The organism is Pseudonocardia oceanicola (genome assembly GCF_047200735.1).
In the GTDB taxonomy this organism is placed as follows: Bacteria; Actinomycetota; Actinomycetes; order Mycobacteriales; family Pseudonocardiaceae; genus Pseudonocardia.
In genome coordinates, this window is the sequence record NZ_JBJZON010000018.1 from 1 (window position 1) to 56,385 (window position 56,385).

The 56,385-nt window shown below is 71.2% G+C and carries 55 protein-coding genes and 2 pseudogenes (1 of these 57 only partly in view); 44 read left to right on the forward strand and 13 right to left on the reverse strand.

The genetic code is table 11. From position 1 onward, the window contains the following. Nucleotides 1-147 precede the first annotated feature (147 nt). Both ACL02T_RS22980 and ACL02T_RS22985 read left to right on the forward strand, forming a co-directional pair. Nucleotides 148-735, forward strand: a complete 588-nt coding sequence (locus ACL02T_RS22980; RefSeq protein WP_412832816.1) for a DUF1345 domain-containing protein — start codon at nucleotides 148-150, stop codon at nucleotides 733-735. A 114-nt stretch (nucleotides 736-849) separates the two neighbouring features. Further along, nucleotides 850-1,089, forward strand: coding sequence for a hypothetical protein (locus tag ACL02T_RS22985; RefSeq protein ID WP_412832817.1), 240 nt, complete (start codon nucleotides 850-852; stop codon nucleotides 1,087-1,089). A gap of 71 nt (nucleotides 1,090-1,160) precedes the next feature. On the opposite strand, the gene ACL02T_RS22990 is transcribed toward ACL02T_RS22985, so the two are convergent. Further along, nucleotides 1,161-1,451 carry a DUF2795 domain-containing protein gene (locus ACL02T_RS22990; protein ID WP_412832818.1) on the reverse strand — a complete coding sequence of 97 codons (291 nt, stop codon included), beginning with the start codon at nucleotides 1,449-1,451 and terminating at the stop codon, nucleotides 1,161-1,163. Between the two features lie 432 nt (nucleotides 1,452-1,883). On the opposite strand from ACL02T_RS22990, the gene ACL02T_RS22995 reads away from it, so the two are divergent. The 12 genes from ACL02T_RS22995 (at nucleotide 1,884) to ACL02T_RS23050 (ending at nucleotide 13,946) form a co-directional block, all read left to right on the forward strand. Then, nucleotides 1,884-3,077: a cytochrome ubiquinol oxidase subunit I gene (locus ACL02T_RS22995; RefSeq protein ID WP_412832819.1), complete on the forward strand. Its 1,194-nt coding sequence runs from the start codon at nucleotides 1,884-1,886 to the stop codon at nucleotides 3,075-3,077. A gap of 28 nt (nucleotides 3,078-3,105) precedes the next feature. Further along, a complete protein-coding gene (locus tag ACL02T_RS23000; protein WP_412832820.1) occupies nucleotides 3,106-3,276 on the forward strand; it encodes a hypothetical protein in 171 nt (56 codons plus the stop codon). Beyond that, nucleotides 3,273-4,271 (forward strand): cytochrome d ubiquinol oxidase subunit II, encoded by a 999-nt coding sequence (locus tag ACL02T_RS23005; RefSeq protein WP_412832821.1) that lies wholly within the window; start codon nucleotides 3,273-3,275, stop codon nucleotides 4,269-4,271. The genes ACL02T_RS23000 and ACL02T_RS23005 overlap by 4 nt, the downstream gene beginning before the upstream one ends. A 215-nt stretch (nucleotides 4,272-4,486) precedes the next feature. Next, nucleotides 4,487-5,017 (forward strand): general stress protein, encoded by a 531-nt coding sequence (locus ACL02T_RS23010; RefSeq protein ID WP_412832822.1) that lies wholly within the window; start codon nucleotides 4,487-4,489, stop codon nucleotides 5,015-5,017. 2 nt (nucleotides 5,018-5,019) lie between these two features. Then, the gene (gene dnaK, locus ACL02T_RS23015) at nucleotides 5,020-6,903 is read left to right on the forward strand and encodes a molecular chaperone DnaK (RefSeq protein ID WP_412832823.1); all 1,884 of its coding nucleotides are present in this window, start codon (nucleotides 5,020-5,022) and stop codon (nucleotides 6,901-6,903) included. A 10-nt stretch (nucleotides 6,904-6,913) separates the two neighbouring features. Then, nucleotides 6,914-7,507, forward strand: coding sequence for a nucleotide exchange factor GrpE (locus ACL02T_RS23020; RefSeq protein ID WP_412832824.1), 594 nt, complete (start codon nucleotides 6,914-6,916; stop codon nucleotides 7,505-7,507). A 3-nt stretch (nucleotides 7,508-7,510) separates the two neighbouring features. Next, a complete protein-coding gene (locus ACL02T_RS23025) occupies nucleotides 7,511-8,497 on the forward strand; it encodes a DnaJ C-terminal domain-containing protein (RefSeq protein ID WP_412832825.1) in 987 nt (328 codons plus the stop codon). Next, complete coding sequence (locus tag ACL02T_RS23030) at nucleotides 8,494-8,886, forward strand: chaperone modulator CbpM (protein ID WP_412832826.1); 393 nt, start codon at nucleotides 8,494-8,496, stop codon at nucleotides 8,884-8,886. The genes ACL02T_RS23025 and ACL02T_RS23030 overlap by 4 nt, the downstream gene beginning before the upstream one ends. Then, a complete protein-coding gene (gene clpB, locus ACL02T_RS23035) occupies nucleotides 8,877-11,501 on the forward strand; it encodes an ATP-dependent chaperone ClpB (protein WP_412832827.1) in 2,625 nt (874 codons plus the stop codon). Before ACL02T_RS23030 ends, clpB begins: the two co-directional genes overlap by 10 nt. Beyond that, nucleotides 11,498-11,962, forward strand: a complete 465-nt coding sequence (gene trxA, locus ACL02T_RS23040) for a thioredoxin (RefSeq protein WP_412832828.1) — start codon at nucleotides 11,498-11,500, stop codon at nucleotides 11,960-11,962. Before clpB ends, trxA begins: the two co-directional genes overlap by 4 nt. Then, the gene (locus ACL02T_RS23045; protein ID WP_412832829.1) at nucleotides 11,959-12,231 is read left to right on the forward strand and encodes a UBP-type zinc finger domain-containing protein; all 273 of its coding nucleotides are present in this window, start codon (nucleotides 11,959-11,961) and stop codon (nucleotides 12,229-12,231) included. The genes trxA and ACL02T_RS23045 overlap by 4 nt, the downstream gene beginning before the upstream one ends. Continuing rightward, nucleotides 12,228-13,946, forward strand: a complete 1,719-nt coding sequence (locus tag ACL02T_RS23050; protein ID WP_412832830.1) for an FAD-dependent oxidoreductase — start codon at nucleotides 12,228-12,230, stop codon at nucleotides 13,944-13,946. Before ACL02T_RS23045 ends, ACL02T_RS23050 begins: the two co-directional genes overlap by 4 nt. Before the next feature lie 84 nt (nucleotides 13,947-14,030). On the opposite strand, the gene ACL02T_RS23055 is transcribed toward ACL02T_RS23050, so the two are convergent. The 3 genes from ACL02T_RS23055 to ACL02T_RS23065 form a co-directional block, all read right to left on the reverse strand. Next, nucleotides 14,031-14,741 (reverse strand): DUF2267 domain-containing protein, encoded by a 711-nt coding sequence (locus ACL02T_RS23055; RefSeq protein ID WP_412832831.1) that lies wholly within the window; start codon nucleotides 14,739-14,741, stop codon nucleotides 14,031-14,033. Between the two features lie 67 nt (nucleotides 14,742-14,808). Then, nucleotides 14,809-15,186 (reverse strand): DUF2267 domain-containing protein, encoded by a 378-nt coding sequence (locus ACL02T_RS23060; RefSeq protein ID WP_412832832.1) that lies wholly within the window; start codon nucleotides 15,184-15,186, stop codon nucleotides 14,809-14,811. A 185-nt stretch (nucleotides 15,187-15,371) separates the two neighbouring features. Next, complete coding sequence (locus ACL02T_RS23065) at nucleotides 15,372-16,391, reverse strand: helix-turn-helix transcriptional regulator (RefSeq protein ID WP_412832833.1); 1,020 nt, start codon at nucleotides 16,389-16,391, stop codon at nucleotides 15,372-15,374. A 203-nt stretch (nucleotides 16,392-16,594) separates the two neighbouring features. On the opposite strand from ACL02T_RS23065, the gene ACL02T_RS23070 reads away from it, so the two are divergent. Continuing rightward, nucleotides 16,595-17,578 carry a LysR family transcriptional regulator gene (locus tag ACL02T_RS23070; RefSeq protein WP_412832834.1) on the forward strand — a complete coding sequence of 328 codons (984 nt, stop codon included), beginning with the start codon at nucleotides 16,595-16,597 and terminating at the stop codon, nucleotides 17,576-17,578. Here ACL02T_RS23070 and ACL02T_RS23075 read toward each other — a convergent pair. After that, nucleotides 17,543-17,842, reverse strand: a complete 300-nt coding sequence (locus ACL02T_RS23075; RefSeq protein WP_412832835.1) for a hypothetical protein — start codon at nucleotides 17,840-17,842, stop codon at nucleotides 17,543-17,545. The genes ACL02T_RS23070 and ACL02T_RS23075 overlap by 36 nt on opposite strands. Nucleotides 17,843-18,010: 168 nt before the next feature. Between ACL02T_RS23075 and ACL02T_RS23080 the strand changes: the two genes are divergently transcribed. From ACL02T_RS23080 to ACL02T_RS23110, 7 genes are all read left to right on the forward strand, one after another. Then, nucleotides 18,011-19,171 (forward strand): glutathione-independent formaldehyde dehydrogenase, encoded by a 1,161-nt coding sequence (locus ACL02T_RS23080; RefSeq protein WP_412832836.1) that lies wholly within the window; start codon nucleotides 18,011-18,013, stop codon nucleotides 19,169-19,171. Between the two features lie 3 nt (nucleotides 19,172-19,174). Then, entirely contained in the window at nucleotides 19,175-19,747 is a 573-nt protein-coding gene (locus ACL02T_RS23085; RefSeq protein WP_412832837.1) for a type 1 glutamine amidotransferase domain-containing protein, read from the forward strand. Beyond that, nucleotides 19,744-20,229 carry a hypothetical protein gene (locus ACL02T_RS23090; RefSeq protein ID WP_412832838.1) on the forward strand — a complete coding sequence of 162 codons (486 nt, stop codon included), beginning with the start codon at nucleotides 19,744-19,746 and terminating at the stop codon, nucleotides 20,227-20,229. Before ACL02T_RS23085 ends, ACL02T_RS23090 begins: the two co-directional genes overlap by 4 nt. After that, entirely contained in the window at nucleotides 20,226-21,401 is a 1,176-nt protein-coding gene (locus tag ACL02T_RS23095; RefSeq protein ID WP_412832839.1) for a zinc-dependent alcohol dehydrogenase, read from the forward strand. Before ACL02T_RS23090 ends, ACL02T_RS23095 begins: the two co-directional genes overlap by 4 nt. 168 nt (nucleotides 21,402-21,569) lie before the next feature. Beyond that, entirely contained in the window at nucleotides 21,570-22,112 is a 543-nt protein-coding gene (locus ACL02T_RS23100) for an SRPBCC family protein (protein ID WP_412832840.1), read from the forward strand. Beyond that, on the forward strand, nucleotides 22,109-23,284 hold the full coding sequence (locus tag ACL02T_RS23105; protein WP_412832841.1) for a zinc-dependent alcohol dehydrogenase: 1,176 nt from the start codon (nucleotides 22,109-22,111) through the stop codon (nucleotides 23,282-23,284). Before ACL02T_RS23100 ends, ACL02T_RS23105 begins: the two co-directional genes overlap by 4 nt. Nucleotides 23,285-24,222: 938 nt before the next feature. Beyond that, nucleotides 24,223-24,471: a hypothetical protein gene (locus ACL02T_RS23110; protein WP_412832842.1), complete on the forward strand. Its 249-nt coding sequence runs from the start codon at nucleotides 24,223-24,225 to the stop codon at nucleotides 24,469-24,471. Here ACL02T_RS23110 and ACL02T_RS23115 read toward each other — a convergent pair. Further along, entirely contained in the window at nucleotides 24,459-27,254 is a 2,796-nt protein-coding gene (locus tag ACL02T_RS23115; RefSeq protein ID WP_412832843.1) for an AAA family ATPase, read from the reverse strand. The two genes, ACL02T_RS23110 and ACL02T_RS23115, sit on opposite strands and share 13 nt — an antisense overlap. Nucleotides 27,255-27,507: 253 nt before the next feature. Between ACL02T_RS23115 and ACL02T_RS23120 the strand changes: the two genes are divergently transcribed. The 8 genes and pseudogenes from ACL02T_RS23120 (at nucleotide 27,508) to ACL02T_RS23155 (ending at nucleotide 33,985) form a co-directional block, all read left to right on the forward strand. Continuing rightward, nucleotides 27,508-29,313: a sensor histidine kinase gene (locus ACL02T_RS23120; RefSeq protein ID WP_412832844.1), complete on the forward strand. Its 1,806-nt coding sequence runs from the start codon at nucleotides 27,508-27,510 to the stop codon at nucleotides 29,311-29,313. 187 nt (nucleotides 29,314-29,500) lie between these two features. Beyond that, on the forward strand, nucleotides 29,501-29,899 hold the full coding sequence (locus ACL02T_RS23125; RefSeq protein ID WP_412832845.1) for a pyridoxamine 5'-phosphate oxidase family protein: 399 nt from the start codon (nucleotides 29,501-29,503) through the stop codon (nucleotides 29,897-29,899). Between the two features lie 207 nt (nucleotides 29,900-30,106). After that, nucleotides 30,107-30,559 (forward strand): pyridoxamine 5'-phosphate oxidase family protein, encoded by a 453-nt coding sequence (locus ACL02T_RS23130; protein WP_412832846.1) that lies wholly within the window; start codon nucleotides 30,107-30,109, stop codon nucleotides 30,557-30,559. Between the two features lie 149 nt (nucleotides 30,560-30,708). Further along, a complete protein-coding gene (locus tag ACL02T_RS23135) occupies nucleotides 30,709-31,299 on the forward strand; it encodes a hypothetical protein (RefSeq protein WP_412832847.1) in 591 nt (196 codons plus the stop codon). Between the two features lie 128 nt (nucleotides 31,300-31,427). Next, entirely contained in the window at nucleotides 31,428-32,288 is an 861-nt protein-coding gene (locus ACL02T_RS23140) for a hypothetical protein (RefSeq protein ID WP_412832848.1), read from the forward strand. A gap of 47 nt (nucleotides 32,289-32,335) precedes the next feature. Next, nucleotides 32,336-32,647, forward strand: a pseudogene (locus ACL02T_RS23145) (SRPBCC family protein); the annotation flags it as partial. A 188-nt stretch (nucleotides 32,648-32,835) separates the two neighbouring features. Continuing rightward, nucleotides 32,836-33,444 carry a LuxR C-terminal-related transcriptional regulator gene (locus ACL02T_RS23150; RefSeq protein WP_412832955.1) on the forward strand — a complete coding sequence of 203 codons (609 nt, stop codon included), beginning with the start codon at nucleotides 32,836-32,838 and terminating at the stop codon, nucleotides 33,442-33,444. Between the two features lie 55 nt (nucleotides 33,445-33,499). Continuing rightward, nucleotides 33,500-33,985, forward strand: a complete 486-nt coding sequence (locus ACL02T_RS23155) for a universal stress protein (protein ID WP_412832849.1) — start codon at nucleotides 33,500-33,502, stop codon at nucleotides 33,983-33,985. Nucleotides 33,986-34,470: 485 nt separating this feature from the next. Here the strand turns inward: ACL02T_RS23155 and ACL02T_RS23160 are convergent, their stop codons facing one another. Together ACL02T_RS23160 and ACL02T_RS23165 are read right to left on the reverse strand one after the other, a co-directional pair. Then, the gene (locus ACL02T_RS23160; RefSeq protein ID WP_412832850.1) at nucleotides 34,471-35,151 is read right to left on the reverse strand and encodes a hypothetical protein; all 681 of its coding nucleotides are present in this window, start codon (nucleotides 35,149-35,151) and stop codon (nucleotides 34,471-34,473) included. A gap of 316 nt (nucleotides 35,152-35,467) precedes the next feature. Beyond that, complete coding sequence (locus ACL02T_RS23165) at nucleotides 35,468-36,016, reverse strand: hypothetical protein (protein ID WP_412832851.1); 549 nt, start codon at nucleotides 36,014-36,016, stop codon at nucleotides 35,468-35,470. A 457-nt stretch (nucleotides 36,017-36,473) separates the two neighbouring features. Here ACL02T_RS23165 and ACL02T_RS23170 point away from each other — a divergent pair, with 457 nt between their 5' ends. The 3 genes from ACL02T_RS23170 to ACL02T_RS23180 are packed head-to-tail and all read left to right on the forward strand — an operon-like array spanning nucleotide 36,474 to nucleotide 37,493. Next, entirely contained in the window at nucleotides 36,474-36,911 is a 438-nt protein-coding gene (locus tag ACL02T_RS23170; protein WP_412832852.1) for a PspC domain-containing protein, read from the forward strand. After that, nucleotides 36,908-37,279 (forward strand): hypothetical protein, encoded by a 372-nt coding sequence (locus tag ACL02T_RS23175; protein ID WP_412832853.1) that lies wholly within the window; start codon nucleotides 36,908-36,910, stop codon nucleotides 37,277-37,279. The genes ACL02T_RS23170 and ACL02T_RS23175 overlap by 4 nt, the downstream gene beginning before the upstream one ends. After that, complete coding sequence (locus tag ACL02T_RS23180; protein ID WP_412831647.1) at nucleotides 37,266-37,493, forward strand: hypothetical protein; 228 nt, start codon at nucleotides 37,266-37,268, stop codon at nucleotides 37,491-37,493. The genes ACL02T_RS23175 and ACL02T_RS23180 overlap by 14 nt, the downstream gene beginning before the upstream one ends. A 20-nt stretch (nucleotides 37,494-37,513) precedes the next feature. On the opposite strand, the gene ACL02T_RS23185 is transcribed toward ACL02T_RS23180, so the two are convergent. Continuing rightward, nucleotides 37,514-37,987, reverse strand: a complete 474-nt coding sequence (locus ACL02T_RS23185) for an amino acid permease (RefSeq protein ID WP_412832956.1) — start codon at nucleotides 37,985-37,987, stop codon at nucleotides 37,514-37,516. Next, nucleotides 37,987-38,769: a 2-keto-4-pentenoate hydratase gene (locus ACL02T_RS23190; RefSeq protein WP_412832854.1), complete on the reverse strand. Its 783-nt coding sequence runs from the start codon at nucleotides 38,767-38,769 to the stop codon at nucleotides 37,987-37,989. The genes ACL02T_RS23185 and ACL02T_RS23190 overlap by 1 nt, the downstream gene beginning before the upstream one ends. Before the next feature lie 290 nt (nucleotides 38,770-39,059). Here ACL02T_RS23190 and ACL02T_RS23195 point away from each other — a divergent pair, with 290 nt between their 5' ends. From ACL02T_RS23195 to ACL02T_RS23225, 7 genes are all read left to right on the forward strand, one after another. Continuing rightward, nucleotides 39,060-40,043 carry an ABC transporter substrate-binding protein gene (locus ACL02T_RS23195; protein ID WP_412832855.1) on the forward strand — a complete coding sequence of 328 codons (984 nt, stop codon included), beginning with the start codon at nucleotides 39,060-39,062 and terminating at the stop codon, nucleotides 40,041-40,043. Continuing rightward, nucleotides 40,040-40,852 carry an ABC transporter ATP-binding protein gene (locus ACL02T_RS23200; RefSeq protein ID WP_412832856.1) on the forward strand — a complete coding sequence of 271 codons (813 nt, stop codon included), beginning with the start codon at nucleotides 40,040-40,042 and terminating at the stop codon, nucleotides 40,850-40,852. The genes ACL02T_RS23195 and ACL02T_RS23200 overlap by 4 nt, the downstream gene beginning before the upstream one ends. Nucleotides 40,853-40,986: 134 nt before the next feature. After that, nucleotides 40,987-41,673, forward strand: a complete 687-nt coding sequence (locus ACL02T_RS23205) for an ABC transporter permease (protein WP_412832857.1) — start codon at nucleotides 40,987-40,989, stop codon at nucleotides 41,671-41,673. A gap of 63 nt (nucleotides 41,674-41,736) precedes the next feature. Continuing rightward, entirely contained in the window at nucleotides 41,737-43,116 is a 1,380-nt protein-coding gene (locus ACL02T_RS23210; RefSeq protein WP_412832858.1) for an MmgE/PrpD family protein, read from the forward strand. Then, nucleotides 43,053-44,525, forward strand: coding sequence for a TetR/AcrR family transcriptional regulator (locus ACL02T_RS23215; RefSeq protein WP_412832859.1), 1,473 nt, complete (start codon nucleotides 43,053-43,055; stop codon nucleotides 44,523-44,525). The genes ACL02T_RS23210 and ACL02T_RS23215 overlap by 64 nt, the downstream gene beginning before the upstream one ends. A gap of 13 nt (nucleotides 44,526-44,538) precedes the next feature. Then, entirely contained in the window at nucleotides 44,539-48,072 is a 3,534-nt protein-coding gene (locus ACL02T_RS23220; RefSeq protein WP_412832957.1) for an indolepyruvate ferredoxin oxidoreductase family protein, read from the forward strand. Beyond that, a complete protein-coding gene (locus ACL02T_RS23225) occupies nucleotides 48,069-48,920 on the forward strand; it encodes an SDR family oxidoreductase (RefSeq protein ID WP_412832860.1) in 852 nt (283 codons plus the stop codon). Before ACL02T_RS23220 ends, ACL02T_RS23225 begins: the two co-directional genes overlap by 4 nt. A 179-nt stretch (nucleotides 48,921-49,099) precedes the next feature. Here the strand turns inward: ACL02T_RS23225 and ACL02T_RS23230 are convergent, their stop codons facing one another. Together ACL02T_RS23230 and ACL02T_RS23235 are read right to left on the reverse strand one after the other, a co-directional pair. Beyond that, a complete protein-coding gene (locus ACL02T_RS23230) occupies nucleotides 49,100-49,387 on the reverse strand; it encodes a transposase family protein (RefSeq protein WP_412832958.1) in 288 nt (95 codons plus the stop codon). A gap of 5 nt (nucleotides 49,388-49,392) precedes the next feature. Beyond that, nucleotides 49,393-49,866 (reverse strand): annotated as a pseudogene (locus tag ACL02T_RS23235) (fructose-bisphosphatase class II); the annotation flags it as partial. A 307-nt stretch (nucleotides 49,867-50,173) separates the two neighbouring features. Between ACL02T_RS23235 and ACL02T_RS23240 the strand changes: the two are divergent. From ACL02T_RS23240 to ACL02T_RS23255, 4 genes are all read left to right on the forward strand, one after another. Then, on the forward strand, nucleotides 50,174-50,593 hold the full coding sequence (locus ACL02T_RS23240) for a PEP-utilizing enzyme (protein ID WP_412832861.1): 420 nt from the start codon (nucleotides 50,174-50,176) through the stop codon (nucleotides 50,591-50,593). Between the two features lie 112 nt (nucleotides 50,594-50,705). After that, nucleotides 50,706-52,136 (forward strand): hypothetical protein, encoded by a 1,431-nt coding sequence (locus tag ACL02T_RS23245; RefSeq protein ID WP_412832862.1) that lies wholly within the window; start codon nucleotides 50,706-50,708, stop codon nucleotides 52,134-52,136. A 112-nt stretch (nucleotides 52,137-52,248) separates the two neighbouring features. Continuing rightward, nucleotides 52,249-52,869, forward strand: coding sequence for a hypothetical protein (locus ACL02T_RS23250; RefSeq protein ID WP_412832863.1), 621 nt, complete (start codon nucleotides 52,249-52,251; stop codon nucleotides 52,867-52,869). 11 nt (nucleotides 52,870-52,880) lie between these two features. Beyond that, nucleotides 52,881-55,397, forward strand: coding sequence for a pyruvate, phosphate dikinase (locus ACL02T_RS23255; RefSeq protein WP_412832864.1), 2,517 nt, complete (start codon nucleotides 52,881-52,883; stop codon nucleotides 55,395-55,397). A 383-nt stretch (nucleotides 55,398-55,780) separates the two neighbouring features. Here ACL02T_RS23255 and ACL02T_RS23260 read toward each other — a convergent pair whose 3' ends face one another. Next, nucleotides 55,781-56,385, reverse strand: partial view of a tyrosine-protein phosphatase gene (locus ACL02T_RS23260; RefSeq protein ID WP_412832865.1) — the 3' portion only. The gene runs 136 nt beyond the window's last position; the window shows 605 of its 741 coding nt (coding positions 137-741); its start codon lies off the right edge, out of view; its stop codon occupies nucleotides 55,781-55,783.

Below are 56,385 nucleotides of genomic sequence, written 5' to 3' on the forward strand. Positions count from 1 at the left end.
CGTGGATGGACGAGCGTGTCGCGTCCTCCTGAGCCGGGGGCGCCGGGTGGGGGCGGCCCGGGTGGCCACGGTGCTTGCGCGGAGAGGGCCGCCAGTGCGGTGGTAGGGGAACCGGAACGCCGGATCATCTCCTGGCGTCGTCTGGGGGTGTCGCTCGTCGCGGGCACCGCGGCTGGGGTCACCGCGGCCCTGCTCGGCCCGGTCCAGCTGGCGATCCTCGTTGGCTGGGCCGTCGCCGCGTCGGTCGTACTGGGGTGGGTCTGGCGCATCGGCTGGCCGCAGGGCCAGCGGGGCACCAAGCGCCTGGCGGAGGAAGAGGGACGGTCCCACGTCACGGACACGGCGGTTCTCGTCGCGGCCGTGGCCAGCCTGGTCGCGGTTCTCGAGGCCGTCCTCAGCGCCGGCCGGCACGACGCGGTCGCGGTTGTGGTCGTCGTCCTCGCCGTCGTCGACGCGATTCTGTCCTGGGCGCTGATGAACACGGTCTTCGCCCTCAAGTACGCGCGGCTCTACTACGCGGGCGACGACGGCGGCATCGAGTTCCACCAGGACGAGCCGCCGGTGTACAGCGATTTTGCGTACGTCGCGTTCACCGTCGGCATGACGTTCGCCGTTTCCGAGACCCGGCTGGCGACCACGCAGATTCGCAAGGTCGGTCTGGGGCACGCACTCCTGTCCTACTTGTTCGGAACCGTGGTGATCGCCGTCGCCGTCAGCCTGCTGACCAACCTGTGAGAGTGCGCGGGAGGTGGGTAGAGCACAGGGGGACGGCGCTGCAACCGGGGAGTTCGCCCGACCATCGTGTAGCTGATCGACGCCGCCGTGCGGCCGACCGAAGAAGGAGATGGCATGCGTGCAGAGGATCTGTCAGGAGCGGATGCCGCCGTGTACCGCGCCGTTGCCGAGCGGGAGGTCAGCGCAGGCGCGCCCCATCTGCAGGACATCGCCCGTCAGGCCGGGCTGAGCCTGGAGGCGACCCGGACGGCCGTTCATCGGCTCCTGCACAGCGAGCCGAAGATCCTGCACGAGGTCCCTGACACCAGCCCCACCGACCTGGGGCCGGTCTACGAACTCGCGCCCCGCACCTGACACCTTGCGGAGGTCCCGGGCCTCCGGACGGACAATCCGGTCATTCGGGTCGGCGTCGCGCGCCGGTGCCCCTATCCCTCGCGGGGAGTGCGCATGTGCTCGGCGACGCGCGGAGGTGCGTCCGTCCGCGCCTGCTCGGCGGCCAGGCCGGAGGGGCGCCCGGGGGTCGGGTCCACTCGCACCGAGCGCACGACCTCCGCGCGGCTGCGGTACTCGACCGGTGGCATGGCCCGCAGGCTCCGGAGCACCTCGTCGGGCGCCCCCGACCGCTCGGCAGCGCTCAGGAGAGCGTCCTTGTCCGCCGGGTAGTCGACATCGGCCAGGTAGTCGAGCACCTGCTCCGGGGTGATCGAGTCGGCCACTACTGCGCCCCGACCGTGCGGACCGGAGCGGATCCCATGAACTCCTCGTACTGCACGTGCCCTCCTCGTGGGAGGCGAATGCCCCCGCTGCGGCTCCCATCGAAGCCCCGGACGAGGCGCGTATCCATCGGGAGAACTGCCGATATCTCTCCGCCCCACCCTCCGGGTTCCGTCGGTGCCCGCCCGGCCGATCCGAGGAAGATGGGCAGTTCTGCCGTCGCCGCCGGGCCCCGGCCCGAGGACCATGGAGCACCGGCGGCCGGACGGGCACGGGCGCGGGCGATCCCTCAGCGGCTCCGCACCGTGATGCCGTGCCACCCACGCCGGCGGTCGCGTCTGTGCGGCGAGGGGAGGTGACCGCGTGCTCCATCTGGTGTCACGGGCGGTCTGCACCCGCCACCGGAGCCTCGCGGGCTACGGGCGGTGACTCCCGTGGACGAGCCGATGCAACTGCTGCCGGCCCGGGAGCAGATGGCGTTCACGCTCGGCTTCCACATCATCCTGGTGCCGTTCGGGATGGCGTTCACGGTGCTGATGCTGATTGCGGAGTACCGGGGCATCAGGCGGGGGGACGACGTAGCGCTCCTGCTGGCCCGTCGATGGTCGCAGGTGGCCGCGGTCCTGTTCGCCGTCGGCGCCGTCTCGGGGACCGTGCTCTCGTTCGAGCTCGGCCTGCTGTGGCCCGGGCTGATGGGCCGCTTCGGCGCCGCGTACGGCATCCCCTTCGCGGTGGAGGGACTCTTCTTCTTCCTCGAGGCGACCTTCGTGGCGATCTACATCTACGGGTGGGACCGGCTCCGCGGGTGGACGCATTTCTGGAGCGGGGTGCCGGTCCCGCTGGCCGGGATCGGGGGCACGTGCTCGGTGGTCGCCGCGAACGGGTGGATGAACGAGCCGGCCGGAGTGGTGCTGCGCAGCGAACAGGTGGTCGCCGTGCATCCCCTGCAGGTCTTGTTCAACGGAGCCTTCTGGTTCGAGGCGCTGCACATGTTGCTTGCGGGCTACATGGTCGCCGGCTTCGTCGTCGCCGGCGTCTACGCCGTCGGCCTGCTGCGCGGGCGACGGGACCGCTACCACCGACTGGGGCTCACCATCCCGTTCACGGTGGCCGCCGCGGTGACGCCGCTGCAGATCGTCGTCGGCGACGTCGCCGCCCGGGAGGTGTTCCACCGGGAGCCGGCCAAGTTCGCCGCGATCGAGCTCCTTCCGCGTACGGACGACCACGTTCCGGAGGTGCTGGGAGGGGTGCTGGTCGACGGGCAGCAGCGCTACGGGCTGCCCGTCCCGTCGGCCGCCTCCCTCCTGGCGGGTTTCTCCCCGTCGACGGTGATCAGAGGGCTGGACACGGTCCCGGTGGACGTGCGGCCCCGCGACGACCTCGTGTCGATGGTCCACCTGTCCTTCGACGTCATGGTCGGGATCGGATTCCTCCTGCTGGCGCTGTCGCTGTGGTTCGCCGTGTCGTGGTGGCGGCGGCGCAGCTCCCCGGTCAGCCGGTGGTTCCTCCGGCTCACCGCGATCGCCGGGGTGCTGACGGTGATCGCACTGGAGGCCGGCTGGGTGACCACCGAGGTGGGCGGCAACCCTGGACGGTCGTCGGTCTGCTCCTCACCCGCGACGCGGTGACGACCACCGGCAACCCGGGCCGTTGTTCGTGGGCACTCTGACGCTCTACGCCGCAGTGGGCTACGGCACGGTGACGGCACTACGGCTGCTGCGACGGCGTTGGGCCGGGCAGGCCGAGCCGGACGGCGACGCCGACGTCCCCTACGGCCCCTCACCGACCCGGGAGCATCGGGCCTCCTCGATCGGCGGCCGGTCGTGAGCACGTTCGCGGCCGTCGTCCTGTTCATCGGCGTTCTCGCCTACGCCGTCCTCGGTGGCGCCGACTACGGTGCCGGGTTCTGGGACCTCACCGCGGGCGGCGCAGCGCGGGGTCGGCGTCCCCGCCACCTGGTGGACGAGGCGCTGGCTCCCGTGTGGGAAGCCAACCACGTGTGGCTGATCTTCTGCCTGGTCATGCTCTGGACCGGCTTCCCGCAGGCGTTCACCGCGATCACGACGACCCTGTACATCCCGCTCGGGCTGGCCGCGTTGGGCGTCGTCGTGCGCGGCTCCGGCTTCGCCTTCCGCTCGGTGATGGTTCGGACCGACCGGCAGCGGGTCGCCGGCGCCGCGTTCGCGGTGTCCTCGATTCTGGTGCCGTTCTTCCTCGGGACGGTCGCGGGGGCCATCGCATCGGGGCGGGTCCCGTCCGCCGGCAACGGGGACGCGGTGCACAGCTGGGTCAACCCGACCTCGTTGCTCGGGGGTGTCCTTGCCGTGCTCGCAGCCGCCTTCGTGGCCGGCGTCTTCCTGACCGCCGAGGCGAGCCGCCGCGGCGACGCGGAACTGGTCGGTTGGTTCGCCCGCCGGGCCCGGCTCGCCGCGGGGGCGGCCGGCGCCGTGGCGCTGGCCGGAATCGGCATCCTCCGCGCCGATGCGCCCCGGCTCTTCCACGAGCTGCTCACCCGGGGACTGGCGCTGGTCGTGCTGTCGGCAGCCCTCGGACTCGTCACCCTCGTGTTGTTGCGGCGCCTGCCCCCGTGGGTGCTGCACGGTCTCGCCGCGGGTGCTGCGGCGACGGTCGTCCTGGGCTGGGGGGTCGCGCAGTACCCCTACCTGCTGGGCACCCACCTGCCGATCGCTGCCGCCGCGGCCCCGATCCCCACGCTGTCCGCCCTGACCGTGGTCGCCGCCGCGGCGCTGGTCCTCGTGGCGCCGTCCCTGGGGCTGCTGTTCGTGTTGCAGCAGCGCGGGCGTCTGGGCAAGTCCTCGTAGCCGCACGTCCCGGGGCGTACCGGATGACGGCTCGGTGGCGAGGAGGAAGCGGCGGAGCGCGACGCCGATCTCGGACGCGCCGCCCCATCGGCAGAACGACCGATTGCCGTCGGCGGGGCGAAGGACGAGCGTGGACGGCACACTGCCGCGGACTTCGATGCGGCCACCGCGCAATCGGCGGCTCACCGTTGAACTCTCTCCGACAGGAGGAACCCGTGCCTCTGAAGGACCCGACCGGCTCGCGAGGGGGTGCCGCTGCCCACCCGTGGTCTCCCGGTAGCCCCGACACCTCGGCCCGCTCGGCCCGGCGGACCGTCGCCTCCTACACCAGCTACGCCGACGCCGAGCGTGCGGTCGACCGGCTCGCCGACCTCGACTTCCCGGTCGAGCGGGTCGCCATCGTCGGCCAGGACCTGCAGACCGTCGAGCAGGTGACCGGAAAGCTGGACTACCCCACTGCCGCCTGGCGGGGTGCGGTGAGCGGAGCCGTCCCGGGCGCGCTGCTCGGCTGGATCTTCGGACTCTTCGGCTGGGCAAATCCGTTGGTGAGCGCGCTTCTGCTGGCCCTCTACGGACTGCTCATCGGGGCGGTGATCGGAGCGGTCATCGCGGTGATCGTCTACGCGCTGCAGGGAGGTCGCCGGGACTTCGCGTCGGTGACGTCCATGCGTCCCCAACGATTCGAACTGGTGGTCGACGACGAGGTGGCCGACCAGGCTGCCCGGCTGCTCACAGAGGGGGTCTGAAGATGGCGCGCGCGGTGGGTATCGATCTCGGGACGACGAACTCGGTCATCGCCACCTGGGAGGGGGGTGAGGCCTCGGTCGTCCCCAACGCCGAGGGAGCTCGCACGACGCCGTCGGTGGTGGCGTTCACGGAGAACGGCGAGCGTCTGGTCGGCCAGTTGGCCCGTCGGCAGGCGATCCTCAACGCCAAGGGAACGATCTACTCGGTCAAGCGGTTCGTCGGCCGCAGGTTCGAGGAGGTCGAGGACGAGGCCGGTCAGGTCACCTATGACGTGGTCCCCGACGCGAACGGGCTCGCCCGGATCAAGGTGCGGGACAAGTTGTATGCGCCGGAGGAGATCTCCGCGCTGATCCTGCGCAAACTCGCCGACGACGCCGGACGGCACCTCGGCGAGCGGGTCACCGAAGCGGTGATCACCGTCCCGGCCTACTTCAACGACGCGCAACGGACCGCGACCCGCGACGCGGGGAAGATCGCCGGTCTCGAGGTCCTGCGGATCATCAACGAGCCGACTGCTGCGGCGCTCGCCTACGGGATGGACAAGGGCCAGCACGAGACGGTGCTGGTGTTCGACCTGGGCGGCGGGACGTTCGACGTCAGCGTCCTCGACGTCGGCGACGGCGTCGTCGAGGTGCGTGCCACCGCCGGTGACACCCACCTCGGAGGTGACGACTTCGACCGACGGATCGTCGACCACCTGGCCGAGGAGTTCCAGAAGGAGAACGGCATCGACCTGCGGAAGGACCCGCAGGCGCTGCAGCGGCTGTACGAGGCCGCCGAGAAGGCGAAGGTCGAGTTGAGCTCGGTCAGCCAGACCCAGGTCAACCTGCCCTTCGTCACCGCGGACGCCAACGGGCCGAAGCACCTGACGATGACGCTGATGCGCTCGAAGTTCGAGCAGCTCACGGCGGATCTCGTGGAGCGGACGATGGGGCCGGTACGTCAGGCCATGTCCGACGCCAAGGTCGGGGCGGACGACGTCGACGAGGTCATCCTGGTCGGCGGGTCGACCCGGATACCGGCGGTGCAGGCGCTCGTGCGCCGGCTGACCGGTGGCAAGGAACCGAACATGACCGTCAACCCCGACGAGGTCGTGGCGGTCGGCGCCGCGATTCAGGCCGGGGTGCTCAAGGGCGAGGTCTCTGACGTCCTCCTGCTCGACGTCACGCCGCTGTCGCTGGGGGTGGAGACCCAGGGCGGGCTGATGACCAAGATCGTCGAACGAAACACCACGATCCCGGTCCGGCGCAGCGAAGTCTTCTCGACGGCCGCGGACAACCAGCCCGCGGTCGACGTCGTCGTGCTGCAAGGCGAGCGCGAGCGCGCGGCGGACAACCGGGTGCTCGGCCGGTTCCAGCTCACCGGCATCCGGCCGGCCCCGCGCGGGGAGCCGCAGATCGAGGTCGTCTTCGACATCGACGCCAACGGAATCCTCAACGTGACGGCCCGCGACAAGGACACCGGCGCCGAGCAGGGCATCACGATCTCCGAGAGCACCAACCTGGACACCGCCGAGGTCGAGCGGATGGTCACGGAGGCCGAGCGGAACAGGGCGTCGGACCAGCAACTCCGGCAGGAGGTCGACGCGCGCAACCAGCTGGACACGGTCGCCTATCAGGTGCAGCGCCGGCTCGACGAGCTCGGCGACTCCGCTCCGTCGCACGAGCGCGCTCGGGCCGAGATGCTGGTGACCGAGGCCCGGCAGGCGGTGGCAGACCAGGCGCCGCTCGATCGAGCCCGCGAGTTGACCGGCGAGCTGCAGCAGGTGCTGGCGGGGCTCCAGGCGGCCTCGACCGACGATGCCGCGGACGTCGGCGATGCAACGGCCGGTGAGAGCGTGGCCGCGGACGACGACGTCATCGACGCCGAGTTCGACCGGAAGTGAGCCTCTGGCGATGGGAGAGCCCGGACCGAAGGTGCCGTCCGCCCGGCCGGACGGTGGAGCGGGTGCGGACGCGGACGTCGCCGAGGCACGGCCGCACCCGGAGGGTGGACCTCCGCGGGGGCCGGCGCCCACGCCGGCGGACGGCGCGACGGCGGGCCCCACGCAGCGCGCGGTCGATGCCGCCGAGGACCGCTGGCGGCGCGCCGCCGCCGACCTGGACAACCTGCGCAAGCGATACGCACGGGAGGTCGCGCGCGAGCGCGAGATCGAGCGGGAGCTCGTCACGTCGGCGTTCCTACCTGTGCTCGACACCATCGATCGCGCGCTCGAGCACGCCGCGGCGGACCCGGAATCGATCGTCGAGGGCATCCGCACCCTCCGTGAGCAGGCCCTCGCCGTCGTCTCGGGACTCGGCTACGGACGGGAGGACGAGGCCGGAGTGCCGTTCGATCCGGCGCGGCACGAGGTGGTGGGGGTGGTGGACGCCGACGGGGCCGGGACCCCGCCCGGTTCGGTGGCCTCCGTCGTCCGGCCCGGCTACGGGGCCCCCGGGCGCCAGCTCCGACCAGCGGCCGTCACCGTGGCTCAGCGGCAGGGGAGCTGACCGATGCCCCGCGACTTCTACGACGTACTCGGGGTGTCCCGTGACGCAGGCCCCGAGGAGGTTCAGCAGGCGTTCCGGCGGTTGGCGCGACAGAACCATCCGGACGTGAACAAGGATCCGGGAGCGGAGGAGCGGTTCAAGGAGATCAACGAAGCGTACTCCGTGCTGTCGGACCCGGAGCTCCGCAAGCGCTACGACCGTTTCGGGGAGGACTTCCGGCGGGTTCCCGAGGACTGGGAGGAGCGCGTCGGTGCCGGGGCGGGCGGATTCGGTGGCCGGGCCGGTCGTGGTCGCCGGGCGACCTGGACCGCGGAGGGCGCCGACGTCGGCGGGGGGTTCGGTGGCGGGGGCTTCGACGGCATCGACATCGAGGACCTCCTGGGAGGCATGTTCGGCGGCCGTGGCCGCGGCCCGCGTGCGGCCCGCGCTGCGGGAGCGGATCAGGAGGCCGAGCTTCCCCTCACCGTGGAGGAGGCCTATCACGGCGGGCGGAAGGAGATCACGCTCAACGGCCCGGAGGGCCCGCGCAGCTACACGGTCACCATCCCACCCGGCGTCACCGACGGCCGGCGGATCAGGCTGGCCGGCGAGGGAGGGCGGGGGCTCGGCGACGGCGCGGCCGGAGATCTTTACCTGGTGGTGCGGCTGTTGCCGCACCCGCTCTTCCGCGTGCAGGGCCGGAACATCCACGTCGACCTGAAGCTCGCCCCGTGGGAAGCGGCCCTCGGCGCGACCGTCCCGGTCGCCGCGCCCGGGGGCGAGACCAAGGTGACCGTGCCTTCCGGCTCCTCGTCGGGACGACGCCTCCGGCTGCGTGGGCAAGGCATGCCGGACCCGGCCGGGCACCCGGGCGACCTGTTCGCCGAGATCAAGATCATGGTGCCGGCACGGCTCAGCGAACGCGAACGCGAGCTGTACTCCGAACTCGCCACGTCGTCGACGTTCGATCCGCGCCGCGCCACGACCGACGACGCGAGGGGACGCCGATGAACCAGCAGAGTCGTCCGTCCGATTACCCGCTGGTCCGGAGCCCGAGATCCGCCCTGCTCGACGACGAGGAGTTCGCCCGGCGCTGTGGCCTGCACCCCGAGCTGGTGCGGCGCTTCTGGGCGCTGGGGCTGATCCCGGCCGCGCGTCACGTCGACGGAACGCTCTGGTTCAGCCCGACGCAGGTACCGGCCGTGGCGCGGCTGCAGCGCCTGCACGCCTCCCTGCCGCTCAACTACGCCGCCCTCGGACTCGTGTGCGACCTCCTCGACCGGATCAGAGACCTCGAGACCGCCCTGCGCGTTCGCGGGCGCACCGAACCGGTGCGACGACGCACCACCGCCCACCGACCGACCGCCACCCGACCGGAGCGGAGTCAGCGATGGACCTGAACCGCCTGACCCAGAAGTCCCAGCAGGCACTGTCCGAGGCGCAGGACCTGGCCACCCGCGCGGGCCACACCGAGGTCGACGGCGAGCACCTGCTGGCCGCACTCCTCGACCAGCCGGAGGGGTTGGTGCCCCGCCTGCTCGGGGAGATGGGCGTCGATCTCCGGGCGCTGCGCTCCGATCTGGAGGAAGAGCTCGCGCGCAAGCCTCGCACGACCCGGCCGGGGGCCCAACCGGGCCAGGTCGCGGTCACCCAGCGGCTGGCGAAGGTGCTCGACGTCGCCGACCGCGAGGCACGGCGGATGAAGGACGAGTACGTGTCGGTCGAACACCTGCTCGTGGCGCTGGCGGAGGAAGGGTCCGCCGGCGGTGCGGGCCGGGTCCTCGCCCGCCACGCCGTCACCCGCGAGGCGTTCCTCGCCGAGCTGACACGGGTACGTGGCAACCAGCGCGTCACCTCCGCCACTCCGGAAGGGTCGTACGAGGCCCTGACGAAGTACGGGACGGACCTGGTGGAGTCGGCCCGCTCCGGTCGGCTGGATCCGGTGATCGGCCGCGACGCCGAGATCCGCCGGGTCGTCCAGATCCTGTCCCGGAAGTCGAAGAACAACCCCGTGCTGCTCGGCGAGCCCGGAGTCGGCAAGACCGCCATCGTCGAGGGCCTGGCCCAGCGCATCGTCGACGGGGACGTCCCCGAAGGCCTGCGCGAACGCACCATCTTCGCCCTGGACATGGGGCTGCTCGTGGCCGGGGCGAAGTACCGCGGCGAGTTCGAGGAACGGCTGCAGGCGGTGCTGTCGGAGGTCAAGGCGGCGGAGGGCCGGATCCTGCTGTTCGTCGACGAACTGCACAACGTCGTCGGCGCAGGGGCATCCGAAGGATCGATGGATGCCGGCAACATGCTCAAGCCGATGCTCGCCCGCGGTGAGCTGCACATGATCGGTGCGACCACACTGACCGAGTACCGCAAGCACGTCGAGAAGGACGCCGCGCTCGAGCGCCGGTTCCAGCCGGTCTTCGTCGACGAGCCCACCGTCGAGGACTCGGTGTCCATCCTGCGCGGGTTGCGCGAGCGGTTCGAGGTGTTCCACGGCGTCCGGATCCTCGACGGCTCGTTGATCGCGGCGGCGACGCTGAGCCACCGCTACCTCACCGACCGGTTCCTGCCCGACAAGGCCATCGACCTGGTCGACGAGGCGTGCGCCCGGCTGCGCACCGAGATCGACTCCATGCCCGCCGAGCTCGACGAGATCACCCGCAAGGTGATGCGGCTGGAGATCGAGGAGGCGGCGCTCGCCCAGGAGGAGGACGCCGCATCCCGTGCGCGGCTCGACCTGCTCCGCCGTGAGCTGGCCGACCTGCGCGGCGAGGCCGACGCCATGCGCGCGCAGTGGAACGCCGAACGGCAGGCGATCAAGCGGGTCCAGGAGCTACGGGCGGAGCTGGAACAGGTCCGCCATGACATCCAGGAGGCCGAGCGCGCCTACGACCTCAACCGGGCCGCGGAGCTGCGCTTCACGAGGCAGGCCGACCTCGAGCGCAAGCTCGAGGCCGAAGAGCGTCGGCTCGCCGAGAAGCAGGGCGAGCACCGGCTGCTGCGCGAGGTGGTCACGGCGGAGGAGATCGCCGAGATCGTCTCGGTGTGGACCGGAATCCCGGTCGCGCGGCTGACCGAGGGCGAGCGGGAGAAGCTGCTGCGCCTCGACGAGGTGCTGCACCGGCGGGTGGTGGGCCAGGACGAGGCGGTCCAGGCGGTCGCGGACGCGATCATCCGGGCCCGGTCCGGGGTGAAGGACCCGCGTCGGCCGACCGGCTCGTTCATCTTCCTCGGCCCGACCGGCGTCGGGAAGACGGAGCTGGCCAAGGCGCTGGCCGAGGCGCTGTTCGACTCCGAGGACAACATCGTCCGGATCGACATGAGCGAGTACCAGGAGCGGCACACCGTGTCGCGGCTGGTCGGCGCCCCGCCCGGCTACGTCGGCTACGAGGAGGGCGGCCAGCTCACCGAGGCGGTCCGCCGCCGTCCGTACGCCGTCGTCCTCTTCGACGAGATCGAGAAGGCGCACCCGGACGTCTTCAACACACTGCTGCAGGTCCTCGACGACGGCCGGCTCACCGACGCGCAGGGGCGCACCGTCGACTTCCGCAACACCGTCATCATCATGACGTCGAACATCGGGTCGCAGTACCTGCTCGACGGGGTCACCGACGACGGCCGGCTCACGCCGGAGGCACGTGATCTCGTGCTGGCCGAGCTGCGGGCTCATTTCCGGCCCGAGTTCCTCAACCGGGTGGACGACACCGTGCTGTTCACGCCGCTGAGCCAGGGCGAGATCGAGAACATCGTCGAGCTCATGCTGTCCGACCTGCGCGTGCGGCTCGCCGAGCGCAACATCACTGTGGAGATCGGCGACGGCGCCCGTCGCTTCATCGCGCAGGAGGGCTACGACCCGGTGTACGGGGCCCGTCCGCTGCGCCGGTTCATCGCGCGGGAGGTCGAGACCCAGGTCGCCCGCGCGCTGCTGCGCGACGGGGCACTCGAGGGGTCCACCGTGCGGGTCGACGTGGGCGGCGACCAGCTCGTCGTCTCCCACGAGCCCATCGGAGCCCAGGCGTGAACGCGCCGGCGACGGCGCGGACGAGCATCATCGTCTGCCCGCACTGCGGGAAGCGGAACCGGGTGCCGGTGTCCGCGGGCTCGGTGCCGAAGTGCGGCAACTGCCACGAGCGCCTGCCCTGGATCGCAGACTCGGGCGACGACGACTTCGCCGAGGTCGCGGAGCGGGCTCCGGTCCCGGTGCTCGTGGATCTGTGGGCGACCTGGTGCGGCCCGTGCCGGATGGTGAGTCCCGCCCTCGAACGGCTGGCCACCGAGCGAGCCGGTGAGCTCAAGCTGGTCAAGGTCGACGTCGATCGGGCGCCCCGCCTCTCCCAGCGGTTCCAGGTGCAAGCCGTCCCCACGCTGATGGTCCTGCGGGACGGCGAGGTACTCGCCCGGCAGCCCGGAGCCGCTCCGGAGCCGGCGTTGCGAAGCTGGCTGGACCAGGCACTGCAGTCGAAGGGAACCGAGGACCGATGACCGCTCCGGCAGGGCTCGACCCGCACCTGGCCTTCGTCCGTGACGACGTCAAGCCGCGCACGCCCGAGGGATGCCAGGAGTGCCTGCGGATCGGGTCCCCCTGGGTCCATCTGCGGCTGTGCCTGACCTGCGGGCACGTCGGCTGCTGCGACCAGTCCCCGGGCAGGCACGCCCGCCGGCACGCCGGGCTCGTCGGCCATCCGATCATCCGGTCGTTCGAGCCGGGCGAGGACTGGCGGTGGTGCTTCGTCGACGAGGCACCGGTGTGACCGCCCGGGAGCCGGCCGACCAGAAGAGCCACGGTGTCGAGCAGCTGCTGGCCGACGTGCCGCCCGGGGAGACGCCGGACGTGTCCGGGGCCTTTCCCCGCCTCGAGGAGACGCGCCTCCGGGAGCTGGAGGCGTGGGGGGAGCGTCGGCCCACGACGCGCGGGGACGTGCTCGTCGCCGAGGGCGAGGCGGAGGACACCTTCTCCGTGGTGCTCTCCGGCCGGGTCGCCGTCGTCGAAGCGCTCGGCACGCCCGACCAGCGGGTGGCGCGGTTGCACGGGCCCGGCCGCTTCCTCGGCGAGCTCGGTGTCCTCACGCGGCAGCCGGCCTTCCTGAGCGAGGTCGTCGTCGACCCGGGGGAGGTCCTGGCGGTTCCGGTCGACCGGCTGCGTGCCCTCGCGGCGCGGGACCACGGCTTCGGCGATCTCGTGCTGCGGGCCTACCTCGTCCGACGATGGCTGGCGCTGGGCGAGGGCGTCGGGTTCCGGATCATCGGCTCCAGGTACTCGGCCACCACCAGGCAGCTGCGCGAGTTCGCCGCCCGCAACCGGCTGCCGCACCGGTTCCTGGACCTGGAGACCGACCCGACGGCCGAGCAGCTGCTCCGCTCCCTCGGGCTCGGTCCCGGCGACACGCCGATCGTGCTGTACCGGGACCGGCTGCTGCACAACCCCTCGACCGCGGAACTCGCAGCGGCGTTCGGGCTGCGCGACCTCGGTGACGGCCGGAAGATCTGCGATCTCGTGGTCGTGGGGGCCGGCCCTGCCGGGCTCGCGGCGGCTGTGTACGGCGCCTCGGAGGGCCTGGACACCGCGCTGCTCGACGGCGTCGCGCCGGGCGGGCAGGCGGCGCGGACGTCGTGCATCGAGAACTACCTCGGTTTCCCCTCCGGGATCCCCGGGGGCGAGCTGGCCGAGCGCGCCGTGTTGCAGGCGGAGAAGTTCGGGGCGCTGCGGTCCGTCCCGTCGGAGGTGGTGGGGTTGGAGGAGCGCGACGGGAACCACGTGCTGCGGTTCGCCGACGGCGGTGAGCTGGCCACCCGCACGGTGATCGTCGCGTCCGGCGTGCGTGTCCGCCGGCTCCCGGTCCCCGGACTGGAGCAGTTCGAGGACACCTGCGTGTACTACGCGGCCACGCCCCTCGAGGCCCAGCAGTGCGTCGGAGACCCGGTGGTGGTCGTGGGTGGGGGCAACTCGGGCGGCCAGGCCGCGGTCTTCCTCGCCGGCCACGCCGCCGAGGTCCACCTGGTGGTCAGGGAGCACGGACTCGACGAGAATATGTCGCGCTACCTCGCCGACCGGATCACCCAGGACCCGCGCATCGAGGTGCATCTGCACACCACGGTGGAGGACCTGGAGGGCGAGGGTGGCCGCCTCGAGGCCGTCGTCGTGACGGACACGGTGACCGGTGAGCGGCAGCGCCTGCTCGCCCGGGACCTCATGGTGTTCATCGGGGGTGAGCCGAGCACGTCGTGGTTGCCGGACTCGGTCGCCCTGGACTCCGGTGGCTACGTGCTGACCGGGCCGGACGCGCGCCGGTCGGCGCAGAGGGGGAAGTCCGGCGGGCCCGACCCGCTGTTGCTCGAGACCAGCCTGCCCGGCGTCTTCGCAGCCGGCGACGTGCGCAGCGGCTCCGTGAAGCGGGTCGCCTCGGCGACCGGGGAGGGGGCGATGGCGGTCCGCATGGTGCACGAGCACCTGGCCACGACCCGCTGACCGACGAGCGCGAGGAGCACGGTTCGCGGTGATCGACCGGCGGGACGGCCCGGAGACGGGCCGGGGTGGGTCAGCCGGGGTGGGTCAGCCGGAGGACCCGAGCGCGGCGATCGCCGCGTCGATCCGCCGGGCGAGCTCGACGTCCATGTCGGTCACGCGGTCGAGCGAATGCGTCCAGACCTCGAAGGTGACCGCGTCCTGCAACTGCTCGGCGCGCGCGTGGTGGGTCATCTCGCGCTCGGCGCGGGCGACGGCCTCGCGCAGCGGCCGGTGGCGCTCCGGCGGGAGCACGACGGTGCGTCGCAGCCGGTGTTCGTCGCCCTCCCAGCCCTCCAGGGCAGCGAGCGCGCGGTCGATCTCGTCCCGCTCGAGCAGTCGCGGGGTCAGCCTGGTCGGCACCCCGGAACCGCGCGGCGGAACCCCTTCGTCGATGGGTGAGAACAGCTCCGCACCGTTCGGCAGTCGCCGGGCGAGGTCGCCGGCCAGTTCCGGTTCGGAGTCGGCCAGCGTGGACAGGACCGCCTGGGTGTAGAAGCGGGCCCGTTCGGCCGGACATCCGGATCGGGTGCCCACCGCGGAGATCAGGGCGGCGCCGCTGTGCAGGGCCGGCCCCCGGATCTCAGCGGCGCCCTGCAGGGAGCCGGGCAGGACCGCGGCCAACCGGTCGCGGTCGGACTCCTCCAGCGACGCGGCCACGGCGGTGATGACCGCCTCCGCCGCGCGCCGGGCCTCCTCGGTGTCGGCCGCGCCGGCCTGCTCTCCCACGGTCTGGACGAACGTCGCGTACTGGATCACCGGGCTCCTCCCGATCTGGTGCGGCCCTGCTCCTCGGGTCCCGGCCGAAGCTCGGGCGCCGGCGAACTCAGGCCATCGGTCCGACCAGCTCCCGGTACTCCTGGGGCAGCTGGGACAGGACGTCGTCGAACTCGCCGGGCGTGACCGCCTCCCGCACCGTGGTCAGGACGGCGGCGGCCCCGCTCCGCGCCTCGTCGGGCCCGACGTCCCCTCGTTCCGCGACCCGGCGCACGAACTCGTCCACGCCGAACGCCTCCGCCTCTTCGCGCGGGGCACGCAGGTCGTCCTGGAGCCCGCCCGGGAGCTGCGCGGCGAGGTCCTGGGCCTCACCCCCCGCGATGCGGTCGGCGAGCGTGCGAAGCGTGGCGTGCTCGATGCGCTCCGCTGTCTCCTCGGGCAGCCCGGCCCGCTCGGCCGTGGTCCGCGTGAACGTCGCGTAGTCCATGTCTGCTCCCGGAGGCTCCGTCGTGCGACCGCGGCTCAGACGCTAGGACCGGTCGAGGGCGCGTGGACATCGGTCGATCGGCCGATGTTGTCGCCCGGGGGACTTCCGCTCCCACGAGCCCGGCGCCGGTCCGGTCCTCCGGCCGCGGGAGGGTCGCCACGGTCGGCCAGTGCTCCGGCGCTGACTCACGCAAGCTGGCTTGCGCGAGGGGACGGAACGTAGAGGCCGTCTCGTTCCGCGCGGACGGCGGCGAGTGTCCTCGTCGGTGCGCCGAGCTTGCAGAGGACGTGCTCCAGGTGGGCGGCCACGGTCCGCGGAGCCACCACCAGCGCATGAGCGATCTCCTGGTTGGAGCACCCCTCGACCAACAGGCCCAGCACTTCCAGTTCCCGCGGGGTGAGCCCGCGAAGGTCGGTCGCCGGTGACAGCAGGGCCAGACCGGTCAGCCCCGGTGGAGTGTCCTCGGGTGCCGCCAGGGCGGTCACGCGCATGTGCCCGCCGGGGGCACGGGGGCCACCCACCGGCCAGAGGAACGAGGAGTAGACGTGGCCGTCGCCGATATGCTCGCGTGCGGCGGCCAGGACGGGGGAGCGGGCGGCCAGCAGCGCGTCCGACGGAAGGCCCGGCAGCACCTGGCAGCCTTCGTCCGCGCAGAGCAGCACGCCGGCCGTGGCCCCACGCACCAGGCGTGTGGCGGTGAGCAGTGAACGCATCGGGTCGATGCCGTGCGCGAGCACCGGCCCGAGCCGCCCGAGCCGGCGGCGTGCGACCGGGGACGGTGGGCGCCGGTCGCCGGACAGCAGCGCGAGGAAGCCGACGTGCCGCCCCGCTGGTGAGAACAGGGCGAGGGCCAGCGCCTCGTGGATCCCGGACGGGATCAGGCAATCGGCCCAGGTCGGCAGCTCCTCGGCCGGGTAGGGCAGGTCCGACGGGCTCAACGGGGGACGCGACCGATCGGTGCCGGTGACCTCGATGTCCCGCGCCATCAGCGGGCCGGAGAGGAAATCCACGGTCGGGCCGTCGAGGTCGAGGCTCGCCAGAGAGTGGTAGCCGTGGCCGAGCGGGTCGGCGAGCGCCAGCCATGCACCGTCGAACGGGACGAGCCGGCGGAGGATCTGGAGCATGGCCTGGGCGCGGTCCGAGGTGGTGCCGGCCGACGAGGCGGTCTCGGCCAGCAACAGCTCAGTGGCCTGGTGGGAGCGCATGTGTCCTCCGACGAACTCCGCGGCAGCGGCCCGATCCGGCCATCACCGAACCGCCGGCTCGAGGGGCGCGGAGAACCGACCAGGTGGTAGTCCCCCGTGCAGCGGTCTGATTACCGCCTGCGCGGTGACGTAGAACCACAGGCCTGTGAGTCCTGGCCTCACACGTCGACGCCCGGACCCCGTCTCCCGCGGTAGCCTGCCCTGTGGAATTGCGGCAGCTCCGGTACTTCCTCACCGTGGCCGAGGAGCGGCGCTTCTCCGCCGCCGCGCGCCGGTTGCACATCGCCGCGCCGTCGCTCTCGCAGCAGATCCGTGCGCTGGAGCGGGATCTGCGCGTCACGCTCTTCGAGCGCACTCCGCGCGGCGCCGAGCTGACGCCGGCGGGGCACGTCCTGGCCGAGCGGGCGCGGGTGATCCTGGCCGAGGCCGAGCGGGCCCGCCTGGACGTGCGATCCGCGGGGCCGCACCCTCGGGAGCAGCTCGCCCTGCGGATCTGCACGATGGCGGAGCGGGTCCTCGACGGCCCGCTGCGAACGGTGGGCCTCGCCATCTCGGGCGCCGAGGTCTTCGCCACGTCCAGTCCGGGGGACGATGCCGTCGAGGCGGTCCGGCAGGCGCGGGCCGACGCGGCCGTCGTCTGGAGCCGGCCGCGGGAGCACCGTGACCTCGAGGGTGTCGTCCTCGGTTCGGTGCTGTTCGGCCTCGTCCTGCCCCTGGGGCACCCGCTCGCCGACCGGGCGCAGATCCTGGTGGCGGGTCTCGCTCACGAGCCCGTGGTGATGTTCCCGTTGTCTCCCTTCGCCGGCATCTGGCAGCGCACGGTGGACCACCTGCTGCCGAGCGGAGCGCGGCAGGGGCAGGTCGTCGTCGAGTCGGACCTCATCAACAGTCCCGAGGCGATGGTGCGGGCGGTCGCAGCGGGGTCCGGCGTCGCCCCCGGGATCCTCGGGGTCGCCGAACACATGGGTGTCCGCGGGATCGTCGTGCGGCCGCTCGATCCCCCGTTGTCCCTCGACCTGGAGGTCGTCTGGCGTCGGCCGGCCCGCCCCGCCGTCCGCAGCCTCGTCGACTTCCTCGTCGAGGCGGTCGACGACCCGAAGGTCCTCATCTCGGCCCCTCGTCGCCCCCCCGGGGCGGAGGTGGTCAGGGCTTCAGGACCACCTTCTCGCAGTCGTTCGCCTTCCTGATCGTCCGGCAGCACGGCGGCAGCCCAGTTCCCCGAGGAACTCGACATCCGAGCACAGCAGCGGCTTGACCTGTGTGTCGAAGTACTCGCGCTCGGCCGGCTCCCGGAGCTTGGCGGCCATGCGCAGCGGCACGCCCGCCGCCCGGGCCACGAGGGCGGCGAGCAGCACCTCGTGACCGGCGCGGACCGGTCCGCGGGCCGGCCGGTCGACGACCGACTCCGTGCCGCCGTAGGCGGGTTCCCTGCCATCGGCAGAGCGACCCATCCCGCGACGGCCGTCGCCCGCACTCCGGGCACGCTCCCCGACATCCGCTCGCTCGGGACGGACACCGAGATCGGCATGTCTGCCAATACCCAGGCCCACGCTCCGCCGGGTGGACTGAGGGCCCCACCCGCGCCCGGAGCGGGAGGGCGGACCCGAGAGGGAGGCAGCGTGAAAGCAGTGGTGTACGAGGGGCCGCGGCAGGTCAGCGTCAAGGAGGTACCGGACGCCAAGATCGAGCGACCGACCGACGTCCTGGTGCGGATCACGTCGGCGAACATCTGCGGCTCGGACCTGCACATGTACGAGGGCCGGACCGACTTCGAGACCGGTCGCTGGTTCGGGCACGAGAACCTGGGCCAGGTGGTCGAGGTCGGCAGCGGCGTCGACAAGGTCCAGGTGGGGGAGTACGTCGTCCTGCCGTTCAACATCGCGTGCGGACACTGCAAGAACTGCGAGCGCCAGCTCACGAACTACTGCCTGACCGCGCAGCCCGAGCCGAACATGGCCGGCGCCGCGTACGGCTTCGCCGACATGGGCCCGTACGGCGGAGGACAGGCCGAGCTGCTGCGCGTGCCCTGGGGTGACTTCAACTGTCTGCGGCTGGGGGAGGACGCCGAGCAGCGACAGACCGACTACGTGATGCTCGCCGACATCTTCCCGACGGGCTACCACGCCACCGAGATGGCCGGCGTGCAGCCCGGCGACCAGACGGTCATCTACGGCGCCGGACCGGTCGGGCTGATGGCCGCCCTCTCGGCGACGATCCGAGGGGCCGGCAAGGTGATGGTCGTCGACCGGCACCCCGACCGGCTGCGGCTGGCCGAGTCGATCGGCGCGATCGCCATCGACGACTCGAAGGTCGATCCGGTGCAGGCCGTCCTCGACGAGACGATGGGGCTGGGCGCGGACAACGGGTGCGAGTGCGTCGGCTACCAGGCGCACGAGCCCGACGGGCAGGAGCAGGCCAACCTGACGATGAACCGGCTGGTCGCCTCGGTGCGCTTCACCGGGAAGATCGGCAACGTCGGCGTCTTCGTGCCCCAGGATCCCGGGGCCGGTGACGAGCTGGCGAAGCAGGGCAAGCTCGCCTTCGACTACGGCATGTTCTGGTTCAAGGGCCAGCACATCGGCAGCGGCCAGGCGCCGGTCAAGCGGTACAACCGGCAGCTGCGCGACCTGATCGCCGGGGGCAAGGCCGAGCCGTCGTTCATCGTGAGCCACGAGCTGCCCCTTGACCGCGCGCCGGAGGCCTACGAGCACTTCGACAAGCGGGACGACGGCTGGACGAAGGTCGTCCTGCACCCGGCGATGGCGGGGGCGGGTGCCTGAGACATGGCCGGAGAGCTGAACGGACGCCGGATCGCCATCCTCGCGGCCGACGGGGTGGAGCGGGTCGAGCTGGAACGGCCGCGGCAGGCCCTGGACGACGCCGGCGCCCGCACCGTCGTCGTCTCCATCACCGGCGGCGAGATCCGGGCGCGCGACAACGACCTCGAGGACGCGGGCACCTTCGCGGTCGACCAGCTGGTCGGCGGGGTGTCGATCGGCGACTACGAGGCGCTGCTCCTGCCGGGTGGGACGGTGAACCCGGACAAGCTGCGGATGGAACCCGCCGCGGTGCAGTTCGTCCGGGACTTCGTCCTGTCGGGCAAGCCCGTCGCCTCGATCTGCCACGGCCCGTGGAACTTCGTCGAGGCCGACGTCGCGCGCGGCCGCCGGCTGACCTCGTGGCCGAGCATCCGCACCGACCTGCGCAACGCCGGGGCGGAGGTGGTCGACGAGCAGGTCGTCACGGACGGCAACATCACGACGAGCCGATCGCCCGACGACCTGCCGGCCTTCTGCGAGCGCATCGTGCAGGAGTTCGCCGGCGCCCCGCAGTCGGCCGGCGCAGGTCGGGCATGACCTCCTCCATCGGGAATGTGGCGTCCCTGGCCGTCCGCGCCGGCGAAAGCGTCGTCCGCCAGGTGTGGTCGGCCGTCGAGCCGTCCCCTGGTCGACCGGCCGGCGCGGGCCAGCCGGAGTCCGGGTGGCTCGTCGTGACCGTGCTCGGCGAGCCGTCCGACATCGACACCGCGAAGTTGCCCGCACCCCTGGCCGACTTCGGCGAACAGCTCGAGGTCCGCGTCCGCGCGGCCGCCGACGCCAAGGGAACCGAGCTCGGCGCCCGGCTGCGCACCCAGCCCTCCGGCAGCGCTCTCGGTCGGCTGAGTGGCAGCGACCCGCAGGCCGACCTGCGCTCCGCGCTCCGTCGGGCCAAACAGCTCATCGAGGTGGGTGAGGTGCTGGCGGTGGACCCCGCACCGCACGGCGAGCGGACGGCGACCCCCGGCGGGGCGCTCCTGGAGATGTGGACCAAGGTGGCGCCCAAGGCGGGTGTGCGGTGAAGGCGGTGACCTGGCGCGGGGTCAACGAGATCGGCGTCGAGGACGTGCCCGAGCCCACGATCCTCAACCGTCACGACATCATCGTCGAGGTGGGACTGAGTGCGACCTGCGGCTCGGACCTGCACCTGGTGGGCGGCTACATCCCTGCCATGCGCGCGGGGGACGTGCTCGGGCACGAGTTCATGGGCAGGGTCGCCGAGGTCGGGCCCGGTGTCACGAAGCATCAGGTGGGCGACCGCGTGGTGGTGGTCTCCTTCGTCAGCTGCGGGCAGTGCTGGTACTGCCGGCAAGGACTGTGGTCGCTGTGCGACAACGGCAACCCCGACCCGGGGATCACCGAGGCGCTGTGGGGCCAGTCCATCGGCGGCTGCTACGGGTACTCCCACGCGATGGGCGGTTGGGCGGGTAGCCACGCGCGCTACATCCGGGTGCCCTACGCCGACCAGGGGGCCTTCGCCATTCCTGACGGCGTCTCCGACGAGCGGGCGCTGTTCGCCTCCGATGCGGTTCCGACCGGCTGGACGGGGGCGCACCAGGCCGAGGTGCGGCCGGGTGACGTCGTCGCGGTGTGGGGGGCCGGCGGCGTGGGCCAGATGGCCGCCCGCGCGGCCCTGATCATGGGCGCCGAGCGGGTCGTCGTCATCGACCGGTACGACAACCGGCTCGAGCAGGTCCGCACCCACATCGGGGCGGAGACCCTCGACTACGAGGAGGTGAACGTCCCCGCCGAGCTGCGCGAGATGACCGGTGGTCGGGGACCGGACGTCTGCATCGAGGCGGTGGGCATGGAGGCGCACACCCCGGGTCCACAGCATCTCTACGACCAGCTCAAGCAGCAGATGCGGCTGCAGACCGACCGACCCGCGGCGGTGCGCGAGGCGATCTACGCGTGTCGCAAGGGCGGGACGGTGTTCACCCTCGGCGTCTTCGCGGGCCTCGTGGACAAGTTCCCCCTGGGTGCGGTCATGAACAAGGCGCTGACCCTCCGTGGCGCCCAGCAGCACGGGCACCGCTACATCCCCGAGATCCTCGACCACATGAGCAGGGACGAGGTGAGGACCGAGCACCTCGCCACCCACGTGATGTCTCTCGACGACGGGCCCGAGGGCTACCGGATGTTCAAGGACAAGGAGGACGGGTGCGTCCGGGCCGTGTTCCGCCCGGGTGGGTGAGGCGCTGACCTGCGACCGCCCCGGCACCGAACCTGACGACAGGTCGGCGCCGGGGCCTCGCCGGCACACGTGTGGGACGGCGTGGGGGTGGTACTCGCTCCCCTCGTTGCAGTCCCTCTCGTCTGCAACGGCTTGTGTCGACCGGACTCAGGGTCCCGAGGAAGCTCGATGGATCTGACAGCGACGACGACGGTGCGCAGATCTCTACCTGATGTGTACGCGTTCTGGCGTCTTCTGGAGAACCTGCCGACGTTCATGGAGCACCTCGACGAGGTGCGGACGACGGGCGAGAGGACCAGCACATGGGTGGCGAGCGCCCCGTTCGACCGCAAGGTCGAGTGGGACGCCGTGCTGATCGAGGACGTGGCGAACGAGCGGATCGGATGGCGCTCGGCCGAGGAGGCCGAGGTGTCGAACCGGGGCACGGTGTCCTTCGTCCTCGCGCCCGACGGGGGGAGCACCGAGGTACACGTGCACCTGGTCTACGACATCCCCGCGGGGAAGTTGGGCAAGGCCGTCGCCGAGTACTTCGGGGAGGAGCCCCATCAGCATCTCGACGACGACCTGCGCCGGCTCAAGCAGGTCCTGGAGGCCGGTGAGGTCGTGCGCTCGGACGGCGCGCCGTGGGGCAAGCGGGCTCGCAAGGAGTTCCCGCAGCGCCCGGCACAGCCCTTGACGACCGAGGAACGGCAGGAGGTGCTGGGGGTATGAGGGCGACCTGCTGGGCCGGCCGCAACGAGGTCGAGGTCCGGGACGTGCCGGATCCGGCCATCCTGAACAGCCGCGACGCAATCGTGCGGATCACCTCGACGGCGATCTGCGGATCGGATCTGCACCTGCTCGACGGGTACGTGCCGACGATGCAGGACGGCGACGTCATGGGCCACGAGTTCATGGGCGAGGTCATCGAGGTCGGCACCGGTGTCGATGCGGCGCGACTGCGGGTCGGCGACCGCGTGGTGGTGCCCTTCCCGATCGCCTGCGGTGCGTGCGGGGCCTGCGCGGCGCAGCTGTACTCCTGCTGCGAGAACAGCAACCCGAACGCCGGGATCGCGGAGAAGATGTTCGGCCACCCCGTGGCCGGGTTGTTCGGCTACTCGCATCTGACCGGCGGGTTCGCCGGTGGACAGGCGCAGTACGCGCGCGTCCCCTTCGCGGACGTGGGACCGGTGAAGATCGAGTCCGAGATGGCCGACGAGCAGGTGCTCTTCCTGTCCGACATCTTGCCCACCGGCTACATGGGTGCCGAGATGTGCGACATCCAGCCCAGCGACGTGGTCGCCGTGTGGGGCGCGGGTCCGGTCGGCCAGTTCGCCATGGACAGCGCCCGCGTGCTCGGCGCCGCTTCGGTGATCGCGATCGACAAGGAGCCGTACCGGTTGCGGATGGCCGAGGAGGCCGGGCACATCCCGGTGAACTTCGAGGAGGTCGACGTCCGGTCCCGGTTGCTGGAGCTCTCCGGCGGTCGTGGCCCGGACAAGTGCATCGACGCCGTCGGGTTGGAGGCCACCCACGGCAGCGCGCACATTCACGCCTTCGACCGGGTGAAGCAGGCCGTACGGTCGGAGACCGACCGCCCGCACGCGTTGCGTCAGGCGATCTTGTCCTGTCGTAGCGGCGGGATCGTGTCCGTGATCGGGGTGTACGGCGGGATGGTCGACAAGTTCCCGGCCGGGGCATGGATGAACCGGTCGCTGACCCTGCGGACGGGTCAGTGTCACGTGCAGCGGTACATGACGCCGCTGCTGCGGCGGATCGAGCGCGGCGAGCTCGACCCGACGCGGGTCATCACCCACCGCCTGCCCTTGGAGGAGGCACCCCGGGGCTACGACATCTTCAAGAACAAGCAGGAGGACTGCGAGAAGGTCGTCCTCACACCCTGACGGGGACCGCCGCCGCCCCCGGGGGGTGGCGACAGGGGCGGTCCCACCCACCGCCACGATGAGACAGAGGAAGCGACTCTCCGGGAGTCAGCGGGTGAGTGCGGGCAGCGCGGGTAGTCCTGCTGCATGACCAGTCGTCGAGGCCGCGAGGGGTGCGGCCGTGCCGGGTGTGGTCGCACTGAGCCGGATGCCACGCGGGCTCGCCGATCGGATCGCCGCGCAGCCGCCGGCCGGCTCGAGATCCGAGTGGGCCCGGGCTCGGGGCCCTACGCGTGCGCCGCCGGGCGCGGCGGGCCGTCGTGCACCTCGTACGGGCCCTCACCGGGCACGAACACCGCTCCGACGGAGACCCCCCGGACATCCCACAGTTGAGCCCACCGCGCCACATCAGCGCCGGCACGACACCGACGCACATCTCGCCCTGGTCGGGCTACGCGGCAGGTTGCGGCTACTCGCCGGGCCGCCCGCGACATCTTTCGACGGCCGCGAGCGCGTGCACGACTGCCGGCCCTGACCACCGTCGTCACGGCCTGACCCCTGGCGGAACGGAGCGGCGACATGGACGACCGAAGCCGGGCGATACTGGGTCACATGGCGTGGCGGCTCATACAACCCGAGTGGCCTACTCGTTGTCGTCGTGAGCTCGATGATCTTCATTGGGTCGCCTATGCCGTGGAGCGGGAGCAGCAGTCGGCCTCCGCGGCGGGTGTGGCGGCCTGCCTGGGTTGGGTTCGTGGCGGGCGGGTTGCTCCTGTCACGGAGCGGGATGAGTCTCCGGTGACGCGTGAGTTGGCGATGGCGGAGATGTGGGCGTGCGCGGCGGCTGCGACTCCCGAGGTCCCTCCGCCTCCGTTGGAGGAGATCTGCGCCGGCTCGGGGTGCGGAACTGGCCGGTGTTGCCGGCGGGGGTGGGCTGGGCCGAGGGTGGCGAGGTGTGCTTGCGGTGGCTACTCGGGCTGCAGGACCGGCCGCCGTTGCCGATCCCGGAGCGACTTGCCGACGGCTCGCTGCCGTCGCCGGAGCAACTGATGGAGCGGGAGATCGCGGCCCGGCCATGGGCGTTCGAGGAGCCGGAGCGGCGTCTGGAGTTGTGCCGTCGGGTCGAGCGCGAGGCTCAGCGGGGCCGGCAGCTCGTGGACCTCACCGCCCGAACGAAGGCTTTGTTCGCTTCTGGTCAGCGCTCGTAGGCGGCTGCCTGGTCCAGGGTCATTTCCTGGTCCCGGTCCTGCTCGGCCCAGTGGGCGAGTTGCTGTGCGCGAGTGTGTTCGGCGGATTCCTCTGTTTGGTGGGCGAGGTCGAGCTGTTGGCGCGCGTGGATCTCGGTGAGGGCGTTTTGCGCGCGTCGGATCGCCTCGATGGTGCTGTCGCCGGTCGTGCTGTCGAAGGCCTGCTCGATCCGAGCGTTGACGGCGGGTTGCCGTTCGTCCGGCGCGATGTCGAGGTCGGTGATTTCTCGGTGCTGGTCCTCGAGGAGTTGCTCGGCATGGTGGGCGTCGAGCCACTCTTGTGCGGTGACCTGGTCGGCTGGGCTGTCGAGGTCGACGCCGCGGGCGGCGAGCTCGTTGCGGGCGCGGTCGGCGTTGACGCGGGTGAGCGCGGTGTGGGCGTACCAGGTGGCGCGGGCGTCGTCGATGATCTCCAGCTCGGCGGCGCGAGCGGCGGCGCGCTCGGCCTCGGCACGGGCTTCGGCGGCTGCGGCGAATAGCTGCTCGCGCTCGGTGGGATCGGCGAGCGTTTCTGCCCGTGCGGTCCATAGTTCGGCATCGGTGTGGTGGCGTTGGGCTTGTTGGTGGGCGGCGGCGAGGTCGTCGGCGACCCAGTCGGGTGCCCAGGTCTTTTCGCGGTCGTAGGCGGCGACGCGGACCCGGAGTTGGCCGTCGGTCATCTGTTGTTCGTCGGCGCCGCGGTCGGGCAGGTCCAGGGCGGTGTGCGCGGCGTGCCACGCGGCGTGGTGTTCGGCAACCCCGGCTGGGGGTGGCGGGCCGAGGGGGTCCTGGTGGTCGGTGTGGTCGACGAGTTCGCGGTAGGCGGCGGCCCAGCCGGCGCGGTGTTCCCACTCGGCGCGGGCCACCGGGTCGTCGGGGACGGGGCCGAGGGCTTCGACGGCCCATTGCGGGGCGTGCTCGGCGGTGTGGGCGCCGAGTTCGCGTCGGCGGTCGTCGGCGGCGTCGGCGAGCAGCTGGAGGCGGTCGCGGTGGTGCTCGGCGAGGTCGGCGGGGATGAGCTCGGCGTAGCTGCTGATCTGGGGTGGCGGCACGCCGTCCAAGGTCTTGGTGATGCGGGCATGAAGCACCTGCGCGGGGTGGTCGGCGCCGTCGAGGCTCCGCGCGGTGACCGCGGCGGCCAGGAGCGCATCGGGGTGGTGGCCGGCGAGTTCGCAGCTGCGCAGCAGCCGGTCGAGGCCGGGCAGGGCGGGGTCGGCGGCCAGGTCGAGGCGCTGGGTTCCGGTGAGGTGCCCGTGGTCGGTGAGCCGGTCGAGCAGGGTGTTGGTGCGGCCGGCGGTGGCGTCGGCGATCTCGGCGGCGAGCCGGTCGACGTGGCGCGCCATCGAGGCCGCCTCGTGTTGGGCGTGTTCGTGTTCGGCGAGGGCGGTGCGGTCGGTGTGGTCGCGCTCGAGGATGTCGGCGAGTACCGCTTGGCCGGTGCGGGGTGCGACGGTGGTGGTCTGCCCGGCGGGGGAGTCCTCGGGGGTGGGGCGGGTGATGACGTGGGCGGTGTTGTGGTGGCGCCCGCGGGTCAGGGCGACGTAGAGCGCGGCGGTGTCGGCGCCGGGTGCGAGGACGGCGTGGGCGGTGTCGACGGTGCGGCCCTGGGCGGCGTGCACGGTGGCGGCGTAGGCGAGCGTGAGGTGCTCGGCCACGTAGTCGCGGGGCAGGGACAGCGTGACGCCGGTGGGGTCGGTGACCTGCAGGCCGCCGTCGTGGAGGGTGGCGGTGACTCGGTAGGTCTGGCGGTTGATCGGGGCGCGGGTGTTGCCGTCGTGCCCGAGGAGGTGCCAGGCGTTGCGGCGGGCCTGCACGAGATCCCCGACACCGGCGACGGTGGCTTGGGCGGTGAGCTCGACCCCGTGCTCGGCGACCCTGCCGAGGGCGACGAGTTCGGCGCGCAGCCCGGCGGACAGCCGGGCGGCGGCTTCATTGGAGCCGACCAGCAGCACGGATTCGCCGCCGGCGAGGGTGTCGGCGAGCCAGGCCCGCCGCGCCGCGGTCTCGGTCTGCTCGCGGGCGCCGCCGTCGCGGATCCGTCCGTGGCGCTGATAGGCGTCCAGTGCGGCAGGGTTGCCGTCGCGCAGGTGCAGGGAGGCGGTGGCTTCCCAGGGGTGGGTGAAGCGGCGGACCTCGGCGAGCTCGTAGCGCAGGCCACGCTCGCCGAGGTCGGCCAGCGCGCCGCCGGGCCCGACGGCGGCGAGCTGGCGCGGGTCCCCGACGAGCAGCAGCTTGCCCCCGTCGGTCGCGACGTGCTGATTGATCCGGGCGAGATCGGCGGTGGTGGCCATGCCGGCCTCGTCGACGACCACGAGGTCACCTTCCTGCACGACCGGAGTCGAGGTGAGCCAGCGGGCGATGTTGTGGGCGGGCAGGCCTTCCTCGGCCAGGACTTGCGCGGCGATCTGCGACGGGGCCAGTCCGATTACCCGGTGGCCGGTGGCGGTCCAGGCGTCGGCGAGGGCGGCGACGGTGAAGCTCTTCCCGGTGCCGGCCGCAGCAGACAAGACTTCGACCCGGGCCCCCGACGACAGCACCCCGACCACAGCCGCGGCCTGGTCCGCGCCGAGCTCGCGCCCGGACTCGGCGAACCGGGACACCACCGCGCGTGCCTCGTCGACGACCAGGGCGGGAGCGCCGCGGACGACCGCGGCCTTGCGCAGTTCGCGCTCGGCGGCGATCTGCCTGCGGCCGCGGCGGGCAGGAGCCGCCGTGTTGCCCCATCCGTAGGTGGCGGTGGGCACCGTGCCTTCGCGCCTGCTCACGAAGTGTCCGAGCGGTTTTCGGCGCGGGTCCGAAGTGTGAACACCCCTCGGCGGCCATCGGCCATGCTGGACTGAATCTGGACAAGGCCGGGTACTGGCTGGGTATGGTCGATGCCGGGGCGTGATCGCTCGCGGATCGGGCGAGGCGCTGTAGTGGGCAAGCCGCGGCCGGCGCAGGTACACGAGCCGGGAGTCGGGCACACCGCCTTTAGCGTGGCCCACTCACTCCGAGTCATGACAGGTGGTGAGTTGGGTGGCCGAGCCTGAAGTGCAGCGCGGCGTGGGGATGCCGGCAGAGCCGCGCTCGACCGGGCAGGTTGCGGATCGCGGGTTTGCCTTCGTCGATGTTCCGCGGCTGGAGCTGGACCAGCTGCTGGGGCAGCTGGTGGACCGGGCGCAGGAGGTCATGGCGAGCCAGGGGCGGCTGCGGGGGCTGCTGCGCGCGCACCAGGCGGTGGGCTCGGATCTGGAGCTGTCGGTGGTGTTGCGCCGCATCGCTGAGGCGGCGCGGGAGCTGGTGGGCGCCCGGTACGCGGCGATGGGGGTCATCGGCTCGGACGGGCACCTGCTCGAGTTCATCCACTCCGGCATGTCCGACGACGCCGCCGAGGTGATCGGGCATCTGCCGCAGGGTAAGGGCCTGCTCGGGGCGTTGATCGACACCCCGGAACCCATCCGGCTTCCGCAGCTGTCCGAGGACGAGCGCTCTTCGGGCTTCCCGCCCGGGCATCCCCCGATGGACAGTTTCCTCGGGGTGCCGGTCCGAATTCGCGACGAGGTGTTCGGCAACCTCTACCTGGCCGAGAGCACCCGGGGGGAGTTCAGCGCCGAGGACGAGGAACTCACCCTCGCGCTGGCCGCCTCCGCGGCGGTGGCCATCGACAACGCCCGCCTCTACGCCGTCGCGCGCGCACGCGGCGAATGGCTGCGGGCCGCGGCCACGATCACCCACGCCGTCCTGGCCCCCGACGATCCCGCGACCGCAGATAGCCCCGAACGGGACTCCGCGAGAGACCCGCTGAGGATGATCGCCGAGCTGTGCCAGCAGATCGCGGATGCCGACGCAACCTCGGTGTGGCTGCCGACCCCCGACGGGCAGCGGCTACGCGCCGAGGTCACCGTGGGCACTGAGGTCACCCCGGGCGCCGAGGATGCCCCCGGTCTCGAGGCCCAACTGGATCATCACCTGCTCCGTGAGGCGGTGGATGCCGGGACGCCGTCGCGGTTCGGTTCCTCAGACAGCGACGCGGCCGGCGTCGTCCCGGAGTGCCTGGACGTGGGCCCGATGATGGTGCTGCCGTTGCGCGATCCGCGCAGTGGGCGCGGGGTGGTGACGGTGCTACGCCGGCGTGGGCGCCCGGTGTTCACTGCCGAGGATCTGGACATGGCGGCCGGGTTCACCAATCAGGCCGCGGTCGCGCTGGCGCTGGCCGAGGCCCGGGTCGAGCAGGAGCGGCTGGTATTGCTCGACGAGCGCGACCGCATCGCCGCGGACCTGCACGACCACATCATCCAGCGGCTGTTCGCCACGGGGTTGTCCCTGCACAGCGCCGCAGCCGGGATGCCGGCGGGACGGGGGACCCAGCGCGTCGTCGACGCGGTCGGTGAGCTCGACTCGGTCATCGGCCAGATCCGCACCACGATCTTCGCCCTCAACCAGCCGGCGACGGAGGGGGCCGGAGGACTGCGGGCTCAGGTGTTGGACCTGGCCACCGAGCTGACAAGGGTGCTCGGGTTCGAGCCGGTGGTGCGGTTCGCGGGCCCGATCGAGACGGTCGCCGACCCCGGGCTGGCTCCCGATCTGTTCGCCGTGGCGCGTGAGGCGTTGACGAACATCGCCCGCCACGCGCACGCCACGCTGGCCGAGGTCGACCTGACCGCGGCGGGCGGCGAGCTGATCCTGCAGGTCGCTGATGACGGCGTCGGTATCCCGGCCGGGGGTCGTCGCTCCGGTCTGCAGAACATGCGCCGCCGCGCCGAGCAGCGCGGTGGCCGCTTCACCCTGCAGCCTCGCGACCCCCACGGTACGGTGCTGACCTGGACCGTTCCCGCCCGCTGACCCGCGCGCCGGGACGCGCCCTCCGGCCCCGACAAGCAGCTTCTCGTAGGTGGCCCCGCGAACCCGCCCACCTGCCCACGGTCGGACAGGTCCATCGCATCCCCGCATCGGGACTTCCGGTGCCCCCGCCGGAGCCTGCAGGCGCGAACCCTGGGTGTCAGCCACCACCGCACCCTGGGAGATCGAGATGCCTATCCGTCCTGCCGAACGCACCGGGGTCGACTCGGCGCAGTGCCGTGTCCTGCTGGCCAAGGCGGCGGTCGGGCGGGTCCTGTTCACCGACATGGCGATGCCCGCCGCCGTGCCCGTCGTCTACGTCCTCGACGACGACGCCGTCGTGTTCCGCGTGTCCGACGACAGCCCCCTGGCCCCGGTGGGCGGTTCGGTGGTCGGGTTCGAGACCGACGACCTCGACCCCGCCACCGGCGAGGGCTGGTCTGTTGGGGTTGTCGGCCTCGCCACCGAGGTCACCGACCCCACCCGGCTCGACGCCCTCAGCACCGTGCTGCCTGGCCCGCCGCACGGGCGCACACTCGCGATCACGCTGGCCCGACTGAACGGACGACGCCACGCCCCGCAGCCGTGACCGGACCCGATCGCGGCACCCCGCCACGGGTGGGGACCGTGCGGAGACCGGTTGATCGGCGAGTTGGTGTCTTTGGTCCCTGGCCACGGGCCCGGGCTCTGGTCAGGGTGACCAGGCCTGTGGCGATCGTGATCGCGGTCGCACGACGCGTCCGTGGCGTCCGCATCGCCGGCCGGCCGGACGTTCGGGAACCGACGAGGAGGACGTGTGCGTGTTGTCGGGGGCGAGCTGAGCGAGATCAGCCGCGCCGAGTGCCTGTCGCTGCTTGCCGGGGCCGAGGTCGGGCGTGTGGCGTTCACCGCGCAGGCCCTGCCCGTGGTGCACCCGGTGGCCTTCCTGCTCGACGGCGAGGAGATCGTGTTCCGCACTGCCGCGGGCAGCACGCTCGCCGCCGCAACCCGGCACGCGGTCGTCGGGTTCCAGGTCGACCACATCGATCCGGCTACCCGCACGGGCTGGACCGTGCTCGGGGTCGGTGAGGCCTACGAGGTCGTGGTGCCGGAACGGCTCCATCAGCTCGCCACGGTGATGCCCGGACCGTGGGCGGCCGGCCGCGACGGGCACGTCATCTCGATACCGCTGCAGCTCCTGCACGGACGCCGGCTCGAACCCCTGGCAGGTGCCCACGGGCCGGATCCGCATCCGGGCTGCTGCGCCTGACACGGGCCGCTCCACCACCGGATCTGGCAGGCGGCAGCCCCCGGTGTCGTGGGTGACCCTGTTCGAGCCGGTACGAGGCGTCGCGCCAGCCCGTGCCGGTCGACGTGCCGGCCGGGGGCCGATGCCTTGCCTCAGCTCAGGGAGGGGCCGTGGTCGGGCTCTTGCTGATCGACCAGTTCATGCCCGAGTACCACTTCTGCATCGTCTTCTCCTGGGTGTTCCGGGCCCCGCCGGCACGATCCTTCGAGACGTTCGTCGGCTCGGATCTCCTGCGGATACCGCTATTGCGGGCGTTGATCGGCGCCCGTGAGATTCCGCAGTTCGTGGCCGACGCAATGCGGCATGGCGACGAGGATTCGGAGGTGCACTTCGGGCGGCCGACGTTCCGGCTGAGGGACATGCCCTCGACCGGCTGGGTGCTGCTCGGGGAGAGGCCGGGTGCCGAGCTCGCGTTCGGCCGGGTGAGCAAAGGCGTGGGAGGGGCGGGGCGGCACGCCGGACGAGCCCGTCGCACCGGACGCGTTCGCCGGCTTCGACCGTCCGGAGTTCGTCACGCTGGTGGAGAGCACGCGGGTGGATCCGTATGGCGAGCGGGCGTCGATCGTGACCGTCGAGTCACGGGTCCTGTGACGCGGCGGTTCTGCAGCCGGCCGACGGCGGCGGGCCGATGGTCGACGTCGGTCGGGGCCGCGTGCCCTACACGCGGCGAGGGTTGCACCGAGAAGGTCACAGGTGAGTGAGGCGCCAGTGCCGCATCCCGCGGGCGGCGCTGCCTGATACGGGGTGGTGCGTAATGACGGGGACGAGTCCGCAGAGGGGCCTCCGGGTAGGCGCTCGACAGGAGGATCGATCGCGGTCGGAGGGCCGGGTGCGCCGGTCGGCGGTGGTGTTGTCGGTCCTGGGCCTGGTGGCGATGGCCGTGGCCGCCGTTCTCGGCCTGGCCGTCGCCGGCGTCTACGGCCCGCCGGCCTCGGTCGCGGCGATGCTGCGCGGCTACGACCTGGTCACCCTCGCCGTCGCCGTTCCGCTGCTGGCCGGGGCGCTGCTCGGCATGCGGCGCGGGTCGGTGGTCGCCGAGCTGGTGTGGGTCGGGGGGCTGGCCTACGGCGTCTACACCTATGCGGTCTACCTGTTCGCGGCGGGGTTCCACGGCCTGTTCTTACTGCATGTGGTCGCGTTCGCGTGCTGCGTCTGGGCATTGCCGTCGGCCCTGACGACCCTGGACCCGGCCGCCGTCGTGCGCCGGGCGTCGGGTCGGGTGCTGCCGCGCATCGTCAGCGTCGTCCTGGCGATCCTGGCCGTGGCGCTCGGCGGCATGTGGGTGATCGCCGCGCTGCGGTATGCGGTCACCGGCGTGCTTCCCGTGAGCAGTGCCCTGGTGGAGCCCGACGTCCTGGTGCACGCCGGCATCGCGCTCGACCTGGCGCTGCTCGTACCGGCCTACGGCCTGGCAGCGGTGCTGCTGTGGCGGCGCACCGGCTGGGGCTACGTGGCGGCGGGCGCGGCGCTGGTCTCCGGCACGCTGCTCCAGGTCGGCTACCTGGTCGCGCTGCCCTTTCAGGCCGCGGCCGGCGTTCCCGGCGCGCAGGCCTTCGATGCCGGCGAGCCACCGATCGCGCTGGCCTACCTGCTGGCCACGATCACGCTGTTCGCCTGCCTCCGCCATCCGGCCCCCGCCCAAGGGGACGGTGCAGGGCAGGCCTCCACCGTTGCTCGGGCAAGCTCGTGACGATCCGCATCGGCGGCGAGGTGACCATCGCTCGGCCGGTCGAGGAGGTGTTCGACGTCCTCGCCGACCCCACGCAACGAGCCGCGGTACAACCCGCGGATGCATCGGGTCGAGCAGCTGACCCAGGGACCGCCCGGCGTCGGTGCCCGGTTCCGGCAGGTCGTCACCGGCCTGGGGCGCCGGGGGAGCGTCACCGAGTGACCGGCTACGACCGGCCGCACCGGCTGGCGTTCCGGATCCGGATGGCGGCGATGGACGTCGCCGGCGAGCAGACCTTCCGGCCGGTCGACGGCGCGACCTGCGCCCGTTGGCGCTGGGAGATCCGCCCGCGCGGGGCCTGGCAGGCGCTGGCCCCGCTGCTGCGCATCGGCGGCGCTCGGCTTGAGCGGCGGGTCCGGCGCGACCTCAAGGCCTACCTGGAGCAGACCCCGGGCCGCTGGCCGCCCCGCCACCGGCAGCCGCTCCCAGTGGCGGCCGGGGTGGACGTCGTGCCGGTGGGCCCGGGGCGCCTGGCCTCCACCGTGTACCTGGTGCGGTCCGGCGCCTCCTGGGTGCTGGTGGACGCCGGCTGGGCCGGCGATGCGGAGCGATCCGGCAGGCGGCCGGCGAGGCCGGCACCGCCGCCCAGGCCCTGGCCCGGATCCCGGCCGCCCGCCCGGACGTGGCCATCCTCGACGTGCGGCTGCCCGACGGCGACGGCGTGACCGTCTGCCGCGACGTGCGTTCGGCGATGGAGCCGCCCCCGGCCTGCCTCATGCTCACCTCGCACTCCGACGACGAGGCGCTGTTCGGCGCGATCATGGCCGGCGCCTCGGGCTACCTGCTCAAGCAGGTCGCCGGCACCGACCTGATCGGGGCCGTGCGCACCCTCGCCGCCGGCGGGTCGCTGCTCGACCCCGAGGCCACCGCCCTGGTGCTCGAGCGGCTCCGCGCCGGGGACAAGCCGGAGGACCCCCTCTACGAGGCGTTGTCCCCGCAGGAGCGGCGCATCCTCGGGCTGGTCGCCGACGGGCTGACCAACCGGCAGATCGGCGCGGAGCTCTTCCTGGCCGAGAAGACGGTGAAGAACTACGTCTCCTCGCTGCTGCACAAGCTGGGCTACTCGCGGCGCACCGAGGCCGCGGTGTACGAGACCCAACGCCGGTCCGCCCGATGACACGCGGGATCCGGCAGGCTCGGCGCCGGCACCGGCGGCTGGTTAGCCTGCGGCGGTGACCTCGACGACCTCACCGGCATCTCCGTCCTCTCCCACCGAACGTGTCGTGGTGGGGGTCGACGGATCCGAACCGTCGAAGCAGGCTCTGCGCTGGGGCCTGTTCCTGGCTCGCACCACCGGCGCCGAGCTCGAGGCCGTGACGGCCTGGATGTTCCCCGCCCTCGCCGCCTCCGGCGGTCTCTGGCCTGCGGAGTGGGACCCGCAGCAGGACGCCGTGGACGCACTCCACCGTTCGGTCGTCGAGGTGTTCGGCGAGCAGCCACCGGTGCCGGTGCGCGAAACCGTCGCCGAAGGCGGCGCCGCCCGGGTCCTGCTCGAGGTCAGCAAGGACGCCCGCATCCTGGTCGTGGGCAGCCGCGGACACGGCGGGTTCAGCGGCCTGCTGCTCGGCTCGGTCAGCTCCGCCTGCGCCGAGCACGCCCCCGGCGCGGTCCTGGTCGTGCACGGCGAAACCCCGCCCCCGCCGGCGGTGAACGCATAGCGTTCGCCCCGCCGCTTCGAGGGTGGACCCGCTGTGGCGGCGGAGCTGTTCGTCGCTGCACGGTCACCCGGAACACCGGGAAGCGTTCGGCGACTGCCTCGAACTCGTCTCTGGTCAAGGCGGGTCCGACGCCGAAGTAGTGGCGTGCGTCCTGCTGCACGCGTCCTGGCCGCGACTGCCGTTCCGGGCGGAGCACGTACGACCGCAGGATGGGCGCGCGGTCCTGCACCGGAACCTCGGCCAGCACCGCCGCCCGTCGCAGTGGTCCACGGGCGAGCGTCACCCGTCCACCGGTTCCCGGATGTTGCGCACCCACTCCGACTGGCGGTCAGCGAGACGAGATCGGCGCTGCCCGCGTGTTCGGTCTGCAACAGGGTGGTCCGCCGGACGACTCCGCTCCGGCGCCCGGGGACCTCCAGGGTGGCGACGTCCCGCGGAGTGAGCCCCAGTCGGGTCAGCATCAGCCCCACCGGCTGCAACCGGGCTTACCACGCAGGCGGGGGCCGGTACCGGTCGTCGCTCGGGTTCGCCAGGGGACGGAGTGCGGAGTGCAGGTCTCGGCGCGCGCCCTGCCGTCGGTTCAACCGCCGGTCGAGCATCCGGAACGCTCGCCGGCGGATCAGGTGGCTGAACGGGCCCACCACCCGCCAGTAGCGCAGGAAGCGCCGGCGGCTGCGGGCGTCGGTCAGCAGGGCACGAGTCTCGACGACCAGGATCGACGCGCTACTGCCGTAGGGAGTGACCCGGAAGCTGATCGCGATCTTCGCGAACCCGGGATCGGCGAAGTCGGCGAAGGTTTCCGCGGTCACCTGGGGTTCGGCTCCGCCGAGAGTCCATGGCCGTCCGACGGAGCCGAGCACCGTCTCGACCCCGGGTGTCTCCCCGAGCAGCAGCCAGCCCCTCCCGGTCATGTCTCGGATCAGGAAGGTGTCGTCGCGCTCAGCGCGCGGGTGCCGTCGGATCAGCCGTTCGGGCAGTCCGCGGGCGGCGATCAGCAGGCGGATCAGGGGCGAGTCAAAGGCGTCGAGCGACAGGAGCGCTTCGTGGCACTGCTGCGGCGGGACCCGGAAAACCCCTGTGTGCACCACGCTGATGTCGTAGGTCGGCAGGAACCGGTCGAGTGTCAGGACGGGGCTCGGCGTGCCGGGTGGTGGTTGGGCCGTCATCGTGCGACCTCCCGTTTCTCCGGATCGGACGTGGTGCTCATTCTGCTGCTGCCTCGGGTGCTCCGAAGCGGGGCAGCCAGCGCCGCAGTGCCTCGTCGGGCGCGCCCCGGGTGTCCGACGGGACCGTCGGGCCGGACGGCGAGCGCGCCGGTGGCCGGGGCACCTCCAGGGTGTGGGCGTGCGCGTTCGGGGCGCGGTACGGCGGGAAGGGTGAGGGCCGGCGCTCCACAGCGGACCTGCGCGCCGTGTGCGTGCGCCTGCAGGGCCAGAGCCCGATCGGCCCGGCGCCGAGTACGAGGACGTCGGGTCGAAGGGGTCACGCGACGGCGCCCGGGCGCCACCATTGTGGCGCGCCGTCGCCGGGCAGGGCGCGGCCCGCCAGCGAGGCATCGCGCAGCAGTTCGTCCCGTTGCAGTCCCGGCAGCACCTGGTAGTGGATCGACGCGCGCGGGCACACGAGCGCGAGCACCCGCCAGAGCGCGCGGGCGTAGGCTTCGGCGAGCGCCGGGTCGTCCCACTCGTCGAGCCCGCAGTAGACGCCGTGCTCGTCGTGGGCCAGCCACAGCTCGGGCACGTATTCGGGGAACCCCAGGAACAGCGGAGTGTTGGGCAGGCTCTCGGCCCGCAACGCGGCGTGACCCAGGCGGCCGCGAACCGCCCGGAGCCGGAACCGCACCACGAGCACACACGGATCAAATGGCGCCGGGTGGTCGACGACCGTCTCGCGGTACACCCGGGCCGAGGTGCCGTCGGCGAACCGCAGGCGCATCCCCACATGGGTACGCGGCAGGTGGATCCGGTGGCGGGCCAGCAGCACTCCCGTGGTGGCGGCGCACCGGGCCAGTGCGCGGGCCGCGGCTGCCACCGGAAGCGGCCCCTGCACGACTGGGGTCAGGTTTCCGGGCACGTCGGCCTCCGGTCGGGTATCGGCACGTCGGGAGCCTGTCCGCCCGCGGCCGTGCGGGGGCAGGGGCCAACGGCCGGAACGCGATGGGCCGCTGCGCCCTCGTCTGCTGGACGGGCACGACCGCCGAGGGCGAGAGGTCTCCGCGGACAGCGGCGCGGCCACGGGGCGCCGTGCCGGCGTCGGCTGCCCCGCTGAATCGAGCACGGGCGTTGCGCGCCGGCACCGTCCCGCGCGAGAGCGCAGCCTGCTGACGCCGATCGGCAGACGCGCCTCCTCGCAGAGCGGACCAGACCACAGACCGGGCTGTATGGGCCGGAGGAACGGGACGTCCGGTGCCCCGGTTCGGTGCCCTCGCCCCGGGACGGGGTCCTGCGGCGGCCGGGATCGTCGTCGGCGAGCCCCTCGGAGGTGCACCGTGACCCGACCCGACTTCCCGCCCCCGTCCGTCTCTCCGCCCGTCGGGCGTGGTGAGACCCGCAGGCTGCGCCGCAGCCGGCGGGACCGCGTGTTCGGCGGCGTGTGCGGCGGCGTCGCCCGTTACCTCGACGTCGACCCGGTGCTGCTGCGGATCGCTGCCGTCGCGCTCGCCCTCTCGGGCGGGTTCGGCGTGCTGGCCTACGTCGTCGCCTGGATCGTCGTCCCGGAGGCCGACGAGGACGAGCCGGACACCGCACCCGCGACCGGGGACCGGCACACCGTCGCGATCGCCTGGGGCGCCGTGCTGATCGGGCTCGGCGCCCTGCTCCTGGCCCGGCAGTGGATGCCCTGGTTCGGTGCCGAGGTGTTCTGGCCGCTGGTCGTCGTCGCCGTCGGGATCGTCGTGCTCGTGTCGGGGCACCGGGGGCGGTCGTGACGGCGACCGAGCCCCGCGTCGTGGAGGCGCCGCGGATCCGGCGCAGGGCGGGCCCGCAGTGGGGGCGCATCGTGCTCGGGTCGTTGATCGTCGCGGTCGGCGTCGGCTCGATGCTCGACGCGCAGGGTGTCTCCGTTCCGTGGCGGTTCGTGCCGGCCGTCGGGCTCGTCCTGGTCGGCGTGGTCCTGCTGCTGTCCCTGGCGGTCGGGGTCGAGGCCGACGTCGTCGCCGGCAGCGTGACGGTCGACGGGGGCAAGGTCGAGGAGGGTGTCGATCTGTCGTGGTCCCGGCCCGCGACCTCGCCGGCGCCCGTCGTCGCGGTCGACCTGGGGGTCGGGGACGTGGAGGTGCACCGTGTCGGTTCCTGAGACGGCCCCTTCCGGGGCGTTCCCGGAGTTCTCGGCGGGCGTGCTCGGTGCCGGTCTGGGCTTCCTGCTGCTCGGTGTGGTGTTCCTGTTGCAGGAACTGGGGCTGCTCACGATCACGTGGTCGGTGATCGTGCCCGCTGTCCTGATCGTCGTGGGTGCGGTGACGGTCGTCGGCGGGGTGGTCGGGGTGCACCGCCGACGCGGAAGGCGCTGAGGCGGCCACGCCGCGCGGATTCAGCCGGCCCCTCCGCGCGCGCGGTGGCTGCGCATGACCAGCGCGTTGACCGCGCACAGCAGCACACCGACCCCGAGCAGCCCGCCCGCGACGGCGAACTGCTGCGCCGGCCGGCCCGACAGCGGTGTGGCCAGGTAGCCACAGGTCAGCACCCCCAGCACCGGCGCCCAGGTGGGTGCGCGGAAGTGGCGGTGGTCGACCGGTTTGCGCCGCAGCACCAGCACGGCGACGTTGACGACGGTGAAGACCGCCAGCAGCAGGAGCGAGGTGGTCCCGCCCAGCAGGCTGATGTCCGAGGCGAGCACGAGTGCGTAGGCCACCACGCTGGAGAAGAGGATCGAGACCCAGGGTGTCCGGCGGCGCGGATGGACGGCACCGAACGGCCGCGGGAGCCAGAACCGTTCGTCTGACGCTCCCGCATGCGGCAGTACCTGAGCCGGTAGCCCCACGCGTGGCGGCAGGGCTGTCATCATCACCAGGTCACCGTCACAGTGGAAGGCAGCCGCGTGAACTCGGCGGTCCAGACGTCTCCACGGACCAGGTCGTGGCGGGAGAAGCTGCCGGTGATGACGACGTCGCCGGCTCGGAGATGGCGGCCGAACCTGGCCAGCTGACTGGTCAGTGCCGCGAGTGACCGGTACGGGTGGTCCATGGGGCTCGGCAGGAACGCACCGAGGTGCTCCTGGTTGTGGTCGACCCGGACCGGGTCGAGATGCGGATCCGGCGTAGGGGCCACACCCGGCCCGAGGACGACTCCCCAATGGGTGAGGTTGTCGGCAACGAGAGAGGCATGCGACCGGTCCGGCCCAAGACGGAACTGGTTGATCTCGAATGCCGCGTGGACCGAGTTCAGAGAGTCGGAGACGTCTTCGGGACGAATCGGTTCGTGGATGTCGCGACTGATGCGGAGGGCGATCTCGGGCTCGATGCCCAGGTCGTGCGGCCCGGTGATCGCCAGGTGTGCGCCGCTGGGGAGGATGCGGCTGCGCGGGATGTGACCGAACGGCCTTACCCCTCGCCCCATCATGTCGTGCGCTGCACCGGAGGTGAGTCCCACCTTCCAGCCGGCCACCTCGTCACCTGACGCTTCGAGCACATCCGCCAGGAGCAGTTGCGTGCGCAGGGCCAGGTCCATGTCTGAGCCGAGGAGCTGGTTGAGCTCCGCGACGTCGACATCGCACTCGTCAGCTCGCTCCAGCAGCCGTGCTGCGCGGGTGGCTGCGTGTTGCCGCTCGCCGCTGTCCATCTCCTGCATCGGCCATCCCTCGTGTCCCGACCAGTGCCCAGAGTCGCACGTTGGTCGTGTCGACCCTGGCGACTAGATTAGCGGGCGCTCGTCAGTGCCGCAAAAGACCAGGTCAAAGCTGAGTAGATCTACTAAATCCGATAAAGGTGACCGTTGACACACAAGCTGCGGATGGTTATCGTCGCCCTGCACCACGCCGGAACCCGGGCCTGTTGAGGGCAGCTCGTCCAAGGGAGGAAGAGCAGATGAGGACTTTGCGATTGACGACTCGCCGGGCGAGGTGCGCCATCCTGGCAGTCGTGGTCGCCGTGGGGGTGTCCGCCTGCGGATCGTCCTCCGGGAGCGGCGGCGCGACGGCCGTCAAGTTCCAGTTGAACTTCGTCCCGTACGGCGGCGATGCGCCGATCTACCTCGCGGTCGAGCGTGGGTACTATCGGGACGAGGGACTCGACGTCACGATCCTCCCCGGTAAGACCGGTGTCGAGACCATCAGCGCGGTCGCCAACGGCCAGGTGGACTTCGGTACGGCACCGGATTCGCAGGTCATCTCCGCAGCCGGTCAGGGTGCCACGGTCGTCTCGGTCGGCAACCGCTTCGCTGCACCGGCCGTCGGGGTGATCGTTGATTCGAGGCTGCAGGTGAACGGGCTCGCCGACCTGGCGGGGAAGCGAATCCTGAGTTCGTCGCCGGTGTACGCGGAACTGCTGAAGTCTTCGATGCGGGCCGCCGGGGTCGACCCCGGGTCGGTGGAGCTGGTGACGGTGAACGGACCGGCGCTCTTGTCGACCTACGCGGGTGGTGAGGGTGAGGGCCTCGTCACCTCGGTCCCGTTCGCCCTGCCCGTCGTCTCGCCCCAGCGCGAGAGCGACGTCGTTTCCCTGGTCGACTACGGCGTGACCATCCCCGAGTTCAGCTTCATCGCGAACCCCGCCTTCGTCGACAGCAAGGCCGAGACCGGCCGCAAGTTCCTCAGCGCGACCTATCGAGGCATGGACGCGGCCATGCGTGATCCGCAGGCCGCGATCGACGCGCTGATGGCCGCGGTCCCCGGGATCGACGAACAGGCGGCCATGGGTCAGATGCTCGCCTATGGTCAGGCTCAGTGCTCGAGCGGCACCAACGGCAAGACGGTCGCCTACCAGGACCTCGACGCATGGAAGTCCGGCTACACCCAGATGATGGAGATCGGTGCTGCCGAGGCCGGCGTCGACATCAGCCGGCTCGTGACCAACGAATTCCAGGACGCCACTTCGACGTCGTGTCCCACCAGCTGGAGCAAATGATGGAGATCGCGGTCCAGAACCGTTCCCGTTCCCCCCTGCGCTCGGGCGACGCCTATATCGCGCTGGAAGGCGTCAGCAAGCAGTTCCACGACCGGACGCGGACGGTGCCGGCGCTCGACCCGGTCGACCTGCGCGTCGACCGAGGCGAGTTCGTGAGCATCCTGGGGCCGTCGGGGTGCGGCAAGAGCACTCTGCTGACGATGATCGCAGGTCTGGAGAGGCCCTCGACGGGGACGGTCGAGGTCAACGGCCAACCCCTGGCGCGGGTCAACAGCGACCTGGGCATGGTATTCCAGAGGGATCTGCTCTTGGAATGGCGCTCTGCGCTCGACAATGTCCTTCTCCAGGTGCAGCTGCGCGGCCTGCCGGCCAAGGAATACACGGGCAAAGCCGGTGTGCTCCTGGAGCAGGTCGGCCTCGGCTCGTTCGCAGACGTGCGCCCACGTCAGTTGTCCGGAGGCATGCGACAGCGGGTCGCGATCTGTCGCGCCCTCCTGCACGACCCACCGCTGCTGCTGATGGACGAGCCTTTCGGTGCACTCGACGCCATGACCAGAGAACAGCTGAACGTCGACCTGCGGAAGCTGACCGAGGAACGCGATACCACGGTGCTGTTCGTGACCCACAGCATCGAGGAGGCGGTCTTTCTCGGCAGCCGAGTGGTGGTCATGACGGGTCGGCCCGGCCAGATCGCGGCCGACATCCCGATCAAGATCGACGGCCCCCGGGATCGGTGGCCACGGGGCGCCTCACCGTACGACCCGTACATCGAACAGGCCAGGGACGCACTGGAAGGAATCCTCCGATGACAGTCGCCGAGTCACGCGTCCAGCCGGACGCATCCGAGGCACTGGCGAGCGGTGGCCGGGGGCGTAGGCTCCGTCGCCCCGTATCGGGGGCGTCCAGCGTCTCGTGGGGCCTGCTGGGCATCGCGATCACGATCGTGATCTGGCAGCTCGTCGTCTCGTTCACCGATGTCGCGGCGGTGACGCTGCCCAGCCCCGGGCTCGTCGCCCGCAGTCTGATCGACCACCACGCGATCCTGATGGCCGACACCGTGGTCACACTCGCGGAGACGGTCTACGGTTTCGCGATCGCCGCGGTCGTGGGGCTCCTCGTTGCCTTGGTGCTCACCGCTTCCAAGACGATCGAGAAGATCGTCTACCCGCTGCTGGTGATCAGCCAGGCCGTGCCCAAGGTGGCGGTCGCCCCCGTCTTCTTGGTGTGGTTCGGCTTCGGTATGCAGGTCAACGTCCTGACGGCTGCGATCCTGGCGGTCTTCCCCATCATCGTTAACGGCGTCCTGGGATTCCAGGAGACGAGCAACGACTACCTCGCACTCGGACGCGTGATGGGCGCCAACAAGCTCCGTCTGCTGTGGCGCATCCGGCTCCCCGCCGCCATGCCCAGCATCTTCGCCGGGCTCAAACTCGGCATCACCTTCGCCACGGTCGGTGCGGTCGTCGGCGAGATGGTGGCGGGCCAGGAGGGGCTCGGGTACCGGGTCCAGTTCAGCTCCGGCCAGCTTGACACCCCGATGGTTTTTGCTGCGCTCGTCCTGCTGTCCGCCGCCGGCGTCGCCCTGTTCTACGTCCTCGTCGGCCTCGAGAAGCTCGTTGTCCGACGCTGAGGCACCCGGCCCATTCCCACTCAGACGCCTCTCCGGACACAAAAGGCTCGAGAAGGAGTCGACATGGATGTCAAGCTCGAAACGATCGTCGAGTTCGTGCACGTAGCACGTCAGCAACCGCTGCGCGAAAACGTGGCCGCGGCCGCGGTCCGCCACTTCGTGGACGGTCTCGGATGCGCTGCGGGGGGCCTGCGCTCGACCGGCCCCGCCAAGCTCACGGCTGCCTTCGGCGGCCTGCAGTCGGAACGGTCGGCGTCGGGCTGCGGGATGGACGAGAAGGTGTCCGTCTACGCAGCGGCCATCATCAACTCCTCCATGGCGCGGGCCCTGGATTACAACGACACCTACATCCGGGTGCCGTCGGGTCACCCGAACGACATGACGCCGGCATTGTTCGCGCTCGCCGAGTCGATCGGCGCCTCGGGGGAGGAATTCCTGCGTGCCTCATGGATTTCCTACGAGATCTTCGCCGCTCTCTCGGACGTGGCGCCGATCAGAGATCGAGGCTGGGACCAAGGGATTCAATGCTCGACGGGCGTGGCGGCCGCAGGCTCCTACCTGCTGGATCTCAGCCCAGAACAGACGGCCAACGCGATCAGCCTGGCCCTCACGCCGGCCCTACCGATGCGCGTGGTCCGCACCGGCGAACTCTCGGAATGGAAGGGCTGCGCGACCGCGCACGCAGGCATGACCGCGCTGATGGCCGTCGACATGGCGCGTGCCGGGCTGACAGGACCGCCGATGCCGTTCGACGGAGTCGACGGTCTGTGCGCGTTGGCCACTGGCCCCTTCAAGCTCGAGGTGCCGTCACACTCCACCAGATCCGCGTTCGACGACACCCTTGTCAAACACTTCCCCGCGGAACTCAGCTCCCAGGTGCCGATCGAGATCGCCCTGGCCCTGCGTGACGAGGGGCTCGACCCTGCGTCGGTCACGAGCATCGAGATCGACATCCACCGCCTGGGCTGGACCGAGATCGGTGGCGGGCAAGGCGACGTCGACGAGAAGTGGCACCCGACGACGCGCGAGACCGCCGACCACTCACTGCCGTACATCTTCGCCGCCGCGCTGGTGGACGCCGCCATCACGCCGCACACCTTCGCCGAACAGCGGCTGTCCGACCCGCGTCTGGCCGACCTCATCGCCGTGACCCACGTGCGGGAGGATCCGGAACTGACCGAACGACTGGCCAGCGATCAGGCGCTCGCCACTCGGATCACGGTGCGGACCGGCGCGGGCGAGGAGATCGTGCGAGAGCAAGACCACCCGCTCGGCGCGCCGGCACGGCAGATGACCCGGGCCGACATCGAGGAGAAGGCCCGGCCCATGCTGAGCCAGGTGCTCGGCCGGCCCGGTGTCGACGAGCTCCTCTCGGCGGCGTGGGACCTGCCCGCGGCGGCACGGCTGGACGACGTGGCCGGCCTCATGCGTGCTCTCACGTGACCCGTGACATCACCGCGCTCCGAGGGCCACAGGCATCCGAGAACGACGGACAGGAGGAGCATCCCGTGCACCAGAACTTCCGGCGCCTCGACCGACCGGAGCGGGAAGAGATCGTCCTCGACGCGGCCCGAGACCTCTTCCTGACCCAGGGCTACTCCGCCACCAAGATGTCTGACCTGGCCGCGGCCGCCGGAGTGACCCCCGCCGCCCTCTACGGGTACTTCTCCTCGAAGGACCACGCCCTGGCTGCCGTCCAGGCCGACGTCGAGGCGTCCGTCATGCGCCAACTGCCGGTGGCGTCGCCGATGGCTCGTCTCGAGGCCTACCTCGAGATCGTCCGAGAGACGTCACGACCCCTGCACCGCATGATGCACGAACGGGCCGCCCACTCCGACCAGGTCGCCACCGTCCTGAAGGAGGTGCACCGCAACATCGACACCCTCATCAGGGAAGCGGTCTCCTCCTACGGCATTACCCAGCCGGACGAGGACCGTCTGGTCGAGCTGTGCACGGCGGTCATCGAGGGCACCAACGCGACGCGGTCGCCACTGCACTCCTCCCAGCTGGTGCGATTTGCCATCGAGCGGGTCCGCGACGCGACGCTCTCGAAGCCGGGTAGTCGTCCGCTGCCGGTGCAGGGCGAGAGGGCGGCGCCGGACGACGCCGGGCCTGCCGCGGTGCAGGTGCACATCGAGGCGTTGGACAGCGAGGACATCTTCGCCGCCGTGGACGTTCCGACGGCGCGCCGCCTCCTCGAGGTCGCCACGAGCGAGTTCGCGGCACACGGCTATGGCGGAACCACTACCCGACGGATCACCTCCCAGGCCGGCCTCAGCTCGACCGCGCTGTACGCGCACTTCAAGACCAAGGAGGAAATGCTGCACAGGATCAGCCGGCTGGCGCACGAGCAGCTCCTCGCAGCAATGCGTCGAGCCTCGCTGACCGGCACGGGTTCGGTGAGCTCTTACCTGTCGATCGTCGGGACCTTCATCAGGTTCCACGTCGACCACTCGACACTTGCGCGGGTGATCCAGTACGAGCTCCGCGGGCTCTCGAGGCCTCACCTGTTGCAGGTGGCTTCCTACCGTCGCCAGATCGACACCCTCATCCGATCGAGCATCGAGGCGGGCGTAGCCGACGGTCAGTTCCGCTGCGATGACGTCGCCGGCACTGCGCTGGCAATCGAGTCGGTGGCCATCGACATCGCTCGGTGGCACGACGCGGAGAGCACGGCCGCAGGCAGGTCCGCGATCGTCGAGCGCTACCTCAGATACTCCCTCGCCCTCGCGGGCGCCCGCAATCGAGCGATCGCCCCGGCCATTGTGCTCCTGCACGGCCGGAGCCGGGAGAGCAGCCCGCTGCCGCATCCCGACGACGCAGTTTCGGCGCAGACCGGCACTGTCGAATAGGAGACCCGAAACCATGTCAACTGTTGCTTCGGCGCGCGATCACCAGCGGCCGACGCGGAGGGTCTCTCTCAGCGACCGCTACGAGAAGCGCGACGGGCTCGTGTACCTGTCCGGGCTCCAGGCCCTCGTGCGCATCCCGATGGAACAACACCGGCTCGACAGCGCGCGTGGGATCGACTCCCGCACCCTCATCGCGGGCTATCCCGGCTCGCCGCTGGCCGGTCTCGACCTCGAGCTCTCCCGCCAGTCGTCGCTCCTCACCGAGCACGGCGTGGTATTGCGCCCGAGCGTCAACGAGGAGCTTGCGGCCACGTCGGTCCAGGGTTCGCAGCTGTCGTCGGTTGCCGGTCGATCGAGCTGCGACGGAGTCGTGGGGATCTGGTACGGCAAGGCGCCAGGCCTGGACCGAGCCACCGACGCCATCCGTCATGCCAACCTAGGTGGCTCGGCACCCACCGGCGGCGTGCTCGCCCTCGTCGGGGACGACGTCACGGCGAAGTCCTCGACCGTCCCCAGCAGCTCGGAAGTGGCCATGGCCGAGATGGGTATGACCGTGTTGAGCCCCTGCGACCCGCAGGACCTGCTCGAACTCGGCCTCCACGGGATCGCGCTCTCGCGTTTCACCGGGCTGTGGACCGGGCTCAAGCTCGCGACGAGCGTCGTCGACGGCGCGATGACGGTTGATCTCGACGCCGCGCTGCCCAACCCGGTGCTGCCCGACAACACGGTCGACGGTCGCCCCTACGTGCACGAGGTGTCAGCCCGGTTCCTGCCACCCGTCCTCGGTGAGCTCGAACGCACGGCGCAGGGAGTGCGCCCGGAGCTGGCGCGACGCTACGCGGCGGCCAACGAACTGAACCGCGTGGTGGGCGACCCCGAGGCCACGATCGGGATCGTCGCGCACGGTCCGACGTACCTCGCCGTACGCGAGGCCCTGCTCCGGCTCCGAGTCGACGTCGACCGTCCCGGTTCCGGCGTTCGTCTGCTCAAGCTGGGAATGATCGCACCGCTGGAACCTGACATCGTGCGGCAGTTCGCTGCCGGTCTCGACGAGGTGGTGGTCGTCGAAGAGAAGCGGGCCTTCGTGGAGCTGGCCATCAAGGACCTGCTCTACGGCACTTCGGGCGCACCCGACGTCTACGGAAAGCGGGGCCCCGGTGGCGCACCGCTGTTACGCGGCTTCGCGGACCTGCCACCCGAGGAGATCGCTCGCTCGCTCCGCGGGCGTCTCGCGCGGCACATCCCGGACTTCGACGCACCGCCCGCCCCGTCGGCGTCACGGGGCCGTCGATCGCTTCCCCTGCTCGCCCGGGAGCCGTACTTCTGCTCCGGCTGCCCCCACAACACATCGACCAAGGTGCCGTCCGGGTCGCTCGTCGGGCTGGGGATCGGCTGCTCCACGCTCGCCGCGTTCATGGACGAGTCGGTCGTGGGCGAGAGCCTGGGGCTGTCGCAGATGGGAGGCGAGGGCGCGGCGTGGATCGGGATCGCGCCCTTCGTGGAGGAGACCCACACCTTCCAGAACATCGGAGACGGCACCTTCCACCACTCGGGCAGCCTCGCGATCCGAGCCGCTGTCGCTGCCGGGGTCAACATCACCTACAAGCTGCTCTACAACGACGCCGTCGCCATGACCGGCGGGCAGCAGGCGGTCGGCCACCTGTCCATCCGCGAGATCGTGCAGATGCTCCTCGCCGAGGGCGTGAGCCGCATCGTCATCACTACGGAGGATCTCCGCGACTACCGGCGCGTGAGATTCCCCGCCGGGGTGCAGGTGCGCCACCGTGACCGATTGATCGAGGTTCAGGAGGAGCTCGCCACCACCGCCGGGGTCACGGTCCTCATCCATGATCAGGAGTGCGCCACCGAGCTGCGTCGCAAGCGAAAGCGGAACAAGGCGCCGGACCCGACCACCCGAGTATTCATCAACGAACGCGTCTGCGAGGGCTGTGGCGACTGCGGTCAGAAGTCGAACTGCCTCTCAGTGCAGCCGGTCGAGACCGAGTACGGGCGCAAGACCCAGATCCACCAGGCATCCTGCAACAAGGACTACTCGTGCCTCGACGGAGACTGCCCGTCGTTCGTCGAGGTCCAGACGGCAGGTCGCGGCGCCGGGCAGGCGACGCGCCGTGAGCCTGCGTTGGTCCCCGCTGGTTCCCTGCCGGCTCCTCGCCCCCAGGTCTCGAGTAGCGGCTTCTCGCTCCGCATGACGGGGATCGGCGGGACCGGTGTGGTGACGACGGCCCAGGTGCTGGCGACCGCCGGCGTGATCGATGGGTACCACGTCCGAGGTCTCGACCAGCTCGGCATGGCCCAGAAGGGCGGCGCGGTCGTTTCCGACCTCCTGTTCGCTTCTGATCAGGAGCGCAGGCCCAACAAGGTCGGTGCGGGCGACTGCGATCTCTATCTCGGCTTCGACCTGCTGGTGGCCTCCGCGGAGGCCAATCTCACCGTCGCCTCGCCCGACAAGACGTTCGCCGTCGTGTCGAGTAGCCAGGTGCCGACCGGGGCGATGGTGACCCACCCCGAGGTGATGTTCCCGACAGCAGCGAGCACGGTAGACGTCATCGCCCACAACGTCAGGGACCTGGCCCAGGTCGATGCCCGGTCCTTGTGCACCGAGCTGTTCGGCGACGACCAACACGCCAATTTTCTCCTCGTCGGGGCCGCTGTCCAGGCGGGTGTGCTGCCCATCGATCCGGCGAGCGTGGAGGCGGCCATCACCCTCAACGGTGTCGCGGTCGAACGCAACGTGATGGCCTTCCGATACGGCCGCCTGGCCATCGCGGACCCGGCGGGTCTCGAGGATTCCGACGGGGCCGGTGCGCGTGCGGAGCCGATCCACGAGGTCGCGCACGCAATCGCCGCTGACGCGGTCGAGCCGGCCTCGGGGGAACTGTACGACCTGGTCGTGCGGCGGGTCGATGACCTCATCGCCTACCAGGACTCCGCCTATGCCAGGCGCTACGCCTCGATCCTCGGGGAGGTGCGTCTTGCCGAGGAGGCCGCCACCGTGGGCCACGGTGAACCGCTCATCACGCTCGCTGTCGCACAGAACCTGCACAAGCTGATGGCCTACAAGGACGAGTACGAGGTGGCTCGCCTGTCCCTCGCCCCGGAGCTGTCAGACGCCATCACGCGTGAGTTCGGTGCCGAGGCGCGTTGGGCGATCATGTTGCACCCGCCGGTCCTGCGTTCGATGGGGTTGAAGAGGAAGTTGACGTTCGGCCCTTGGTCCAGGCCGGTGCTGCGCATCCTGCGCTCCTTGCGCAGGCTCCGCGGCACGGTTGTCGATCCCTTCGGGATGGCGCGCGTGCGCCGGGTCGAACGCGACCTCATCGACGAGTACGTCGTCGCCGTAAAGGCCGCGGTGCGCGCGCTGACCCAGCAGACTCAGCAGGACGTCCTCGAGCTTGCGTCGCTCCCGGACACGATCCGCGGATACGAGGAGATCAAGTTGCGCAACGTCGACGCATATCGGGAACGACTGCGGCAGCTGTCGGACCGCATCTCGCGCCGCCACGAGCCGGGGGTGGTCGGGGCATGAGCAGCACCACGCCCTCGCGTGCCTCGATCGCGGGTCGCACGGTGCTGATGTCCGGAGGGAGCCGGGGGATCGGTCTGGCGATCGCCCGGCGCCTCGCCCGAGAGGGCGCCAACATCGCGTTTCTCGCCAAGACCGATACGCCGCATCCCCGGCTACCCGGCACGGTTCACACGGCGGCGGCCGACATCGAGGCCGCCGGCGGCCGCGCCCTGCCGGTGATCGGTGACGTGCGGGATGCCCAGGCCGTCGCGGGTGCGGTGGAGGCCTGCGTCAAGGTCTTCGGTGGGATCGACGTCGTCGTCAACAACGCGTCGGCGATCGACCTGAGGGGGTTCGGCGAGCTGGACCGCAAACGGCTCGACCTCATGCTCGACGTGAACGTGCGCGGTACCTACACACTCGTATCGCAGGCCCTGCCGCACTTGCTCGACGCCGAGGACGCCCGAGTCCTGACGCTTTCCCCGCCTCTGAACCCCGATCCTCGTTGGCTGGCGACGCACGCGCCGTACACCGTGAGCAAGTACGCCATGACAATGCTGACCCTGGGGGTCGCGCACCAGTTCCCCGCACGGATCGCAGCCAGCTGCCTCTGGCCGGAGACCCTGATCGCGACCGCCGCCGTCAGCAATGTCGTAGCGGGCGAGCTGGGGATGCGGGCCGCGCGTCGGCCCGAGATCATGGCGGACGCCGCCCATGTGATTCTCAGCTCGTCCTCGGCCGACGTCTCCGGACGCTGCTTGGTCGACGCCGCAGTACTGCGAGCCGCGGGTATGGACGACCTCGACCACTACGCCGCGGTCGCCGGCACGGCAGAGGAAGCCTTGGAGACCGACCTCTTCATTCAGTGAGTGTTCCCGTTATCGGTCGCACCAGCGGCTCGCGGTCGATCGGCTGGCGCCAGAGGCGCCGCCTTGATCAGGTAGAGGAAGTCTGGACCCCGTGTGCTCGCGCCGCGGGGGCCGGCCAGAGGTCGGCGTTCATGACCTGGCCGGTGTCGGTGAGGTCGTATCCGCCGACTGAGGTGATCTCAGCAGGGATTGCGAAGTCGTAGGTGTTCGATCTGTGTGAGGACAAGCGCGGCTTTCACGTGGTTTCCGATCCTGGAGGGGCTGGCGGTGATGCGTTGCAGTGCTCGCCAGTGTCCGGTGAGCAGGGCGAATCCGCGTTCCCCGAGGCCGCGGGTCGCTCGCAGCAGGGTGTTGTAGGCCTGGTTGTCCGGAGCGGGGGTCTGTCCGCCGCTGGGCTGTGTGATCGGGGTCTTGATGGATGGGCCTGCGCCTTCGTGGCCGGAGTCGGCCGGTGCGGGCAGCCGCAGTTGCGACGCCGACCAGAGTCGCCCACCGGCTTGGTGATGTCGATGTGGCCCGCGGCGTCGGGGCCGACGGCCAGCTTCTCCATGTAGAACACGGCCGAGGGGTCGAACATCGCGTCCCGCTCGGCGACGGCGAGCACTGCCGGGGCGTTGGGCATGCCCTTGGCCATCAGGGTGGTGCCGTCGATGGGGTCGACGGCGACGTCGCACCAGGGGCGCTCGCCGTTGCCGACCTGCTCGCCGTTGTAGAGCATGGGCGCCTCGTCCTTCTCGCCCTCGCCGATCACGACGATCCCGCGCATCGACACGGTCCCGATCAGGTGGCGCATCGCGTCGACCGCCGCCCCGTCCCCGCCGTTCTTGTCGCCGCGGCCGACCCAGCGCCCCGCCGCCATCGCGGCGGCCTCGGTGACCCGCACCAGCTCCATGGCCAGGTTGCGGTCGGCGGGCTCACCACGTCGCTCGGACTGGGACTCGGCCATCTGCTCTCCTCGGCTCTCGTCGGGGTTTCGCCAGTTGGATCGACGCCTGCGGGGATTCGGATGCGAAGGGTCGCGCGCTCGAAGCGGACTTCGGCAGCCAGCCGCAGCATCCCAGACGCGCCGCAGCTGTGACCCGCTACTGGCGACGAGCTGTCCGCCGAAGACAATGCCTTGGGGCAGTTTTATCCGCGTTGTCCATCGGCGAGGCTGGTGAGCCACGGCACTGTGACCAGCGCAACGCCGAGGCTCCGCAACGCTCGAGCGGGGCGTGAGGCTACGTGCGATCCCAGTTCAAGGAGGAACTTTCATGGCCGAGGTGCTGGCCGAGGGCTACAACGTCTTCGACACCAGTAAGTCCCCGAGCGGGACGGTCAAGTACCTGTCCTCGCCGGCCGACGTGATCACGCTGATCCAGTCCGGCAAGCTGTCCGAGCACATCCTCCTGGTGCAGGGCGGCACGACCACGTTCCTCGCGCCTGCCCTGAGCATGGGTGCGATCGGCGTGATCACGATGTCCGGGGCCCCGGAGTCCCACCTCGGGATCCTGTCCCGGGAGTTCCAGACCCCGTGCGTGATGACCGCCCACCTGACCTCCAGCGGGTCCCGCTATGTCGTGGGCAACACCGACCCGTCTCACTTCGAGGAGATCGCCAAGGCCCTCGACGGTCGCAAGGTGCGTCTCGACTGCTCCGACCACGAGGTCGGCCGCGTGGTCGCCGACGACTGAGCAGCGACTGAGCAGCGGTGTGATCCGACGGCTCAGACGGCTGCTGGGTCGACAGCAGCGCATCTCATCCATCCCACGCGACTCCGGTGATCCAGAACAGGAGCAGAAGTCAGTGACGACGACCGAGGGCAAGCGCGCGACCTACAAGAAGCGGTACGAGGAGGGCGACGAGGGCCTCCGCTTCCAGGACCTCACCTACACCGGCAACTTCGTCGGCCTGGAGCCCGTCACGGACGGGATCAAGGGCGACAAGATGCTCAAGGCCCGGGCCAAGAGCAAGGTGCTGGAGAAGGTCTCCAAGGAAGACGTGCTGAACCCCCAGTTCAGCATCGACGAGCTCAACGACCTGAACAACTACCTCGCCTGGAACATCTGGGACGTGCTGGTCATGCGCGCCACCGAGGGCGTCAGCGGCATGATCCCGCGTCAGGAGTACGAGATCCTGGCGTTCATGCACGAGTTCTACCGCTGGCCGGAGATCTTGCGCATGACGACCGAGGAGGTCGGCGCCCAGGGCATCCTGGACATCGGCGCCTCGGCGCGCCGGGAGATCGGCACCAAGGTCAACTCCGTGCACGACTGGTGCATCGGCGCCGTCGGGTTCGGCATGGGCCGGTGCGGCCTGCTTGCCCTGGAGGCCATTGGCCCGGACGACTACGTGGCCGAGTCGAACGAGATTCTCAAGTTCATGCAGCGCGTGCTGTGGGGCAAGCGGCAGGACGGCTTCATCCTCAACTCCCAGGACCGCTACCGCTGCCGCATCCACGAGCAGGACTTCCTCGACCAGCTCGTCGGCCAGATCGAGACGCTGGAGCCGAACAGCCCGAAGCACCACGCGTTCACGCAGTTCAACGCGGCCACCGAACTCCTGGCGTTCCTGCACCACTACGACAACCGGCTCGGCTTGGGCGACACCGGCCCCTACGAGCTGCCCGACGGCAACCTGCTCATCCTGCGGGACCTCTTCGTCAACGAGGAGATCTACCACTGGTCGGACGTGAGCGAGGACGCCGGCCTGCCCTACTCCTACACCCTCGCCCTGGTCATCGACCCGGAGAAGATGGCGCTCGAGGAGATCCGGGTCAACGACATCTCCACGACCTTCACCCGGCCGAAGAACTACGTCGAGGCGATCATCGGCGGGGCAGTGTTCGCCCGCCAGAAGTGGGACACGCCCATGGGCGAGGTGTACCCGATCGCCGTCGACGACCTGGGGGAGCACCTGGGCCGGGTGCAGCAGGCCACGCTGAAGCTGTACTCCAAGACGTCGAAGATGTGCCGCCGGGACCTGATCTGGAACGGCCAGTACGTCTACTACATCGACATGATCCTGCCGCACCTGCGCAAGGCGGGCACGTACGAGAAGGCCTGCCGCGACTACGACCTGTGGGAGATCGACCAGCGGGTCGCGAACTACTACTACGAGATCACCAAGCGCGGCTTCGCGCAGGAGACGGTGCCCAGCAAGATCTTCTCTGGTGCCGGCTACCTACCCTTCTCCGAGAAGGCGAACCTGCGCAGCTCGAAGGGCCGCTGGCTCTAGGGCGGTTCGACCGCCGGAGCCCCCTGCCGACGGTCTCCCTGCCCCGAGCCACCCCTACCGGGCGGCGTGGCCACCCCCCTGCCGCGCCGCCCGGTCCCCGCTAAGGACACCCATGACCGCACTCGTGTTGGACAAGACCGACTACGACGTCCTCAACGTCGTGGCTTTGAAGAAGATGGCGACCGCTCAGGTCGTCGCCGCGGCCTCCGGGATCGCCGAGGACGGCGTCGACGCCGTCCTGGCCGGCCTGGCCGAACAAGGCCTGGTCGTCGTCGCGGCCGGATCCGCACTGCCGACCGACGAGGCCGAGCCCGCGCTGAAGTCCGCCGCCGCGGAGCACTACGCCGGCGTGCGCGCCGACGAGGGCCTCGCCGAGCTCGTCGACCGGTTCGAGAACATCAACGCCCAGTTCCTGACGACCATGTCGGCCTGGCAGCAGATCGACGTCGGAGGACGCAAGGTCGCCAACGACCACTCCGACTCCGAATACGACGACAAGATCATCGCCCGGCTGGACAAGCTGATCACACGGCTCCGACCGCTGCTCGAGGCGCTCGCCGAGCACGACGCCCGTTTCGGTATCTACCCCACCCGGTTCGCCGCCGCGGTCGATGCCGTCGACCAGGGCCGCCACGAGCTGGTCTCCTCGCCGACGCTGGACTCCGTGCACAACATCTGGTTCGAGTTCCACGAGGATCTGCTGCGCACGCTGGGCCGGGAACGAGTGGAATGAGCAGTGCGATCGTGAGCACCCCGACTTCCTCAGGCCAGCACGACACGTCCGGCACGTTCACGCGTGCCTTCGCCGAGGCCGATCCGGCGGACGTGGACTGGCTCGGTGGCAAGGGCAGCGGCTTGGCCCGCATGGCCCAGCAGGGCCTGCGGGTCCCGCCGGGCTACGTGATCGGCACCAGCGCCTGCCGCAGTTACCTGCAGGAGACGGCGGTCCCGGCGGGGCTCGCCGAGGAGGTCTTCGCCCGGCTGGGTGACCTCGAACGCGAGACCGGGAAGACCTTCGGCGGGGGCCCGGTGCCGCTGCTGCTGTCCGTGCGGTCCGGAGCGCCCATCTCCATGCCCGGGATGATGGACACGATCCTCAACCTGGGCGTCAGCAGGGACGCGGCGATCGCGCTGGCCGAGGTGACCGGCGACAGCCGGTTCGTCGCGGACCTGATCGCCCGCTTCCACGCCATGTACTCCGAGACGGTCCTGGGCGCGCTCGACCCCGGCGAAGGTGTGGACGTGCTGGTGCACGCCGTCGAGCCGGACGAGGACGCCGGCGCGGTCTACGACCGCATCTGGGCCGCGTGCGAGCACGCCTTGGCCGAGGACACCGGGGACTCGGTCCCCTCCGAGCCTCGCGAGCAGCTGTTCGGCGCCATCGAGGCCGTGTTCCGTTCCTGGAACACCCGCAGGGCGCGCACCTACCGCGACTTCCACAAGATCCCGCACGACTTGGGAACCGCCGTGGTGGTGCAGTCGATGGTCTTCGGCAACCTCTCGGCCGACTCCGGGGCCGGGGTGGTCTTCACCCGCAACCCGGTCACCGGCGAGCCCGGCCTGTTCGGGGAGTATCTCGCCCACAGCCAGGGCGAGGACGTCGTCGCCGGCACGCGTACCCCGGATCCCGTCGTGGAGGCGCTCGCCCCTGATGTGCTGGCCGAGCTGCGCACCACCTGCGAGGAGCTGGAGAGCGCACAGGGCGACGTGCTCGACATCGAGTTCACCGTCGAGCGCTCCACGTTGTACTTCCTGCAGGTCCGCAGCGCCAAGCGCACCCCGGAGGCTGCGGTACGCATCGCCGCCGATTTCCTCGCCGAGGGCACGGTCGCGCCGACCGCCGCGCTGCGCAATGTGTCGCCCGAGCAGGTGCGGCAGGTGCAGCGCCCGGGCTTCGACGACGACGAGGTCGAGCAGGCACGATCCGGGGACCGGCTGCTCACCACCGGGATCGGGGCCTGCCCCGGGCAGGTCAGTGGCACGCTGGTGCTCGACCCGGACCGGGCGAAGGAATGCGCCGACGCCGGCCGCGACGTGATCCTGGCCCGCGCCGTCACCAGCCCGGCCGACCTGCATGGGATGATCGCCTCCCAGGGGATCGTCACCGCCACCGGTGGCTCGACCAGCCATGCCGCCGTCGTCGCCCGCGCCCTCGGTACCGCCTGCGTGGTGGGAGCCGGCGCGATCGAGGTCGACGAGGCCGGCCGCACTCTCACCATCGGTGATCGAGTCATCGCCGAGGGCGAGGAGGTGTCGCTGGACGGTTCCACGGGTGAGCTGTTCACCGGCACCATCGCGACGTCCACGCCGGCGGCGGCAACCGGCGCGCTGGCTTCCTTGCTGCGCAGCGCAGCAGAAGAGTCGGGGTGCGACGTCCTGGCTCGGGTCACCCTGCCCAGCGACGTGCCGGTGGCGCGGGAGGCCGGGGCGACCGGGCTGGTCACCGCGATCGACGACGTCCTCGCCGCGAACGGTCACCTGGACGGGCTCGTGCAGCAGCTGCTCGCCGACGCCGACGGCGCGGGTGGGTTCGGTCAGGTCGCGGACCTGGTCGCCGAGGAGTTCTCGGAGCTGTTCGCAGCGGCGGGGGACGTCGAGATCGGGGTCCGCGCGATCGACCTCGTGGCCGACGAGTCCCGGGAGCTGCTGCAGCAGACCGCGGTCACCACTCGCCATCCGGAGCTGTCGGTACCGCTCGGGCGTCCGGCGCTGGTCGAGGCGCAGCTGCGCGGACTGGCCCGCGCGCTCGACTCCACGGTCAGCCCCACGCGGGTGCACCTGGCCGTCCGGCACATCTCCGACCCGGCCGAAGCGGTTGGCCTGCGCGAGCTCGCCGCCAAGGTGGGTGGGCGGATCTCCGTGGGGGCCTACCTGACCAGCCCGCGCTCGGCCTACCGGGCCGCGGGGATCGCCGACGGCAGCGATGTCGTGTGGGTGGAGGTCCGGGCGCTGCAGTCGGCGGTGTTCGGGATTCCGGCACGCCAGATGCTCACCGCCGAGCCGCTGGACGGCTACCTGCGCCGCGGGATGCTGGCCAGCGACCCGCGCACGACACTGGATCCGGCGGTGCAGGAGCTGCTGGCCAAGGTCGCGGCGGTTCAGAGCTCGAGCTGCCCGGTCGGGATGCGGCTCACCGGCGAGGTACCGGAGGAGGCCGCAGCCCAGCTCTACCGGCTCGGCTTCCGCCGATTCGCCGTCGACGCCGGCGAGGCTCGTCCGCTGATCCTCGCCCTGGGCAAGGCCGCTCTCAGCCGCGGCTGAGCCAGTAGCCCGAGGGGTTTCGAGAGCTCCCGGACGGTGTCCAGCGGGGAGGTTCCCGGCTCGGCTCCTGATCGTCAGCCGGGGCCGAGCCGGGACCACGACTGCCCCGCCCCAAGGGGGCGGGGCAGTCGCGTGCTCCAACCTTCCCGGTTCCGGCCCTCCCGGCGTCGACCCGTCACGCTGCAACGGCCGGAGGGTGACCTGAGGGCGCGGGCAGGTCCCGAGGATTCACCGGCCGAGCAGTGACGAGCCGCTCGGCCGCAAGCTCGTTGCCGACCACAGGAGTGTTGCCGCCACACGAGTACTGCCCCGCCGCTCGGGTGAGTGGCGGGGCAGTACATGTTCGCCTGTGGTGTCGTTCGCGGTGGCTCGTGGAGCCGGGGTCAGACCGCGGGCATGAGCAGGCCCTCCCGGAGCCGGCGGATCTCGACCGGGGATATACCGCGCGACTCGGCCCAGGCATCCGCGCCGCCGTGGTGGGCGTCGAGGCCTTCGAGGAAGCCGCGCATGGTGTACTCCTGGGCCTGGTAGACCTCGGCGGGAACCACGGACATGTGGTCTCGGTAGCGGGGCCAGCCCTGGAAGCGCTCGACGATCCGGGGCATGTTCGTCCCGGACACCAGGTAGTCGGCGACGATGTCGTCGTCGTCGACGCCGAGCAGGCGCAGCAGCAGAGCGGTGACCAGGCCCGTCCGATCCTTGCCGGCGGCACAGTGCAGCAGCAGCGGGCGGCCCGCGAGCGCTGCCACCACCCGTACCAGCGTTGCCAGCGCGGAGGTCGGCGAGGCGAGGTGCTCGAGGTAGAAGTGCAGGCTCTGCTCGCGCGCCGGCAGGTCGGAGACCGGAAGGTCACGAAGCGGGGCGTTGAGGTAGCTGACCGGCATCTCCGCCATCGGCCCGCGGCCCTCGGCCACCGCCTCCGGCCCGATCCGCAGATCGATGATCAGCTCCAGCCAGAGTTCCTCGGTGAGGTAGGCGACGTCGGCCG

Coding starts and splice junctions, on each gene's coding strand:
- ACL02T_RS23250 (WP_412832863.1), top strand. CDS start 52,249: ATGACCGCACTCGTGTTGGACAAGACCGACTACGACGTCCTCAACGTC.
- ACL02T_RS23200 (WP_412832856.1), top strand. CDS start 40,040: ATGATGGAGATCGCGGTCCAGAACCGTTCCCGTTCCCCCCTGCGCTCG.
- ACL02T_RS23025 (WP_412832825.1), top strand. CDS start 7,511: ATGCCCCGCGACTTCTACGACGTACTCGGGGTGTCCCGTGACGCAGGC.
- ACL02T_RS23240 (WP_412832861.1), top strand. CDS start 50,174: ATGGCCGAGGTGCTGGCCGAGGGCTACAACGTCTTCGACACCAGTAAG.
- ACL02T_RS23220 (WP_412832957.1), top strand. CDS start 44,539: ATGTCAACTGTTGCTTCGGCGCGCGATCACCAGCGGCCGACGCGGAGG.
- ACL02T_RS23185 (WP_412832956.1), bottom strand. CDS start 37,987: ATGATGACAGCCCTGCCGCCACGCGTGGGGCTACCGGCTCAGGTACTG.
- ACL02T_RS23190 (WP_412832854.1), bottom strand. CDS start 38,769: ATGCAGGAGATGGACAGCGGCGAGCGGCAACACGCAGCCACCCGCGCA.
- clpB (WP_412832827.1), top strand. CDS start 8,877: ATGGACCTGAACCGCCTGACCCAGAAGTCCCAGCAGGCACTGTCCGAG.
- ACL02T_RS23160 (WP_412832850.1), bottom strand. CDS start 35,151: ATGACGGCCCAACCACCACCCGGCACGCCGAGCCCCGTCCTGACACTC.
- ACL02T_RS23020 (WP_412832824.1), top strand. CDS start 6,914: ATGGGAGAGCCCGGACCGAAGGTGCCGTCCGCCCGGCCGGACGGTGGA.
- ACL02T_RS23105 (WP_412832841.1), top strand. CDS start 22,109: ATGAGGGCGACCTGCTGGGCCGGCCGCAACGAGGTCGAGGTCCGGGAC.
- ACL02T_RS23045 (WP_412832829.1), top strand. CDS start 11,959: ATGACCGCTCCGGCAGGGCTCGACCCGCACCTGGCCTTCGTCCGTGAC.
- ACL02T_RS23125 (WP_412832845.1), top strand. CDS start 29,501: ATGCCTATCCGTCCTGCCGAACGCACCGGGGTCGACTCGGCGCAGTGC.
- ACL02T_RS22985 (WP_412832817.1), top strand. CDS start 850: ATGCGTGCAGAGGATCTGTCAGGAGCGGATGCCGCCGTGTACCGCGCC.
- ACL02T_RS23030 (WP_412832826.1), top strand. CDS start 8,494: ATGAACCAGCAGAGTCGTCCGTCCGATTACCCGCTGGTCCGGAGCCCG.
- ACL02T_RS23060 (WP_412832832.1), bottom strand. CDS start 15,186: ATGGACTACGCGACGTTCACGCGGACCACGGCCGAGCGGGCCGGGCTG.
- ACL02T_RS23100 (WP_412832840.1), top strand. CDS start 21,570: ATGGATCTGACAGCGACGACGACGGTGCGCAGATCTCTACCTGATGTG.
- ACL02T_RS23090 (WP_412832838.1), top strand. CDS start 19,744: ATGACCTCCTCCATCGGGAATGTGGCGTCCCTGGCCGTCCGCGCCGGC.
- ACL02T_RS23075 (WP_412832835.1), bottom strand. CDS start 17,842: ATGGGTCGCTCTGCCGATGGCAGGGAACCCGCCTACGGCGGCACGGAG.
- ACL02T_RS23225 (WP_412832860.1), top strand. CDS start 48,069: ATGAGCAGCACCACGCCCTCGCGTGCCTCGATCGCGGGTCGCACGGTG.
- dnaK (WP_412832823.1), top strand. CDS start 5,020: ATGGCGCGCGCGGTGGGTATCGATCTCGGGACGACGAACTCGGTCATC.
- ACL02T_RS23085 (WP_412832837.1), top strand. CDS start 19,175: ATGGCCGGAGAGCTGAACGGACGCCGGATCGCCATCCTCGCGGCCGAC.
- ACL02T_RS23210 (WP_412832858.1), top strand. CDS start 41,737: ATGGATGTCAAGCTCGAAACGATCGTCGAGTTCGTGCACGTAGCACGT.
- ACL02T_RS23065 (WP_412832833.1), bottom strand. CDS start 16,391: ATGCGCTCCCACCAGGCCACTGAGCTGTTGCTGGCCGAGACCGCCTCG.